This is a genomic window from Streptomyces sp. NPDC102402, from assembly GCF_044765765.1.
GTDB lineage: Bacteria > Actinomycetota > Actinomycetes > Streptomycetales > Streptomycetaceae > Streptomyces.
Window position 1 is genome coordinate 1 of the sequence record NZ_JBIWKR010000024.1, and the last position, 42014, is coordinate 42014.

The window sequence follows — 42014 nt, forward strand, 5'->3', positions numbered from 1 at the left end:
GGCGCTTCCCTTCTGTTCTTGCGTTTCCGACTCTATCAGACTCTTTCGTGTCCGATTCCCGGTCGAAGCGGGTTTCGCTTTCCAGTTCTTCGCTTCCGCGCTTCCCTTTCCGGCGAGTCCGACTCTATCAGATCCTTTCGGGCCTGATTCCCAGTCAGTGGGGCTTGTCTTCCCGGCCCTTGGGCCGTTCCGACGCTCAAACTCTAGCGGATTTTCCCGGCGGCTCATAATCGAGCCTTCGAATTGAATTCCGGCATGCCGAAATTCTCCCCGGCGGGAGATCGTGCTCAGTTTGGTTGCCGCATTCGCGGCGGGATCGGCTGCCGCCGGACCGTGGTGGCTCCGGGACAACTCGAAGAACCTTACGGATGCGCGGGAGGCGTGTCAACCCCTCCCCGCGCGCCCACGTCCGGTCCGTCAGTCCAGGTCCGTGAGCCGGCCGCCGGCGTCCGGCTGCTCGTGCTCCACGCGGCGCAGGAGCCGGATGAGGATCTCGCCCAGCGCTCCCCGCTCGTCCCCCGAGAGGTCCTGGAGAAGGTCCTCCTCGAAGGTGCTGGCCATCCGCATCGCCTCGAGCCACTTCGTGCGACCCTCGTCCGTCAGCTCGACGATGACGCGCACCCGGTTGTTCTCGTCCCGGTCCCTGGTTACCAGGCCCTCGCCCGCCATGCGGTCGATGCGGTGGGTCATCGCCGCGGGAGTGAGCCCGAGGCGCTTCGCGAGCTCGCCCGGGCCCAGCCGGTACGGGGTGCCGGCCAGGACCAGGGTCTTGAGGACCTCCCATTCGGCGTTGCTGATGCCCAGGGCCGCGACCTGTCTGCCGTAGGCGACGTTCATCCGGCGGTTCAGCCGCCCCAGCGCGGAGACGACCTGCTCGACCTGGGGGTCGAGGTCCCGGAACTCGCGCTGGTAAGCCGCGATCTGCTCGTCGAGGCTCGGCTCCTGGAGCTCGGGCTGCTCGGTGGTGTCAGACATGGCGGGCAGTATCGCACGCTCTCCATCACCTTCGAAGTCCTTCAGTATGAAGACTTCAGCTTCTAACTTTAGTGCTAAAGTCTCTGGGTCGGTTGTCTTCGAAGTTCTTCATGTCTTGAGGTAGGTGAGTGTGACCAGGGAGATGGGCGCAGCGCTGCGGCGGATCCAGCTGGGGAGTGCGCTGAGCGCGTTCGGCCTCGGATTCACCGTCCCGTATCTGTACGTCTACGTGGCGCAGGTGCGGGATCTCGGTGCCGGTACGGCAGGTGTCGTGCTGGCTGTCTTCGCCATGGCGGCGCTGGCCGTGCTGCCGTTCACCGGCCGGGCCATCGACCGGCGCGGGCCCCTGCCGGTGCTGATCGTGGCCGCGGCCACGGCGGCCGTGGGCGCCTGCGCCCTGGGTGTGTCCGGCGGCGTCACGTCCACCGTGCTGTCCGCCGCGGTCCTAGGCGCGGGCACCGCCGTCATGCAGCCGGCGCTCGCGACGATGCTGGTGTGGTGCTCCAGTGCGGCGACACGCACCCGCGCCTTCGCCATGCAGTTCTTCCTGCAGAACCTCGGTCTCGGCATCGGTGGTCTGGTCGGCGGGCAGCTGGTGGACGTCGGCCGTCCGTCGAGCTTCACCCTGCTGTTCCTCATCGAGGCGGCGATGTTCCTGGTGCTCGGCGTGGTCGCGGCCACGGTGCGCATGCCCCGGGCCGCTTCCCTCGCGGAGGCGGTGCCCGCCGACGGCTCGGAGTCCAAGGCCGGTCTGCGGGTGCTGCTCTCGCACCGGGCCATGGTGCAGCTGTGCGTGCTGGGGTTCGTGATCTTCTTCGCCTGCTACGGCCAGTTCGAGTCGGGTCTCGCCGCCTACGGCACGGAGGCCGCGGGGATCGACCCCTCGACCCTGGGTATCGCGCTCGCCGCCAACACGGCCGTCATCGTCGTGGCGCAGTTCGTCGTGCTCCGGCTCGTGGAGCGCCGACGGCGCAGCCGGGTCATCGCCTGGGTCGGCCTGATCTGGGCCTTCGCCTGGATCGTGGCGGGCTACGCGGGTCTCGGGCACGGCAGCCAGACCATGGCAACGGCCGCGATGATCTCGACGTACGCCCTGTTCGGACTCGGCGAGGCGATGCTGTCGCCGACGGTGGCACCGCTCGTCGCCGATCTGGCCCCGGAGGCCATGGTCGGTCAGTACAACTCCGCGTTCGCCCTGGTGAAGCAACTGGCCCTGGCCGTCGGTCCTGCCGTCGGGGGGCCCATGGGCGCGGCGCTGCCCGGTCCGTACATCGTGACCTTCGTGCTCTTCTCGCTCGGCATCACCGTGCTGGCGCTCAAGCTGGGCCGCCGGCTCACTCCGGTGCAGGACAAGCCGTCCCTGGCGACGGTTCCGTCCCGGGTGGTCGCCGTGTCGCTGCCGGAGAGCGGCTCGGTCGCCTCCCCCACCGGCGTGCGCTGAGGCGGGCTCAGCCGGGAAGCGCGAATTCGCACCACACCGACTTGCCGCCGCCGGGAGTGCGTCGGCTGCCCCAGGACGAGGCGATGGTCGCGACGATGGAGATGCCGCGTCCCGCCTCGTCGGCGGGCTCGGCGCGGCGGCGGCGCGGCAGGTGGTCGTCCCCGTCCGTGACCTCGATGATCAGCCGGCGGTCGGTCCGGCGCAGGCCGAGGCGCATGGGCGGGGTGCCGTGCTGGAGGGAGTTCGCCACCAACTCGCTCGCGGCGAGGACGCCCAGGTCGCAGAGCTCCATGGGAAAGCGCCAGGACGCCAGGACACCCGTGGCGAAGGCGCGGGCCCTGGGTGCCGCCTCGACGCCGCCGAGCAGGTCGAGCGAGGCGTTGTGGAAGAGCTCCGCGCTCGGTCCCGTACGCGCGGGGTGCTGGACCACGAGGACCGCGACGTCGTCGTCGTGCTCCGCGGTGACTCCCAGGGAGCGGATGAGCCGGTCGCAGACCACCTGGGGCGATCCCTTGGCGCCGGAGAGGGCCCGCCCCAGGGAGGCGATGCCTTCGTCGATGTCCTCGCTGCGCCGCTCGACCAGGCCGTCCGTGTAGAGCACGGCCGTGGAGCCGGGAGGCAGGGCGATCGTCCCGGACGTGTGGACCCAGCCGCCCGTCCCGAGCGGCGGTCCGGTCGGGTCCTCCGCACGGTGCACCGTGCCGTCCTCGTCGCACACCAGGATCGGGAGGTGGCCGGCGGAGGCGTAGACGAGGTGACCCTCGTTGGGGTCGTGCACGGCGTAGACGCAGGTGGCGATCTGGCTGGCGTCGATCTCGGCGGCGAGCACGTCGAGGAGCTGGAGCACCTCGTGCGGCGGGAGGTCGAGGCGGGCGTAGGCGCGGACCGCGGTGCGCAGCTGGCCCATGACGGCGGCGGCGCGCACGCCGCGTCCCATCACGTCGCCGATGACGAGCGCGGTGCGCCCGGCGCCCAGGGTGATCACGTCGTACCAGTCGCCGCCGACCGCCGCGTCCGTGCCGCCCGGCTGATAGGTGGCGGCGATCCGCAGGTCGTCCGGTTGTTCGAGGTCCTGCGGGAGCAGGGACCTCTGGAGGGTGACGGCGGTCTCGCGGTGGCGGCGTTCGCTGGCGCGGAGCCGCTCCGCCGCCTCGGCGTGGTCGGTGACGTCGGTGGCGTAGACGAGGACGCCCGCTTCACCTTCCGCGCCGTCCCGGCCGCCGACCGCCACCGGGGTGCACGTCACCGTGTAGGAGCTGCCGGCCCTGACCTTGCGGGACTTGACCGTACGGGGTGTGCCGCTGCGCAGGACCTGGTCCATGAGGGGCAGCAGGCTGAGCTCGTCGAGCTCGGGCATGGCTTCGGCCGCGGGGGTGCCGTGGGGGCGGTCACCGAACGCCGCGGTGTAGGCGGCGTTGACGTAGGTGATGCGGTGCTCCGGGCCGTGCAGCAGCGCGACGGGGGCGGGAAGCCGGCCGAGGAGCTCGCGGGCCGGGAGGGCCTCCAGGGAGGATCCGGCCGGGGCTGCGGCGTCCGTCGACCCGCCCGGCGGCGTCACCTCGGTCATCGGCCGTGCGGACTCCGCTCGGGCGGCGGGTACGGAACTGTGGTCGTCCCGCGCGGCGGCTCGACGCTGCGTTCCGGGAAGGCGGGCGCTCCAGCGCGTGAAGTTCACGGAATTTCTGGCCTCGTGTGTCGGTCTGGTCCGCTCGGGCGAGCTTCTTCTGCTGGTGCTGCGACCGGTGCCCTGCCGGCTCGTGCCGGGTCGGGCGCCGGGGCCGGGCTTCCGGGAACGCGCAGCCGGGCCGCTTCATGCTGTTGGTCGTCGCTGCCGGTCACTTTAGGTGACTGCCTGCCGGGTAACTCTGTGCAGGTGTGAGCCCACCTATGGTCACACGCCCAGTGTGACCGACCGTACTGACAGTTGCGGTACGGCAGTCGGTCCGACCGCTGAACCGCAGCCGTCCCCGGGGGACGGCCATGCGGGGTGACCTGGTGCTCAGCCGGTCGTGCCCGGCGGCCTCTCGCCCTTCGGCGGTGTGTCTTCGGGAGGTCCGGGATGTGCGTGTCCGCGGGCGGCGAGAGCGAATTCGGCACGTGGGTGTTCGAGCGAGCCGAGGGAGACGATCTCTCGTTTGAAGAGTCCCGCCAGGGTCCACTCGGCAAGGACGCGCGCCTTCCGGTTGAACGTGGGCACGCGGCTCAGGTGGTAGACGCGGTGCATGAGCCAGGCGGGATATCCCTTGAGCTTGCGCCCGTAGACATGTGCGACGCCCTTGTGCAGGCCGAGCGAGGCGACGGATCCGGCGTAGGAGTGCCGGTAGTCCTCGGCCGGCCGGCCGGCGAGCGTGGCCAGGACGTTGTCCGCGAGGACCTTGGCCTGTCGGACCGCGTGCTGGGCGTTGGGCGCGGTCTCCGCGCCCGGCTCGGACGAGGTGAGGTCCGGGACGGCCGCCGCGTCACCGGCCGCCCAGGCATGCGGGGCGCCGTCGACGGAGAGGGTGGTGGTGCACCTGATCCGGCCGCGCTCCGTGAGGGGGAGGTCGGTGGCGGCGAGGATCGGCGCGGGCTTCACGCCCGCGGTCCACACCAGGGTGCGGGTCGGGAAGCGCGAGCCGTCGCTGAGTACAGCGACCCGTCCCTCGCAGCTGTCCAGCCGGGTGTCGAGGCGCACGTCGATGTTGCGGCCCCGCAGTTCCCTCACCGCGTACTTCCCCATCGCCTCGCCGACCTCCGGCAGGATGCGCCCGGTCGCTTCGACCAGGATCCACCGCAGGTCCGCGGGCTTGATGTTGTGGTAGTACCGCGAGGTGTAGCGGGCCATGTCCTCCAGCTCCGCGAGGGCCTCCACGCCCGCGTATCCGCCGCCGACGAAGACGAACGTGAGCGCCGCGTCGCGGATGTCCGGGTCCCTCGTGGCGGAGGCGATGTCCATCTGCTCGATCACGTGGTTGCGGAGGCCGATCGCCTCCTCGACGGTCTTGAAGCCGATGCCGAAGTCGGCCAGTCCGGGGACCGGCAGGGTGCGCGACACGGATCCGGGAGCGAGGACCAGTTCGTCGTACGGGATCTCGACGGCACCGGTGCCGTCCTCGCCGGTCGCGAGCGTCGAGACCGTGGCGGTGCGCTTGGCGTGGTCGACGCGCTCCGCCTCGCCGATGACGATCGTGCAGTGCTTCAGGACCCGGCGCAGCGGCACGACGACGTGCCGGGGCGAGATCGAACCGGCCGCGGCCTCGGGGAGGAACGGCTGATAGGTCATGTAGGGCTCGGGCGTGACCACCACGATCTCGGCCTCGCCGCTCTTCAGTCTCTGGCGCAGCTTCCGCTGGAGACGCAGCGCGGTGTACATCCCCACGTAGCCGCCGCCGACGACGAGAACGCGCACACATGGCCGGCTGTCGGGGGGCGTCCCCCGGGTATCTGGTGCCATCACCTTCCCATGACGCAACGGAGTCCGGTGTTTGTCCACAGGCCCGGCAAATTGTGTGACCGGAGCTCTTCGATCATCCGGCGGGCCGCGGCCACCGCGCGATCGCGGAGCCGCGCAGGTCAGGTGTGGCGGGGGGCGGGGCACGCAGGGGTCGAATCGGGGGCCAACCGGTCCTTGCTCCGATCGGGGGGCGCTCCGTGCGGAACTACCCCCTTCTGAATTGACCCGGGCTCAACTATGTTCGTACCCCGTCGGGGTGTCGGAATCGTACGAAGGTCCACACGCCGGCGGACACGGCGGGGAAGTCTCCGGGGGGAGACGTCATAACCGGGGGAAAGTTATGCACATTCAGGATCTGCATGGGCCGAGCGTTGTCGCCTCCTCTGCCGAGGGCCACGGGCGGCTGAGCCCCGTGGGCTCGGTCGGGACGGTCGCGGCATCCGGAGCCACGGGGGGCACGGCCCGCTCGGCGCCGCTCCGCGTGGACGCACAGCGCAACCTCGAACACGTCCTGCGTGCGGCGCGCGAGGTGTTCGGTGAGCTGGGCTACGGAGCGCCGATGGAGGACGTGGCGCGCCGCGCCCGGGTGGGCGTCGGTACGGTCTACCGGCGTTTCCCGAGCAAGGACGTACTGGTGCGCCGGATAGCCGAGGAGGAGACGGCGCGGCTGACCGATCAGGCCCGTTCCGCCCTCGGGCAGGAGGACGAGCCGTGGTCGGCGCTCTCCCGCTTCCTCCGGACCTCGGTGGCATCGGGCGCGGGACGGCTGCTGCCGCCGCAGGTGCTGCGGGTCGGGGCGGAGACGGACGAGCAGGCCGCGGGGACGGGCTCCGGCCCGGCCGAGGGCGACACCCGCGTGCCGCACCAGCGGCAGGGCGTGGAGGCGTCCGGTCTCCTCGCGGCCGGCCACCGCCCCGCCTCCGAGGAGGGTCTCGGCGACGATCCGGGGGCGGCCGAGCTGCTCGAGGTCGTGGGCAGGCTGGTGCACCGGGCCCGCGAGTCGGGTGAGCTCCGGGGCGATGTGACGGTGGCCGACGTGCTGCTGGTCATCGCCACCGCGGCACCGGCTCTGCCGGATCCCGCGCATCAGGCCGCCGCTTCGGCCCGGCTGCTGGACATCCTTCTGGAGGGTCTGCGCTCCCGTCCTCTGTAGCCGCGCCCCGCGGTCCCGCCGGTCGGCGGGACCGCTCCCGCCGGCCTGACTCCGGTGCCGCTGGAGGGGTGTTGCTCCTTCCCGGCAAGGGCGATGTCACGCCCCCTCGGCAGGGGAAGACACCCCGGACGAGTGGTTGCCGCCGATCGGGGTTCGCCGCGGCGTGGCTCTGTGGCAACCTGGCCCCGTTATTCGGGTCCGAGGGTGCATACGGGGGCTTCCGCGATGAGCGGTGACGCGCAGCAGGAAGGACCGGCCGACGGTACCGCTGCCGCGGCCGAGGGCGGCAGGAGCACGGAGCCGGGCGGCCCCTCAGCCTCTCGGATGCCCGCTCAGGCGCCGCCCCCGGGACGGGCGCCGTCGGGGCGGGAGTCTTCGGGGCGGGGGTCTTCGGGGCGGGGGTCTTCGGGCGGCTCGGGCCCGGACCGTGCCGACGAGTCCGCCGGGGGTGGCACCGTACTGCCCGGTCCGTGGTCGGCGCCCGCCGACGAGGCGGCCCGGTCTGGTCCCGGCCCGGAGGCCGACTCCGCGTACGCCGTCCCCCTGCAGCGCGAGGGACGCGCGGGATCCTCCGATCTCGGGCCGTCCGACGCCCAGTTGATCCAGGGCATGCGCGCGGGCGACGACCAGGCGTACGAGGAGCTGTTCCGGCGCCACTCGGGAGCGGTGCGCCGCTACGCCGGTACCTGCTGCCGGGACGCCCACACCGCCGACGACCTGACGGCCGAGGTGTTCGCACGGACGCTGCAGGCGGTGCGGGGCGGGAAGGGGCCGGAGGAAGCCGTCCGGGCCTACCTGATGACGGCCGTCCGGCATGCCGCCGCCGCCTGGACCAGGAGCGCGAAGCGCGAGCATCTGGTCGAGGACTTCGCGGTGTTCGCGGCCCAGGCCACTCACTCGTCGGAACTGTCGGAGGCCGACACCCTCGGTCTCGGCGCCGATGTGCTGGCCATGCACGAGGCGGACCGCTCGATGGCCATGCAGGCGTTCCGCAGCCTGCCGGAGCGCTGGCAGGCCGTCCTGTGGCACACCACCGTGGAGGAGGAGTCGCCGAGCGAGGTCGCCCCGCTGTTCGGGCTCACCGCCAACGCCACGGCGGTCCTGGCGGTCCGGGCTCGCGAAGGGCTCAAGCAGGCCTATCTGCAGGCCCATGTGAGCCAGTCGCTGACGTCCGGCGGGGACTGCGCGCAGTACGCCGACCGGCTCGGCGCACACGCCCGGGGCGGCCTGCGGACCCGCGCCGAACGAGGACTGCGCAAGCATCTGGACGAGTGCGCGAGGTGCCGGATCGCCGCGGGTGAGCTGGACCGGGTGAACGCCGGCATCCCGGCGCTGCTCCCGGTCGCCGTCATCGGCTGGTTCGCCGCGGGCTACTCACTCAAGGCGGCCGGCATCGTGGCCGGCGGCGCGGCGGGGGCGGCCGGTGCCGGAGCCGCCGCCGCGGCCACGGGAGGCGCGTCCTCCGGGGGCGGAACGGCGGGCGGGGCCGCGGCGGAGGGGCTCGGCGCTCCGCTGAAGGCCGGCATCGCCGCCGCGGTGGCCGTGGCGGCCGCCGCGGGGCTGGTGTGGGCACTGGTCGGTGACGACCGGCCGGCGCCGGAGCCGAAGCCGGTCGCCAAGCCGCCTGCCGCGGCGCCCGCCACCCCCACGCCCGCTCCCCCGCAGGCCCCGGAGCCGGAGCCGGCCCCGCAGCCGCCCGGCCCTCCCGCCTCCCCCGCGCCCGAGGCACCGCCCGCCCCCGATCCGACGCCCGCCGCGACGCCGCCGCCCGCACCGGCACCGCCCGCACCGGACCCGGCACCCGAACCCACCCTGCCGGAGCCCGCACCGACGCCGACGCCCTCACCGGAGCCGCCGCCCCCACCCGCGCCGGAGGTCTACCAGGTGAACGAACTCGGGTACTCCGTGGCCGGTGACCACACCGGGCCCGAGATCCACCTCGGCGGGAGCAGGGGCGTGTTCTGGCAGCGCGGCGGCCTGTCGATCGCCTCCACGACGTACGCCCACGGCGTGACCGCCCCCTCACGCTCGTCGGTCGCCGTCCTGCTCAACCGGCCGTGCACCCGGTACGAGGCGATGGCGGGCGTCGACGACCTGACCCTGGGACTCGGCGCCGTGCGCTTCTCCGTGTACGACGGCGACGGGGCGCGGCTGTGGCGGTCGGACGTGGTGCGGGGCGGCGAGCCGGCGGTCCCGGTGAGCGTCCCGATCGCGGGCAGCCGGTCGATCCGGCTCGTCGTGGAACCCTCGGGGCCGCTCGGCGGGGTCGCGCTCGCCGACTGGGCGGATTCGCGGATCAGCTGCTCCTGAGCTCCCCGGCCACCGCCGTGAACAGGCTTACGGTCTCCTCCGGGGTCAGGTCACGCCCCTGGGCGCGCTCCTCGTCGTACCGCCGGGATTCCTCGTACCGCCGGGAGTCCTCGTACCGCCGGGAGTCCTCGTACCGCCAGGAGCCCTCGTACCGCCAGGAGCCCTCGTACCGCCGGGGAGCCCGGCTCCGCGCACGGGCGTGCCCGCGCCGCGGCACGTCGGTCTCCCCGACCGCCGGGCGGAGTCCGTTCAGCAGCCGTCGCGCGCACGTCCCGAGAACGCGGGGTGACGTCGTGAACAGGCCGAGCTCCACGAGGATGGTGCCGGCGAGCCACGCCGGACGCGCGGGGAGGACCCGGCGAGGTGTCCCGCGCGGGACCGTCGGAGCGCCGCGACCGGCTACGGCTGCAGTGTCCGTCGGGCGGGGGCCACACCACCCGCGACCGCCCGTTGCCTCGGTGCCGCCGTGCCGGTCCAGCAGGTGCCCCGGCGGGTGACCAGGCGCCGGAGCCAGAGTTCGGTGGACGCCAGCTCGGCCAGGCCGTCCAGGGGCAGGGGCTCGCCCTCGGACGCCGCACGCAGCGCCTTGCGTACGACGCGTGCCTCGACCAGGCCCGCGTCGGCGAGCAGCGGGGCGTCGAAGAGGGCCATGAGTTCCGGGAGGGCGGTCCGCAGGCCGATGCGCCCAGCAGCGGTCGAGGTGGCCTGCGACGGGGTGCCCCAGCCGGGCGGCAGGTCGTGGATGCCGGCACCCGAGAGGACCCGGCGCAGGATCGCGGCCCGGGCCCCCGGCTGTACCCGCAGCGACTCCGGGAGGGCGCGGGCGGCCCGTACGACCTGGTTGTCGAGGAAGGGGGCGTGCAGCCGCTGGCTGCGGATCTCCGCCGCCTGTTCCAGGATCCGCTGGTCGGCCGCGTGCCGGGCCAGTGCCGCGCGGGCGCGGGCCTCCCCCGGGCGCTGGACCGACGCGGGCCGGACCGCCGCCTCCTGGAGGCGGACCGATACTTCCGCGAGTGCCTCCCCGGTGAGCCAGCGCGCGGCCGGACCGGGCCGGGACCAGGCGAGGGAGGCGAGCGACGCGTCGGCCGGGGTGTCGAGGCCGGGGACGTCCCGGTTGGCCTCGGGCAGCAGGGACGCCGCCGTCTCCAGACCGGTGCGGTACGACGTACGGGCCAGCCGGCGGGCGGCGCGGTAGACGGCCAGCGGGACGAACAGCGAGTGTGTGGAGGGCCCTTCGGCCCTGGCGAGCGCGGCGACGGGTCTCAGGAGGTGGCGCCGGCGCCGGTCCATGAGGAGGTCGGCGAGGCGGGCGGGGTGCGCGTCCAGGACCTGGCGGGCGCCGTGGCCGACGAAGTGGTCGGCGCTGCCCGCGGCGAGCCGGCGGCGGTGGCGTTCGCCGACGACGAGGGAGGGCGCGGGCTCGTCGGTGAGCGGGCCGCTCTCCAACGACGCGTAGGGCAGGGCCTCCTCGCCCGCCGCGACGACGACGTGGTGCAGGCGGGGGTTGGCCGCGATGGCCCGGGCGCGTTCCAGCTCGTCCTCACGGCCCTGGGCGGACAGGTCGTTGAACGTGACGGCCAGGAGGCGCTCGCCCGCCCCCGTGCCGTGCCCCAGCACGGTGCCCGGCAGGCCGGGCAGCCCCGCGGCCAGCAGGGCGAGGGTCGCGGAGGCGCTGCCGCCGGAGAGGTCGGAGCCGATGCCGGGGACGGGCGCGCCCCGGGCCGCGCGGCGTTCGGCGGGACCCATGCCGGGAACGGGGCCGGGGTCGGGCGGCTGGGTCTCCGGGGCGTGGCGGGGTGCCGTGAGACGTGCGCGTACCGCCTCGACCAGGGCGTCCCGCACCCCTTCGACCGCGCTCACCGGGTCGGTCTGGGGGGCCGCCACGGCGAGCGAGGCCACCGCCTCGTACCCGGTGATCTCGCGCGAGCCCTCCCGGAGGATCAGCGCGTGCCCCGGCGGGACCCGCCTCACCCCCTCGTACGGCGTGCCGTCGCCCAGGGCCTCCGGCGTCTCGGGGCAGGCCAGCAGGGCGGCGAGGTGGCCGATGTCCAGCTGCGCCTCGACGAGGTCGGCGAGCGGCAGGGCGGCGGTGGCGTACGCGGTGCCGTTGGCCCAGGGCGTGGGCGTGTGGAAGACGGGGCGGGCTCCGGCGAGGTCGCCGGCGACGGTGGTGCGGCGGCCGATCTGCACGACGGCCGTGTAGCTGCCAGGCCAGGCGGTGAGGTGGCGCAGCGCCCCGCCACGGGCGGCGAGCAGCCCGACGCGGAGCTGTTCGTCGGTGGCACCGCAGCAGCCGAGGACCGCGAGGCGGGTGGTGGGGGCTCCCTCGGGGGTCGCGACCGTGATGACGCGGATCTCGTCGGGGCGCCAGTCGCCCACGGCCCAGAGCGGATCCGGGTCACCCCACAGGGGCTGGGAGCCGACCGGCTGGACGGTGCGCCCCTCCCCGTGGTGGCCGACCGCGCCCACGGTGCCGAAGCTCGCGGCGAGACTGCTCCACCCCACCAACCAACGCATCGCCGCCTCCACAGGCTGTGGACGAACCGGCGTACCAGGACACGGGAACGCCGTTGCGGGACATGCTGCCACGACAACGGCGCCCCGGAGGGGGTACGGGCGGCGCACACCGGAAGTGCATGCGCCCCTGGCAAGAGCCTGGCCACGGCGCCGCTGGTTCCCCCGCAACGGAATTGGATCTTCCGGGAGTTGCGCCGGGAGGCCAGGAGGCGGCCCCTGCCCCGGGCCCGCCGGGGACGGACGCGATCCGGCCATGACCCGACGGCCTCGCGGCGCCCGGCCCGACCGGCACTATTCGGCCATTCTCCGCTCGCGACGGAACCGCGCGTTTCGCCCCCGATCGCCCACCGGAGGGGCATGCGCGCAGGGGGCGCGGACCTGCGGTCGGCCGGGCCCGCGGGCGCCGACCGGACCACCCCGGAGCACCCCGCGAGGTGCGACGACGTGGGGGCCGGCGCATCCCCCCGGTGCGCCGGCCCTCACGTTCGTCTCCCCCGGACCCCGCCCGTGCGGCGCACAGTCCGGGAGGTGTTCTTCACCTCCCGGACCGGTTCGCCGCCCGCGGGGATTGGGGCGGCGGTCTCCCCCAGCCCGCAGAGTCCAGTTCGGCGGGCCGACCCACGCAGGACCCATCGAAGCGCTTGCGCACCGGCCGGACCAGAGCGCACGGCCGGGCGCACGGCCACACGTCAGGAGCACGGCCGTCCGGGCCCGGCGACGCACGGACAACATTCCCGCCATACGGAGGTCTGCCCCTTAACGGTGGGGATGCGGCGAACTACGCTGGGTTTACCGATGTTCTCAGCAGGGCGGCATATTCCACGGGGCCTGGCCAAATGCGTGTGCGGCCGGAGTGCCCGGGACCGTAGCTGGGGAGAACACGGTACGAATGCCGCGCGCCCGACGGTGACGCGGCAGCCGTCTGTGTGTCGAGGGGTGGCTATGTCCAGAGAGCAACGCGGGCCGAACGAGAAGCTCGGCACGGTTCTCGCCCTCGCGGGAATCAGCAACGCCGGGCTCGCGCGACGGGTCAACGACCTCGGCGCACAGAGGGGTCTGACCCTTCGTTACGACAAGACGTCGGTGGCCAGGTGGGTCGCCAAGGGCATGGTGCCGCAGGGCGCCGCGCCCCATCTCATCGCGGCGGCGATAGGGGCCAAACTCGGCCGTCCCGTCCCGCTGCACGAGATCGGGCTCGCCGACGCCGATCCGGCGCCGGAGGTCGGTCTCGCCTTCCCCCGTGACATCGGGGAGGCCGTGCGGTCGGCGACGGATCTGTACCGGCTGGATCTCGCGGGCCGCCGTGGCGGCGGTGGGATCTGGCAGTCCCTGGCGGGATCCTTCGCGGTGAGCGCCTATGCGACCCCCGCGTCCCGCTGGCTCATAACCCCCGCCGATCCGTCGGTCGCGCGGGACCCGGCCGCCGCCCAGGCCGCGATCCTCGGCCCCGAGGGCGCACCCGGGGCGCGGGGCGGAGTGCCCGTCCAGCCGGGTCCGGACACCGCGGGCGCCGTCACCGGCGGTGGCGCCGCCCCCGCCGACGGGCTGCTCCTGCGCGTCGGCCACAGCGATGTGACCAAGCTCCGCGAGGCCGCGCAGGACGCTCGGCGGTGGGACTCCAAGTACGGCGGCGGCGACTGGCGTTCGTCCATGGTCCCGGAGTGCTTACGGGTGGACGCCGCCCCGCTCCTCCTGGGTTCGTACAGCGACGAGGTCGGACGGGCGCTCTTCGGCGCCTCCGCCGAGCTGACGCGGCTCGCCGGGTGGATGGCCTTCGACACCGGCCAGCAGGAAGCCGCCCAGCGCTACTACATCCAGGCGCTGCGCCTGGCCCGTGCCGCCGCCGACGTACCGCTGGGCGGATACGTCCTGGCGTCGATGTCCCTGCAGGCGACGTACCGGGGCTTCGCCGACGAGGGGGTGGACCTCGCGCAGGCGGCGGTCGAACGCAATCGCGGGCTCGCCACCGCGCGGACCATGAGCTTCTTCCGGCTGGTCGAGGCGCGCGCCCACGCGAAGGCCGGCGACGCACCCGCCGCCGGCGCCGCGCTCCGTGCCGCCGAGAGCTGGCTGGAGCGCTCCCGGACGGGTGACTCGGACCCGGCCTGGCTCGGGTTCTACTCGTACGACCGGTTCGCGGCCGACGCCGCCGAGTGCTACCGGGACCTCAAGGCTCCCCGCCAGGTGCGGCGCTTCACCGAGCAGGCCCTGTCGAAGCCCACCGACGAGTTCGTCCGCTCCCACGGACTGCGGCTCGTCGTGTCCGCGGTGGCGGAGCTGGAATCGGGCAACCTCGACGCGGCCTGCGCGGCCGGGACGCGTGCGGTGGAGGTCGCGGGACGCATCTCCTCGGCACGCACCACCGAGTACGTGCGCGACCTGCTGCACCGCCTGGAGCCTTACGGGGACGAGCCCCGCGTGGCCGAGCTCCGCGAACGGGCCCGCCCGCTGCTCGTCGCCCCCGTCTAGGTCATCGGACGAGGGGCCGCGGAACGCCCCGGTATGGCCCGTTCCGGGGGCAGAACGTCCCGCCACGCACGCGCCACCCCTGGTTTGAGCCCGTTGTCAGTGGGTCAGTGCACTATCGGGGTGGGAGGTGGCGTGATGATGACGCACGCGGCGTACGACTGCGATGTGCTGGTGATCGGTGGCGGAATCGTCGGTCTGTCGACCGCGTACGCGCTCACGCGCACCGCACCCGGCACCCGGGTCACGGTGCTGGAGAAGGAGTGGGGACCGGCCCGCCACCAGACCGGGCGCAACAGCGGAGTGATCCACAGCGGCATCTACTACCCGCCGGGCTCGCTGAAGGCGCGCTACGCGGTGCGGGGCGCCGCCGAGCTGGTCGACTTCTGTACGGAGCACGGGATCGCCCACGCGGTGACGGGCAAGCTGATCGTGGCGACCGGCAGCGGTGAGCTGCCCCGGCTGCACGCCCTGGTACAGCGTGGCCGGGCGCACGGCCTGCCGGTCCGGGAGCTCGGCCCCGCCCAGATCGCGGAGTACGAGCCCCGGGTCCGCGGCCTCGCGGCGATCCGGGTCGGGACGACGGGCGTGTGCGACTTCGCGGCGGTCGCCGCCCGCTTCGCCGCCGAGGTGAGCACGGCGGGCGGCCGGATCCGCTACGGCGCGGAGGTCGTCGCCGTCGACCGGCGCCCCTGGGGTGTCGCGGTCCGCACGGCCGACGGCGAGGTCGTCCGGGCCCGTGTCCTGGTCAACTGCGCGGGGCTGCACAGCGACCGGGTGGCGCGGCTCGCGGGCGACGACCCGGGGGCGCGCATCGTGCCGTTCCGCGGGGAGTACTACGAGCTGGCCCGGCCGGACCTGGTGCGTGGTCTCGTCTATCCGGTGCCGGACCCCGCGTTCCCCTTCCTCGGCGTCCATCTGACCCGGGGAGTCGACGGCACGGTCCACGTCGGGCCGAACGCGGTGCCGGCACTGGCCCGCGAGGGATACGGCCGCACGGACGTCCACCCGCGGGAGCTGGCCGCCACCCTGGCCTGGCCCGGCTCCTGGCGTATCGCCCGGAGGCACTGGCGGTACGGGGCGGGCGAGGTGCACAGGTCCCTGTCGAAGCGCGCGTTCACCCGGGCCGTCCAGCGGCTCCTGCCGGAGGTGACGGAGGCGGATCTGCGGCCGTCACCGGCCGGGGTCAGGGCCCAGGCGGTCCTGCGGGACGGCACGCTGGTGGACGACTTCCTGATCAGGGACGCCCCGCACACCGTCCATGTACTGAACGCCCCGTCGCCCGCGGCGACCGCGTCGCTGCCCATCGGGAGGGAGGTGGCACGCCGGGCCCTGCTGCGGGCTCGCGCGACGGGATGGACACCGCCCGCCGTAGAATCGGGTCATTGTGTCTGAGCCTGTGAACCCCACCCCAGAGACGCCCGGCCCCACCCCGGAGACCGCGTCCGGCCCCACCCCGGAGACCGCGTCCCGCCCCACCCCGGAGACGGACGCCGTCACCCCGGATACCGCGTCCGGCGCCGTACCGGAGACGGACGCCGACGCGGCCGCGCGCCGCGCCGCGTCCTTCGAGCGCCAGCGCCGGCTGCGCCAGGAGCCCCGCTTCCCCGGTGGCCCGGCCGCCGACCCGGCGGGCTCGCACCACGAGCGCCGGATCCGCAGCTTCCAGCCCCGCCGCAGCCGGGTGACCGTCGGCCAGGAGGACGCCCTCCAGCGACTGTGGCCCAAGTGGGGCCTGGACATCGACGGGCTCGGTGTACTCGACCTCCCCACGCTCTTCGACGGCCTCCCGGTGGTCCTGGAGATCGGCTTCGGCATGGGCGAGGCCACGGCGCAGATGGCGGCGGACGACCCGGGCACGGGGATTCTCGCCGTCGACGTACACACCCCCGGCCAGGGCAACCTGCTGGGTCTCGCGGACCGCGCGGGGCTGTCCAACGTCCGCGTCGCCAACGGTGACGCGGTCATCCTGCTCCGCGAGATGCTGGAACCGGCCGCGCTGGACGGCCTCCGGGTGTACTTCCCCGACCCCTGGCCCAAGAAGCGGCACCACAAGCGGCGGCTGATCCAGCCGGACTTCCTGGATCTGGTGGCGCGGCGGCTGAAGCCCGGCGCCGTCGTCCACTGCGCGACGGACTGGGAGCCGTACGCCGAACAGATGCTGGACGTCCTGACGGAGCATCCCCTGTTCGAGAACACCCGGGAGGACGGCGGCTTCGCGCCGCGTCCCCCGTTCCGGCCGCTGACCCGCTTCGAGGGCCAGGGTCTGGACAAGGGCCACGTCGTGCACGACGTGCTGTTCACCCGTCGCTGATCAGCCACCGATACCTCGCCGGGGCACCGCGCCGTGGCGAGGTGTCAGTGACCCTCGTTAGGGTCGTCAGGTGTCCGAGGGGTCCGTGCAGCATCAGCAGCCGGCCGTCCCGGTTCTCGAGGAGCATCAGCTCGACGAGTTCCTGGGCGCCGTCCCGGAGCGAGGCCAGTGGCGTTACCGGCCCCGCCGCGTCGGCATGGTCTGGCGCAGCAAGGCGTTCCGCGTCGGCGCGGTGATCACCGTGCTCGCCCTCTGCGGCCTGGTGATCCTTGCCCTGGTCCGCCAGGAGACGGGCACCGAGGGATTCCTGGTGGGACTGGGGCTCGCCGTTCTGCCGGTGCCGCTGCTGATGGCCGCGTTCCGCTGGCTCGACCGGGTCGAGCCGGGCCCCTGGCGGAATCTGCTGTTCGCCTTCGCCTGGGGCGCGTGCGCCGCCGCGCTCGTGGCGATCATCGCCAACTCCTTCGCGACGCGGTGGATAGCGACGGCCACCGCGGATCCGGCGAGTGCCGACACCCTCGGGGCGACGGTGGTCGCCCCGGTGGTCGAGGAGAGCGCCAAGGCCGTCGCGGTCCTGCTGATCTTCCTCTTCCGCAGACGGCAGTTCGGCGGAATCGTCGACGGCATCGTGCTCGCCGGCTTCACCGCGACCGGGTTCGCCTTCACCGAGAACATCCTCTACCTGGGCAACGCCTTCGGCGAGGACCAGCAGCTCGGGACCACCGGCTTCGCCTCCGTGACGGTGGGCACGTTCTTCGTCCGCGTGGTGATGTCGCCCTTCGCGCACCCCCTGTTCACGGTGTTCTCCGGAATCGGCTTCGGCATCGCGGCGCTCGGCGGCGCGCGTCACCGGGTGCGCCGGGTCCTCCTGCCGCTGCTCGGGCTCACGATCGCCATCGGCATGCACGCCCTGTGGAACGGCTCGTCGTCCTTCGGACCGTACGGCTTCTACGCGGTGTACGGCGCCTTCATGGTGCCGTCCTTCGGTCTGGTGACGTGGCTGGCGGTCTGGGCGCGGCAGCGGGAGCTGCGCACGCTCTCCGTCGAGCTGCCGGTCTACGCCGCGGCGGGCTGGCTGACCCCCGCCGAGCCCCTCGCGCTGGCCTCGATGCGCGCGCGGGGCATGGCCCGCGACATGGCCAGGCACTGGAACAGCCACCCGGACCCCGCACGGGGACGGGCCGCTGCCCGGGCCGTCGCGGAGTACGAGTCCTTCGCGACCTCGCTCGCCATGCTGCGCCGCAAGGCCCGCCACGACGGCGCCGGAGCGGACTTCGCCCTGCGCGAGCAGGAGTTGCTGCACCACCTCTGGCACCGCCGGGAGATCGCGGGACCGGCCCTGACGTACGCGGCCCATGCGACGGGCCGGCTCCGGCGGGCCCACCGGCCTCCCGGTCCGCCCCCGTTCCCCCGCCAGGCCCCCTACGGTGGCGGGCCCCCGCAACACCTCCCCGCGCCGCACCGGCACTACGGCGGCCACAACCCGTACCTGGAGGACCGTTAGGGGCTTCCGCCCGGATCAGGACGGATCGTCCGCGGGGCCGCCGCCTCCGGTCCGGCGGACACGGGGCCGCCACCGGCCCGGCGGGCACGGGGCCGCCGCCACCGGCCCGGCGGGCAGCCCCGCCGGCGCGGCGGGGCTCCTACGCCGGCTCAGCGTGACGCCTCCGTCAGCTCGGCGAGCTGCGCCTCGGTCAGCCGGAGGCCGGCCACCGCCATCAGCGCGGGCAGCTGCTCGACCGTCCGGGCGGAGGCGATCGGTGCGGCCACGGTCGGGCGGGAGGCCAGCCAGGCCAGGGCGACCGTGGCGATCTCCGCGTCGTGCTCCTGGGCGATCCTGTCGAGCGCCGCGAGCACCCTGCGCCCGCGCTCGGTCTCCAGGTGCTTGCCCGCACCCTCGGCCCGCGCGCTGTCGACGGAGGCTCCGGGCCGGTACTTGCCGGTCAGGAAGCCCGAGGCGAGCGCGAAGTACGGGACGGCCGCGAGCCCGGCACCGGCCGCCGTGTCCTGGAGCGCGCCCTCATAGGTGTCGCGGGAGACGAGGTTGTAGTGCGGCTGCAGGGCCACGTAACGGGCGAGACCCTCGCGCTCGGAGAAGTCGAGGGACGCCCTGAGCCGCTCGGGGCTGATGTTAGAAGCCGCGATCTCCCGTACCGTACCGGCCTTCACCAGCTGGTCGAGGGCGGTGACGATCTCCTCGACGGGGACCGTCTCGTCGTCGAAGTGCGTGTAGTAGAGGTCGATGTGATCGGTGCCGAGCCTGCGCAGCGAGGCCTCGGCCGCCGCCTTGATCGTGGTGGGCGAGAGCCCCTTGTACGCCGGGTGGGCGCCGACCTTGGTGGCGATGACGACATCGTCGCGGCGGGAACGGGCCGCCAGCCACCTGCCGATGAGGGTCTCCGACTCACCGCCCTCGTTGCCCGGGATCCAGGCGGAGTAGGAGTCGGCGGTGTCGATGAAGTTGCCGCCGGCCGCCACGTACGCGTCGAGGACGGCGAAGGTCCGGTCCTCGTCGGCCGTCCAGCCGAAGACGTTGCCCCCGAGAGCGAGGGGGAAGACCTGGAGGCTCGAGGAACCGAGCGGGCGCAGAGAAGTCATATCGTGATCAACCAGTCGCCTGAGGCGGCTATTCCGTTTCGCGGGCCGCGCCCGCACGCCCGCGCCCCGGACACCCGCCCCCAGCCCGGATGCCCACCCCCTGCCCCGGCCCCCGGACGCCGACGGCTCCGGACAGACCGACGGCCCTGACGTCGGGGGGTCGTGCGTCAGGGCCGCCGGGGTCGAGGTGCGCCGTCCAGGGCGCCTGGCCTCAGATCGAGAGGCCCTTGCCGCGCAGCCAGCTCATCGGGTCGATACCCGTGCCGTCCGCGGTGTGGATCTCCAGGTGGAGGTGGGGGCCGGTCACGTTGCCGGTGGCACCGACGCGGCCGATGGTCTCGCCGGTGGTGACCTTCTGCCCGGCGGTGACGTCCATCGAGGACTGGTGGCAGTACCAGACCTCCGTGCCGTCGTCGAGCTCCAGGACCGTGCGGTAGCCGTACGAGCCGGACCAGCCCGCCGACTTCACCGTGCCGCCGTGCACGGCCTTGACCGGCGTGCCGGTCGGAGCCGCGAAGTCCAGCCCGGTGTGGTGGCCGGAGGACCACATCGAACCGGCCTGCCCGAAGGTCGAGGTGATCGTGTACGAGGAGGTCGGGACGGCGTAGCTGGCGGCGAGCTTGGCGAGGCGCTCGGCCTCCGCCTTCTTCTTCGCCGCTTCCTCCGCCGCCTTCTTCTTCGCGGCGGCTTCGGCCTCGGCGTCGCTCTGCTGCTTGGCCGCCTGGGCCGCGGCCTCTTCCGCCGCCGCCTTCTCCTCGGCCGCCTTGGCCTCGGCAGCGGCTCCGGCCTGCTGCTGCTCGGCCTGCTGGAGGATGCGGGCGCGCAGCGCCTCGCCCGCGTCGGTGGCGCCCTGCTCGGCCTCGGCGGCGGTGATGCCCGCCGTGGTGAGCGGGGACGACGCGGCGACCGTCTCGTGGTCGGCGTCGGAGTCGCCGGACATGAAGGCACCCACGCCGGGTAGGGACTTGGCGTCGGGGAGGTTGTCCGCGATGGAATCGGGAAGAGAGATGGAGACCGGCGGCTTGCTCTGCGCCGTGGCCATGCCACCCGCGCCGACGGCCGCGATGACGCCGACGCCGAGGACGGTGGAGCTACGGGCGAGACCGCGCTGCTTGGCTACGCGATGCCGGCCGCGTACGGGACGGATGGACTCCTCGGTGGGGTTCCATTCCTCCCATGTCCTGTCCTCATCACCGAAGCCTCCGGTCCTGAAGGATGACGGGGCCTCGGGGGCAGGCTGATTGGACGCCACGTGGGCGCACTCCTTTCCTTCCTTCTCGCCTACCGGGTTAGCTGACGGGTTCGGAGCAGGAAGGTCTCCTACGGGCCCCTTCGTCCCTTGCGGGACACAGGTGCCCGATTCACCCCATGTAGGTGGTTCCCCGGTTCCCTTGCGGAATTCGGCGCTGCGCACGGTGCCGTCTCTTGCGACGGCGGGTACAACCGCGCTGCGTTATCGAACGTTAATAGACACCCGGGTCCGATTCCAAGCTGTTCCAACAGATCGTTCACGACTCTGGCCTGGACTTTCAGGGGTCAAACGGTCCCAAACGGGCGAGTTGAGCGCCCCTCATCCAGCCGCCATTTTCTGACGTTGCGTCAAATGTTATGCGGAGCGAGGTCTTTCGACTACCGACTGTCGCCACGGTCAGTCACTGTCCCTCCCCACGATCTTCACCGTCGTCCGCCGCTCCTGCTGCCCCCGCGAAGGGCGGCCGACCGCGAGGAGCGCCAAGTCGTCCGTCGACCGGCCACCGGTGTGCAGGCGTACGTCGTCGGTGAGCGCGGACAGCAGTTCCTCGGGCCCCGGGAAGAGCCGGCCGCGCAGCCGGGCCGCCGGGTCGTAGAAGACCCCCTTCTCGTCCCGTGCCTCGGAGAGGCCGTCGGTGAACGCCAGGAAGGTCGAACCGGCGGGCAGCGCCCACTCGTCCGAGCGGTCCGGCCACGCGCCCAGCCCCATCCCGAGCGGCAGGGCGGGCTCCGTCGGCGCCAGCACGTCGAGCGCCCCGTCGGCGTGCAGGACGATCGGCTCCGGATGGCCGCGGTTGATGACCCGCAGGGTGTCCGAACCGGCAGGGATCTCCGCGAGGACGGCGGTGACGAACCCCTCCATGGAGTCGAGCCCGCCCCGCCGCGTGGTCTCCCGGGCCAGCGCCCGCTCCAGCCGCTGGACCACGCCCTCCAGCGACAGCTCCTGTTCGGCGGCCTCCCGGAACGCCCCGATCACGACGGCCACGGCCGACACCGCGTCCAGCCCCTTGCCCCGTACGTCCCCCACCACCAGCCTCACCCCGTAGGGCGTGTCCGCGACCGCGAAGAGGTCCCCGCCGACGAACTCGTCCGCCTGGGCGGCCTCGTACCGTGCCGCGACCTGCAGCCCGCCGATCCGCGGGTCCGGCACCGGGAGCACCGCGCGCATCGCGGTCTCCGCGATGACCCTGGCCGAGGCCAACTGCTCGTTACCGCGTCGCACGACCCGGTTGATGACGAGGGACAGGGCGACGACGGTGAGCAGCGTGAGCAGGTCGGTGACCGGCACGACCCTGAAGAGCACGCCGTCCGAGACCCGGATGGCGAACACGACGAGGAGCGTGGCGACCCCGATGCGGACGGTGCCGGCGAGCGAGAAGAACGGGGCGGCCATCAGCGAGGCGGCGGCGAAGAGCGGCACGGCGCTGACCTCGGCCGGGGTCCAGACGTCGACGGCCACCCCGACACAGACCATCAGCGCGGGCAGCGCACGCACGAGCCGCCGGGAACGGGAGTTCCCGGCAACGCCCCGTCGCCGCCCGTCCCGCTTCCCCACGTGTGCACTCCCGCCCGGTCCACCCACGGCTGCGGACGGTACCGCGCCGCACCCGGTCCGCCCGGAGCCGCGCCGAGCGGCGGCTCGTCATCGGCCGAAGGGAGGAACGCCGGAGCCCCGCCTTCCGGGGGTCAGCCGGAGAGCCGGTGCTGCGCGTGGATCGTCAGTGCATCCCGTACGAAGACGGCAGTTCCGTCCCCGTAGCGATCGTAGTTCCTCCCGAAGCGGGGATCGGCGACATACATCTCCCCGAGTCCGGTCACGTACGCGCGCGTGATCTCCGTGGTCACCGACAGCCAGGCGCAGTGCCGCCGGGCGATGTCCTGCACCTGCTCGCTGCCGGGCTCGAGGCCCGCGGCCCTCGCCTCGCCGTAGTCCCGGGCGATGGCCTCGTGCGCGCCCTGGAAGCGGACGCGTTCCTCCTCGCCCAGCCCGCTCCACCACCGGCTGCCCCGCTCGTAGGCCTCCCGGCCCCAGCGCTCGGTGACCTCCTGCTCGTACTCCGTGTGATCGAAGCCGTCCAGCACTTCCCCGGCCATGAGTTCCTCCCCTTGCGCGGTCCTGTGGAGAGTGGTCCGCACCGAGGCGATCTGCCGCCCGATGCGCTCCCGCTCCTGCTCCAGCAGGCGCAGATGCGTCCGGAGCGCCGCTGAGGTGTCCCGCTGCCCCTCCAGCACGTCCTTGATCGCGGGCAGCGGGAGACCGAGCTCCCGCAGCAGCAGGATGCGCTGGAGCCGGACCAGCGCGCCCTGGTCGTAGTAGCGGTAGCCGTTGGCTCCTGTGCGGCTCGGCGCCAGGAGACCGATGTCTCCGTAGTGCCGGAGCGTCCGGCTCGTGGTGCCGGCTCGCCTGGCGATTTCCTGGATGGACCACTCCATGCCGGAAACGCTAGGTCTTTCCGTAGCGTCAAGGTCAAGCCCGGTGTCGGCGGCCACGGGACGGCATACGACAGAGGCCCGGATCCTTGGAAGGATCCGGGCCTCTGTCTTTCAGTAGCGGGGACAGGATTTGAACCTGCGACCTCTGGGTTATGAGCCCAGCGAGCTACCGAGCTGCTCCACCCCGCGTCGTTGTGATTGCAACTCTACGCCATCCGGGAGGGCGCCTCGACCACTTTTCGCCGCCGCCTCACCGCCGGCCCCTCGTCACCCACGGCGCGAACTATCCAACACCCGCCGTGGAGAGGGAGGTTGCCAGGTATGACGACATGCGCAAGGGTGCTGCCGCACCCCCCGATCTTGTGTTCCGCCTGTCTGGAGGGCCTCCCGTCATGTCCACACCGCACAGACCTGCCCCGATGTCCCCGGCCGCGCCGTCGCCTCTGCGCGTGTCCCTCGTCAGCGGACTGGCCGGGGCCGTGTTCGGCTCGGTGATCAGCGCCGCCGTCAACTACCTGGTCATCGGTGTGCCCGACAGCGCCTCGACCAACGCGCTGAACCACGGGATATCGGGCCTGTTCAGCGGATTCGCCGCCGGCTTCATCGGACTCATGGTGCATCTGCGCGGGAACCCGGCGGAACCGGTTCCGGCGGCTCCGGCGGGATTCGTTCCGGCGGCTCCGGAGGGCGACGTTCCCGCGGCTCCGGAGGGCGACGTCCCGGCCGTGCGTCAGGGATGAACCACCGCCGTGCCGAAGGCTCCGGCGACCGGGGCCGGGGGCACGGCCCCGCGATTGCGCGGTCACCGGAGCGGCGGGACGCTGGATGGGCAAGCTTTTCGGTGTTCGGTCCCGTCTGCGCGGCATCCCCGGTGCCGGCGTCGGCCCAGCAGCCTCACCCGATGTGATGGAGCCCAGGGGAGGCCGGGCGCAACGCGCTAGGAGACGACCATGGACGGCACCCTCCTCGAAACGATGCGAACCGCGCTGCGTGGCCCCGTCATCGGCCCGGACGACCCCGCGTACGGGCAGGCCCGGACGGTCTACAACGCCATGATCGACAAGAAACCGGCCGCCGTGGTCAGGTGCCACGACACCGCGGACGTCATGGCCGCCGTCGACTTCGTCCGTGAGAACGGCCTGGACGTGGCCGTCCGCGGCGGCGGGCACAGCGGCCCCGGCCTCTGTCTCGCCGACGACGCCGTCACGATCGACCTCTCGCCCATGCGCGGCGTCCGGGTCGACCCGGCGGTCCAGACCGCCCAGGCCGACGGCGGGGCGACTCTCGGCGACTTCGACCACGCCACCCACGCGTTCGGACTCGCCACCCCGGCGGGGATCATGTCCACCACGGGCATCGGCGGGCTCACGCTCGGCGGCGGCCACGGCTACCTCACCCGCAGGTACGGCCTCACGGTGGACAATCTGGTCTCCGCCGACGTGGTCCTCGCGGACGGCAGCTTCGTCGCCACGAACCCGAGCGAGAACCCCGACCTGTTCTGGGCGCTGCGCGGCGGTGGCGGAAACTTCGGCATCGTCACGTCCTTCGACTTCGAGCTGCACCCCGTGGACACGGTGGGGGCCGGTGTCACCGTGTGGCCGCTGGAGCTCTTCCCCGACGTGCTGCGCTGGTACCGGGACTTCCTGCCGCAGGCACCCGACGACCTGTACGGCTTCTTCGCCTCGCTGTCCGTCCCGCCCGCCCCGCCCTTCCCCGAGGAGATCCACGGGCAGAAGATGTGCGGGGTCGTCTGGTCCTCGACCGCGGCACCGGCCGCTCTCGGGGAGACCCTCACCGTGGTGAACGAACCGGGCCCGCCCGCATTCCACTTCACGGCGGAGATGCCCTACCCCGCCCTCCAGGCCATGTTCGACGAGCTGATCCCGGCCGGTCTCCAGTGGTACTGGCGCGGGGACTTCTTCGACCGGATCACCGACGACGCCGTCGACGTGCACGCGGCCTTCGCGGAGAACCGGCCCACCGACCTGTCGACCATGCACCTCTACCCGGTCGACGGGGTCGCGGGCCGGGTCGGCCCCGACGACACCGCCTGGGCGTACCGCGACGCCGTCTGGTCCGGTGTGATCGGCGGCATCGACCCCGACCCCGCCAACGCGGCGGCGATACGGGAGTGGGCCGTCGGCTACTGGGAGGCGCTGCACCCGTACTCCATGGGCGGCGCCTACGTTAACTTCCTCGGCGCGGGCGAGTCCCAGGACCGGGTCCGGGGCACCTACCGCGGCCATTACGACCGGCTCGCCGAGGTCAAGCGGGCCTACGACCCGCACAACCTCTTCCACGCAAACCAGAACATCGAGCCCGCGTCGCCGCACTGACCGTCACGCCGGACTCGCAATACCGGGGGAAAGCCGTGCCGGGAGGGTTACAGTCTGCACATGCACCGCACGATGATCCGGACGCCCCCGGAGCGGCGCGGCACCGGTGGCGGCACCTCGTAGCCCTGCCGGTCGGGACCGGTCCGGCATTCTTCACCGCAGCGGCTGGGTCACGGGGCTCTCGACACACCTACGTACAGGGGACACCTGACATGACCGACATGCCTGCCCGCACGATCCAGCGGCGCTCCGACAGCACTGCCATCGACACGGGCACCACGGACCCGCTGCCCACGCCCCAGTACGCGGGCCTGTTCATCGAGCCCGACCTGCCGCCGCTCGCCGACGAACCCGAATGACGGCGCGGGCGGTGACCGATCCGAGTGACCGCCCGGGCACATGGTCGTTGGGAGACCATGCGCATCCCTTTCGGCGTGATCGTCCTCTCAGTGGTCCTGCTGATCGCCGCGTTCGTCTCGAACATCCCGTCCGAGGCCGAGACCGAGGCGGCCTGCCGGCGAGCACTCGACAACACGTCGACGTGGACCACCCGGCCGGACATCTGCGTGGACGTGCCCCCGGAGACCTACCGGACGTTCCTCCTGATGTACGAGCTGCGGGAGGAGGGCCTGGACTGAGGGGGTGTCCCGTGAGGACTGCCACCCCCACGTCCGCCCCTGGCAGGCGGCCCGGGGCGGACGTACGGAGTGGCTCACGCGGAGCTGCGCCCTGAGCGGGCGGGCTCTCCAGGAGGTCCGGACCGTCGTCAGCCCTGCTGCTCCTTCCACTCCGCCTGGGCCTCGTCGAGGTCCTCGGCGAACGTGTCCAGGAAGTCCTCGGCGCTCATCTTGCCGAGCATGACCTTCTGGAAGCCCGATTCGCTGTCGGCCTTGGACAGGGTGTTCCAGTCCGGCAGGTAGTAGGGCAGCTGGACGATCTCGGTGTCGCCGGAGAACAGTGCCTCGGCTCCGAGCCTGGTCGTCTCGGCCTTGTCGAGCCACGGGTCCTGGGCGGCCTCCTTGTTGGCCGGGATCAGGCCCGCGGACTCGCTGAACTTCGAGTTCGAGGCGTGGGAGGCGGCGAACTCGATGAACTTCCAGGCCGCCGCCTTGTGCTCGGACGACTTGAGCAGGCCGAGGCCCGACACCGGGTTGGAGACCATCACCCGGGTGCCGTCGGCCAGTTCGGGCTGCGGTATCCCGCGGAACTTGCCGGCCCCGAGCGAGCTCACGTGGTCCTGGTAGGAGCCCAGGTTGTGGTTGAGCATGGCGATGGAGCCGGAGTCGAACTGGGCGACCATCTTGGTGAAGTCGTTGTTGAGGTCGGCCTCCGGAGTGGCCTTCCCGTACAGGCCGACGTACTTCTCCAGGGCCGCGACGTTCTTCGGGTCGTTGACCGTCGTCGTCGTCCCGGCCTCGTTCCAGAAGGAGTCGATGCCGGACTGTCCGTACATCGCGTCCAGCGCCTGGGCGATGGACCCCGGGCCGCCGCGGATGGTGTAGCCGAACTGGTTCTTCTTCTTGTCCGTCAGCTTCGCCGCGGCCTCGTAGAACTCGTCCCAGGTGTCCGGCTCGCCCAGTCCGGCCTTCTCGAACAGGTCCGTGCGGTAGTAGAGGACGCCGTTGGTGGCGGAGATCGGCACCGTGTACGTCTCGTCGCGGCCGGCCGCGCTCTTCACGTTCTCGAGCATCGCCTCGTTGAGCTTGCCCTTGAGCGTGCTGTCCGCGATCCGGTCGTCCAGCGGCTCCAGCGCGTCCTGCGCGGTGATCCCGGCGACCATCGCGGCGCCCACACCGCCGACGTCCGGCAGGCCGCCGCCCTGGATGGCGGTGTCGTACTTGGACTGCGCCTCGGTGGAGGCGATGCCCACGTACTGCACGTCGATGTCCGGGTTCGCCTTCTCGAAGTCGGCGATGATCTCCTTCCAGATCGCCGTGCGGACGCCCCCGTTCTCGTCCCAGAACACGATCTTCCCGGTGCCCGATCCTTCGGCACCCTTCGCACCGGTCATGCCGCTGCCGTCGTCGCCGCAGGCGGTGGCGGTGAGCGCCAGGGCCGAGACCAGGGATATCGCGGCGGCGAGGCGGCTGTTGCGGGGCTTGATCATGGTCGGCTCTCTTCTCTGAGTGCGTACGGCGGGGCGCCGGACGCCAAGGGCGTCGCAGCGTGCAACCGTGCGGAACGGGGGCTCCGGAGGAGGGAAAGCGCTTGCAGTCGAGCAGGATGCCCCACAGGGGAAGCGTGGGATCCGGGAGTCCTGCCGAGCGGGAAGGGGCCGGCGGGCCGGGGCGTCTCCGGGCTCCGCCCGCACGCCCCGCCGATGCTCCGAGGAGCCCTTCAGCGTCTCCCGCGGCGCCGGGGGCGGCGGGTAAGGGGGTTCGGGGCTGACTGCATACGGCGCTCGGCTCTCATATCGCGTCTCATATATGACATACGAAGGGCAACGCGAAGAACGTAAGTCGGCCCACTCCCAGGGTCAATGCCCGTGCAGGGACAAGTTCTCGGCCCCCGGAAACGCCGAAGCGCCCCGCCGGGGACGAACCGGACGGGGCGCTTCCTCGGGCCGGGGTCAGGCTTCGACCGCGACCTTGTCCGCCGTGGCGGTACCGGACCTGCCGTCGCCGCCGCCCGGACGGACGAGGCCCGGGATGAACGCGGCGACCGCGGCGGCGAGCAGGGCGACTCCGCAGCCGATCGTCAGGCCGACCCGGAAGCCGTCCTCGGAGGCCAGCGAGAAGCCGCCGAGGTTGATGGTCATCTGCGCCAGCACCACACCGATGACGGCCGACCCGATGGTCGTACCGAGCGAGCGCATCAGGGTGTTGAAGCCGTTGGCCGCAGCGGTCTCCGAGAGCGGGACCGAGCTCATGATCAGGGCGGGCATCGCACCGTAGGCGAGGCCGACACCGCTGTTGATGACGATGCCGACGATCATCAGACCCCAGGCGGAACCCATGAGGAACAGGGAGATGCCGTACCCCGCGGAGATCACGAGGGCCCCGAGGACGAGGGCGATCTTGGGACCGCGGGCGTTGATCAGCTTCCCGCCGAGCGGGGAGACGATCATCATCATCACGCCACCGGGCGCCATCCACAGGCCCGCGGCCAGCATCGACTGCCCGAGGCCGTAACCCGTCGCCTCGGGGAACTGCAGCAGCTGCGGCGCGATCAGCATGAAGGAGTACATGCCGACGCCGACCAGGATCGACGAGACGTTGGTCAGCAGCACGCGCGGACGGGCGGTGGTGCGCAGGTCGACGAGCGGGTCACGGGTGCGCAGCTCGTAGAACCCCCACGAGCCGAGGGCCACGACCGCCACGGCGAACAGGCCCAGCGTGGTGCCCGATCCCCAGCCCCAGTCGGCGCCCTTGGAGATCGCCAGGAGCAGGGAGACCAGACCGATGGCGAGCCCGACCGCACCGGGCGCGTCGAAGCGCTGTCCCTTGGCGCCGGCCGGGACGTCGGGGATGAAGGTGAAGATGAGTACGGCGATCATCAGGGCGAGGGCCGCGGAACCCCAGAACAGCACGCGCCAGCTGGTGTATTCGGCGACGGCGGCGGAGATCGGCAGACCGAGCGCACCGCCGATGCCCATGGAGGCGCTGACGAGGGCGATCGAGCCGCTGAGCTTCTCGGTGGGGACCACGTCACGCAGGAGGGCGATTCCCAGCGGCACCATGCCCATGCCCATGCCCTGGAGGCCACGGCCCACGATCATCGGCACCACCGTGGAGGACAGCGCACAGACCACGGACCCGATGATCAGCGGGACCGAGCAGGCCAGCAGCATCCGGCGCTTGCCGAGGAGGTCGCCGAGCCGCCCGGTGACGGGCACGCACACGCCCGCGACCAGGAGGGTGACGGTGACCACCCAGGCCGCGTTGGACGACGAGGTGTCCAGGATCCGCGGCAGCTCGGCGATGAGCGGGGTCACCAGCGTCTGCATGATCGCTGCGACGGTGCCGGCCAGTGCCAGCGTCGTGATCACACCGCCGGCGCGGGCTGTGGGCTGGGGGGCGTCCATATCGCGGGTCCTCGGCTATCTGTCGGTGGCAGACTTGGCATCGTACATGCCTATTGCATCATGCACACAATGTGGCTCATGCACTTCCGTGTAAACATACGATGAAGTCAGCACGCACGACGACACACCGGCCTCGCCCGGCAGGAAGCAGGAGGTGCCCGAGCATGGACAGGGCAACGCAAGAGGTCGAGTACGAGCAGATGCTCCTCAGCCGTCACGGGCTGCTGACCCATCGGAAGGGGCGGCGCAAGGACGGTCTCCTGGAACGCAGCGCGTACGTCCTGCTCAGCCGCATCCGCGTCCAGGGCCCGATGTCCGTCGGCGAGCTCAGCGAGGCCTTCGACCTCGACGTCTCCACCCTCAACCGGCAGACCGCCGCGGTCATGCGGGCCGGCTTCGTGGAGCGCATCCCCGATCCGGACGGGGGCATGGCCCGCAAGTTCCGCATCACCGAGGAGGGCACCAGGACCCTCGACGCCGAGCGCGAGGGCATGGTCAGCTCCCTGCAGCGGGTCATGGCCGACTGGCCCGACGAGGACGTCTCCGCCTTCGCCGCCTACCTGCGGCGCTTCAACACCGACATCGAACGTATCGGCGGCCGCCCCTGGCCGCGTCCCTGAGGCCCGGGGGCCAGGCCCCCCCCCTGGGACCGGGCACGAGCCCGGCCCGGTCCCGTGCCCGGTCCCGCGCAGGCGGCCGAATCGCCACGCCTGCCGGGTGACGGGCCCCGAGGACACGCGTTCCGTCGTCACCGGGTGGAGGCATCCGTGCTCAGGTTGGCTCCCACCCAGCCGCCACAGCGCGAGGCGATCGATGAACGAGGAACACGGCCGGGGCCGAGGTCCCGTCGGCCCCGGAGACGGACCCACCGCCCCGGCACCCCGGAGGGCGGGCTCGGCCGCCCGCCCGTCCACGGACCCCCGGCCCGGCATCGCCGGCCTGCTGCGCGACGGCCCCCCGGCCGGCCCGACCCGCCCGGGATTCTGGCGCAGCCCGCTGCGGGGCCCCTGGCTGACCTCGGTGTTCGGCGCCCTCCTGCTGGTCGGCATCCCGCTGATGTTCGTCACCGGGCTGCTCTCCTACGCCGCGTACAACCCGGACCTCGGGGGCAACGACAAGACGCCGGACCGGGGATGGCTGGGCTTCTACCTCTTCTCCTGGCCGACCGATCCGCACTGGCTGTACCGGCTGACCCAGGGCGTGCACGTCACGCTCGGCATCGTGCTGATCCCGGTGCTGCTCGCCAAGCTGTGGTCGGTCGTCCCCCGCCTCTTCACCTGGCCTCCGGTGAAGTCGGTCAGCCACGCCCTGGAGCGCCTCTCCGTGCTCCTCCTGGTGGGCGGCGTGCTGTTCGAGTTCGCGACCGGCCTGCTCAACGTCCAGCTCGACTACCTCTTCCCCGGCTCCTTCTACACCCTGCACTTCTACGGGGCGTGGGTCTTCATCGGGGCCTTCGTCGTCCATGTGGTCCTCCGCATCCCCTTCATGCTCCGCACGCTGCGCGGCGGCGGCCTCCGCGCGGAGCCGCGCGGGCCGGCCACGGGCCCCGCCGGCGGCTCCACGGCCCGGCAGCCCGACCCGACCCGCCTCACCGCCCCGGAGCCCGCCGCGCCCACGATCTCCCGGCGGGGCGCCCTCGGCATGGTGGGCGCGGGCTCGCTGGTCCTGCTCGCCATGACGGCGGGCCAGAGCATCGGCGGCTCCTGGCGCGCCACCGCGCTGCTCGCCCCGCGCGGCCAGGACCCGGGCCCCGGCCCGAACGGCTTCCAGGTCAACAAGACCGCGGCAGGCGTCGGCATCCGCGCCCAGGACGTCGGCCCCGCCTGGCGTCTGGTCGTACGCGGACGGGGCGGCCGGGAGCGGGTCCTCACCCGTGCCCAGGTGCTGGCGCTGCCCCAGCACGGCGCGGCGCTCCCCATCGCCTGCGTCGAGGGCTGGTCCACCGAGGACCAGCGGTGGAGCGGCGTACGCCTGCGCGACCTGGCCGCCCTGGTCGGCTTCCCGGACGACGCCCCGGACGTGTTCGTCGCGTCCGCCCAGCGCAGCGGTTCCTTCCGCTCCACCACTCTGCGCGCCAACCAGGTCCGCGACGCGCGCTCGCTGCTCGCCCTCAAGGTGAACGGAGCCGACCTCTCCCCCGACCACGGCTATCCGGCGCGGGTCATCGTCCCCGCCAACCCGGGTGTGCACAACACCAAGTGGGTCACCACACTCGTCTTCGGAGACCCCGCATGAAGCTCGCTGCCCGCTACGGGGCCTCGCCCCTGCACCTGCTGCTCGTCCTGGCCTCGTTCGCCCTGGCCGGATACGCCGGCATCCGGCTCCTGGACGGCCAGGAGCCCTGGATGGTCGTCGTCTGGTTCGTCGGAGCGGCCCTCCTCCACGACCTGGTCCTCCTGCCGCTGTACACGGTCACCGACCGCGCCGCGCAGACCCTGCTCGGCAGCCGCCGCGGACCCGACGCCGAAGGGGGCGGACGGGGCGGGCGGGGCGGGCCTCCGGGCTGGATCAACTACGTCCGGGTGCCGTTCTTCCTCTCCGGACTGCTGTTCCTGACGTACTTCCCGCTCATCCTGGAGCGAGGAGGCCGGTTCACCGCCTACACCACGCTCCCCGACGACGTCTTCCTCGGCCGCTGGCTGCTGGTCTCGGCCGTGCTGTTCGGACTCTCCGCCTGCGCACTCCTGTTCGCCATGTTCCGCTCCCGGCCGGCCCGCCGGCGGGCCGGAGCCGGGGGGGGGGGGGGGCCCCCCCCCCGGGGGGGGCCCCCCCCCCCCCCCCCCCCCCCCCCCCCCCCCCCCCGGGGGGGGGGGGGGGCCGCGGCGGTGTTGTCCGCCCTCCCCGCCGGCCCACTCGTGTCCCCATTTTGCCCCCCCCGCCCGCCCCGCGGGGGGGCGGGCGCGGGGGGGGCCCCGCCCCCCCGCCCGGCCCGCCCCCCGCCCGCACGGCCGAATGCCCGCCTCCCGGTACGTGGAGGCGGGCATTCGGCTGTCAGGGCCTGACGGTTCGGGCGCTCCCGGCCGTCAGCCCTTGTCGATGGTCAGCGTGATCGCCGCGCGGATCGCCGTGTAGGGCATCGACACCTCGGTGCCGATCAGGTCGGCCGTGAGGTCGGCGCTGTAGTCGTCGAAGGGGAGCAGGACGACCTCGTCCTTCCCGTCACCGTCGAGGTCGGCCACGAAGTGCTCGCGCGCGCCGTTCGCGGAGAATCCGCTGTCGGCCCCCGGGTAGTCCACGCCGTTGGTCAGCACCGCCGGGTCGTAGAGGCTCACGAACTGGGTACCGCTGCGGACCAGGACGCGGGCACCGTCGGGGCCCGTGGCGAAGGAGGTGCTGCGGACCTCGCCGAGCGCGCGGGGCTTGCGGTCCAGGCCGTCGGCGGCGTAGCTGCGGAGCGAGGCGAGGCCGCCCTCGACCAGGCCTTCGGGTCCGGTGGTCCAGTTGGCGAGGGTGGCGAAGCCGCCCGCCTTGGCCTCGTGCAGCAGCTTGCCGGTGCGGCCGTCACGGATCTGGACCATGTTGGTCAGCTGGTTCGGCGGCGCCTGTTCGGCGTTGCCTCGGACCACGTAGGTGAAGACCACCGCGTGGCCGTCGGCGTAGGGGATGCCGGACGAGGCGTACGTGCCGGCCCGCATCGGGATGCCGAGCACGGAACCCTGGCTGGTGTCGGGTGCCTTCGGCGTGAACGACCAGGCGGCCTTACCGTTCTTGCCCTTCAGCGCGACCCCGCCCACGATGGCGGACGATTTCACGTCGGCACCGCGGGTCTGGTACTGGGCGTAGACCTTGCCGTCGGCCGCGGACAGGTCGGCGAACGCCGGGGTCCCGGTCTCGGCCGGAACCGCGTACTCCCACTTCAGGGAGCCGTCGCCCTCGTAAGCGCGCACCTTGTCGGTCGCCACGGCCACCTCGGCGGCGCCGTCGCCGTCGAGGTCGGACGCGACGACGTTGCGCACGTACTCACCCTCGCCGGCGTCGATGACGGTGAGGACCTTGCCGGTGCGGGCGTCCACGATCGCGGCCGCCGTGCTGGCGGCGACGATCAGCTCGTCGCGGCCGTCGCCGGTGGTGTCGGCCTTGATGACCTGGACGACCCGGCCGGGCAGCTTCGCCGTCCACAGGCGCTCGGGCCTGCCCGCGACGGTCGACGGGCCGTCGTAGGCGAACAGCGCGCTGGAGGATCCGCCCAGGACGACGTCGTCCTTCTTGTCGCGGTTGATGTCCGTGGTGACGCCGGTGAAGGGGACGCCCTCCAGGGGCTGGCTGTCCACCTGCTTGCCGTTGCCGAGCTTGTAGACGTGGACGTTCTGGTCGGTGTCGACGGTGCGCACCCGCCAGGCGCCGTCCTTCTCGAAGGGCTCGGCCTTCATCATCGACGCGACGATGCCGCGCTTCTCCCACTTCACCGCACCCTTGGCGCCGGAGAGCACCGTGATCCGGGCGTAGTGGGACGCGTTGCTGTTCTCGGCGGTGGTGCTGTCCTGGTCGTCCGTGGAGGAGACGACGATCCGGCCGTCGACCGCCCGCAGGCCCCAGGCGGCGCCGACGTCGTTGCTCTCCGTGGACCGCTTCACGGTGCGGGCCCACAGCAGGTCGGCACCGTCGCCGTCCAGCGCCCGGACGCTGTTGCTGTTCATCTCGAGGTTGCCGTCGAGGGTGGACTCGCTGACCGTGTACTCCGGCTTCGCGTCGCCCTGGATGTCACCGATCTCCAGCGCGAGCGGGAGCGCGTTGGTCCGCTCGGAGAGGCCGGTGCGGTCACCGTCGCCGGGGGCGTACGAGGAGATCTCGTACTTCACGCCCTCGTTGGCGTCCGACTGCTCCAGTGCCACGATCCGGTCGCGCGCGGCGTCCAGTCGCAACTGACGCACGTAGAGGCGGCCGGTCTTGGTCCACTTGACGCTGCCGTCCTTGGTGTCGATCACCAGGGTGTGGCCGCTGGGCGTGGAGTCGGCGGTGTAGTTGCGGCCCTGGTTCCAGGAGGCGGCGAGCATTCCGCCGCCGATCGGCTCCAGCGACCCCCACTGGACGCCGGTGTAGGTGCCGACGTCGTACGTCCAGGTCTTCGCCGCGGTGAGCTTGCCGTCGGCGTAGCGGAAGCGGATGCCGTTCAGCGTGGTGCTGGAGCCGGCCGGGGAGTTGAGGTTGAAGTACGCCGAGTCCGCGACCACCAGGGTCTTGCCGACCAGCTTGATGTTGTAGGCGGCGGCGTACAGCTTCGACCACAGGGTCTTGCCGGTGGAGCCGTCGAGGACCGTGACGAAGGTCCCGTTGGGAAGTGAGGAGCCCGGCGAGGTGAACGGGCGGTACGGGAGCACACCCACCTTGGCGGTGAAGACGATGTCGTCGACGCCGTCGCCGGTCAGGTCCCCGGTGGTCACACCGTCGTCCGAGGTCATGGAGAACGGGCTGATCGCGTTGAAGCCCATCACGACCGCGGCCGGGTACGGCTCCGACGCGCCCCGAGTGGGCGTGATCTGCCAGTCCGTGTCCAGGGAAGTCGAGTCGCGCGACCACAGCTGCTTGCCGTCGGCACCGACGCGCTGGATCGGGCTGAGCGAGTTGACGGAGAAGTAGTCGCCCTTCGAGCCGCCGACCGGGAAGGTGGCGGCCATGCCCTGGGCGCCCTCGATCCCGGACTTCTTGGTCAGCTTCCACTTGCCGGCGGCCTTGGTGGAGGCACCGCTGCCGGCCGTGGAGCCGTCCCCGTCCGACGAGGAGGCGGCGTCCTCGGCGGCCTCCCGGGTGTCGGGGGCACGCCCGTCGCCGTAGACGTCGGGCATGACCTGGCGGGCCAGCGCGTCAGCCTGGCCCTCGGTGAGCTTCAGGAGGCCGTTGTCGTCGGCGTGGACCGCCGGGGAGACGGTCATCGCGAGCCCGGAGGCGATCAGTACGGAGGCGAGGCGCAGGCCCCGCCGTCGGATGCTTCTCATCAGGCGCCCTTCGGGGTGAAGCGGATGGCGGTGTCGTCGCTCAGGACGGTCTCGTCGAAGGAGTGGCCGAGGCCGTCGGTGCCGGCCTGGTTCTCGATGCCGGTGGTCGCCGAGCCGCCCCGCTGGAGCACGCTGCTGCCGGCGCCCTTGTACTGCAGGGTGACCGCGCCCGTGGCCTCCTCGAAGACAGCTTCGAAGGAGATCCGCAGCGAGGTGTCGGAGGCGAAGGCCGCCTTGTTCCAGACGATCGCGAACGTCCGGGAGCCGGCCTTGCCGCGGACGGCCGTCTTGACGCTGGAGCTCCTGTCCAGGACCAGGTCGTCCCAGAAGGCGGCGACGACGCCGTTGGGCTGGGCGGCCGCGGGCAGTGCGGTGTTGGTGAAGTCGCCGAGGCGCGGCTGGAGGAAGTTGACCAGGCCGTTGGTGGTGACGGAGGCACTGGTGTACTTCACGCCGTAGTACGTCACCGGGAACGGCAGGATGACCGTCTCGGCGTCCTCGTCCCCGGTCAGGGCGGTGGTCGTGGAGCCCTTGACCCAGGAGGAGGTGACGGGGGCGCAGGAGTAGGTGCCGCCGGCGTCGGTGCGGTTCGGCAGCTTCACCTCGGCCGTCTCGGCTCCGTCGACCGCGAGCGCGCCGTTGTAGGTGCCGTTGCACATCAGCGGCGCGGCGGGCGTGACGCGCAGTGTGTACGCGCCCTCGGCGACCTTCGGCAGGGTGAACGTGCCGTTCGCCGCCGTGGTGACCGCGGTGACCGGGGTACCGGGCAGGGAGACGGTGGCCTTCCCGAGCGGCTTGCCCGTGACGTCGAGGACCGTGCCGGTCACCGCGTGCGAGGTGACCGGTGCGAGCGTGAGGTCCTGCGTCAGCGGTTCACCCGTGGTCAGCTCGACGCCGGAGACCGTCCCGGTCACGTAGCCGTAGGCGCTGAGCGAGAAGGTGTACGTGCCCGGGGGGAGGGACAGCTGGTAGGAGCCGTCGGAACCGGTGGCCACCGAGCGGGTCGCGGGGCCGTTCGCGGCCTTCACGGTGACGCCCGCCAGCGCGGCGCCGGTCGCCTCGTCGGTGACCTTGCCGGCCACGGTCACGGCGGTGTGCGGGGCCTTGTCGACGGAGGCGAGGATGTCGAGCTTGCCCTGGCCCCACACGTTGTTCATGCCCGCGGTACCACCGCAGTGGGTGTCGTCGACGTCCGTCGCGCCCTGGTCGAGCAGGGCGCGGGTGGCATCGATGTCACCGATGAGCGAGGGGGCGGCCGACCACAGCAGGGCCACCGCGCCCGCGACGTGCGGGGTCGCCATCGACGTACCGGAGATGGTGTTGTACGACGAGCCCGGCCATGTGGAGCGCACGTCGACGCCCGGTGCCGAGATGTTCGGCTTCGCCGAACCGTCGACCGGTGAGGGGCCGAAGCCGGAGAACGACGCGATCTCACCGTCGGCGTCGTACGCGCCCACCCCGTACGCGGGCGCCTGTGCGCCGGGGGCCTCGGTGGTGCCGCAGGTCGTGCCGTTGCCCTTGTTGCCGGCCGCGAACGCCTCGAAGATGCCCGCGGAGTTCCAGGCCTCGACGATGTCCTGGTAGAACGTCGTCGCGCCGCCGCCCCAGGAGTTGTTCACGATGTTCGGCGCGAGGTCGGGGCGGGGGTTCGCCCCGGTCCCGTCGGTCGGCGCGAGGATCCACTGACCGGACTTGAGGAGGTACTCGTCCGAGCACTCGTCCGACTCGCAGCCCTTCGCGGCGATCCAGGTCGCGTTCGGCGCGACACCGACGCCGCCCTTGCCGGCCATGGTTCCCATGGTGTGGGTGCCGTGGCCGTTGTTGTCGCACGGGGTGCCGTCCGCGGCGCACTCGCCGGTCGGGTCGTAGAAGTTGTAGTCGTGCGTGAAGGTGCCGTCACCGTTGTTGCCACGGTAGTTCGCGACCAGGTCCGGGTGGTCGTACTGCACACCCGAGTCGACGCTGGCGATGACGATGCCCTCGCCGCGTGCGTCGTACCGGTCCCACACCTGGTCGGCCTTGATGTCCTTGACGCCCCACTCGGGAGTGCCGTCCTCATCGGCCGAGGCGGCGGGCGTCGCGGCCTTCGTCGCGGCCTCGATCCTGCTGTCGGCGGCCTGGACGTCCTCGAGTGCGTAGTGCTGCTGCTTGACGATCCTGGCGACGTCCGAGCGCTTCGCCAGCTCGTTCACCAGCTGCTCGTCACCGGTGACCTGGACCGTGTTGGCGATCCAGTAGTCCTGGTGGCCCACCTTCCCCTTGTCGAGGAAGGCGGTGAGCGAACGCTGGCCCTTGTCCGCGGTGGCGCGCAGTTCCTTGTACGCCGCCTTCGCGGCCTCCGCGTGCGAGGACTTGCGCTTGGCCGCCGTCAGGTCGGCCTGGTCCTTCAGCACGACGAAGAACGACGTGTCCTTGCCGCTGTCCACGGCCTTCCGGAGGGACGGGTCCACCTTCGCGGACACCGTCGGGGAGTCGGCGGCAACGGCCGCGGGCAGTGGACCGGTCAACAGGGCGGTCGCCGCGGTCAGCGAGGCCGCCGCCCATATGGCGCGTCTGCGCCGGGACGGTCGGGGCAGGGGCATCGGGGCACTCCTCCAGGGAAGGGACGGGCGCCCGAACGCTATGAAACCGCCGTTACTGAGCCATTACAGCCCCCGTGACCTGCGCTTCGGCCTCCAGTCACTGCTTGGGCCCGCCGCAGGACGTTCCACCGTCGCGCACAGCCCCCGGACCAGGCGAAAGGTGCGCCGCCTGGAGCCATGGGGTTCTTCTACTCGGAGAAGTGGAACGGAGCCCGGATCGCGCACCCATGATCGGGGCGCCGTGACGACCACCATCGGCCTTTCGGGCCGCCAGTAGTCCGGCAGCGCTCACTCATCAGGCCCGGAACGGCGGTGAACCCCAGCTCTCATGCGCCCTGAGCTGGGGTTCAGTGGTAGGCCGTGTGGGACTCGAACCCACAACCAACGGATTAAAAGTCCGCTGCTCTGACCAATTGAGCTAACGGCCCCTGATCGATCTCCCCACGAGCATAGCCCCACCGGGCCCGGCAGCCGATCGGGTATCGGGTGCCGGGCCCTGTCGTACCCGGAGCGGGGCGGGTCAGTCCGTGGTCTCGTGCGCGCTCGTGGCCGTGTCCGCCCGGGCGCCCGGTTTCAGGAACCAGTGACGGGCGGAGACCAGCCACCAGACGGCGGCGAAGCCGAGCACCACCAGGACGGCCAGGGGCGCGTAGTTGAAGCTCTCCCAGGTGACCGGCGAGACCTGCGGCAGCATGAAGAGCACCGTGATCACCCCGACCCAGGCCACGGCGACGACGCCGACGGGCCGGGACCAGCGGCCCAGGTGCCACGGCCCCCGGACGAAGTCGTCGCCCCGCACCAGCCTGAGCAGCGTGGGGATGACGTAGGCGATGTAGAGGCCGATGACGGCGATGGACGTCACGGCGGCGTACGCGGTGACGTTGATCAGGTAGGGGAGGCCGAGCGCGAGGGCGCCGAGCGCCGCCAGCCAGACCGCCGCGACGGGTGTGCGGGTGCGGGGGCTGACCGTGTGCCAGACGCGGGAGAAGGGCAGCGCCCCGTCGCGCGAGAAGGCGTAGATCATGCGGCTGTTCGCGGTCACGGACGCCATCCCGCAGAAGAGCTGGGCACCGATCACGACGAGCAGCAGGAGCTTGCCGGTGGTGGCGCCGAGCGCGTCCAGGAGGATCTGCGCGGGAGGGGCCCCGGTCGCGGAGTTCAGGGCGCCGTCGTAGGACTGGATGGCGAAGGTGAAGCCCAGCAGGAGCACGAAACCGGCGATCCAGGACGTCCAGATGGACTGCACGATGCCGCGCGGGCCCGCCACAGCCGCGTCGTGGGTCTCCTCCGTCATGTGGGCGGAGGCGTCGTAGCCGGTGAAGGTGTACTGCGCCATCAGCAGGCCGATCATGACGACGTAGAAGCCGCTGCCCCAGCCGGTGTTGTTGACGAACTCGGTGAAGACGTACGACGCCGACTGGTGCGAGTCCGGCACGAAGGTCAGCGCGCCCACGATGACGGCGACCCCGACGACGTGCCACCACACGCTGACGTTGTTGAGGACGGCGACGATGCCGACGCCGAAGGTGTTCAGCAGGCCGTGCAGGACGAGGATCGCCGCGAAGAGCAGGATCGTGCGGCCCGGTGTGACCTCGAAGCCGAACTGGAGGTTCAGGTAGGCCCCGAGGAAGGACGCCGCGCCGAAGTCGATGCCGGCGGTGACGGCGACCTGGCCGAGCACGTTGAACCAGCCGGCGAACCAGGCCCACGCCGCGGCCGAGCGGGGCGGGGCGAGGCGGTGGGCCCAGAAGTACAGCCCCGCGGACGTGGGGTACGCCGAGCAGATCTCCGCCATCGCCAGGCCGACGAACAGGGTCATCAGCCCGACGCCGACCCAGCCCCAGGTGATGACCGCGGGCCCGCCGGTGTTCATCCCGAACAGGTACAGCGTCAGACAGCCGGAGAGCACCGAGATGATCGTGAACGAGACCGCGTAGTTGGAGAAGGCGGACATCCGGCGCGCGAGGACCTGGGTGTAGCCGAGCTCGGCCAGCCGTTCCTCGTCGGAGGTGGGTGAACCCATGCGTGGCGCGGGCGATTCTTTTGTCATGCCCCCAGCGATTCCCTCGCCGGGGGCATGACATGCGCCCTCGCGTCGGCCGGTACGGCGGCCGTGGGCGGGGCCGTCGGTGACCGGTGACTCCCGCACACCGTACGGCCCTTCGCGATTCCCTGGTCAGCTGATCCGGGTGTAGTTCTTCCAGCTCGTCGACGCGAGCTTCCTCGGCGTCTTGAATCCGCCGCTGTGGTCGGCGTTGTAGAGGTACACGGCCCCGGCGGGCGTGCGGGCCAGGATGTCCTGGCGTCCGTCGTGGTCCATGTCACCGCTCGCCACGATGGCGTTGAACTGGTTCCAGCCGCCGCTGATCCTCGTACGGAGCGGGAACGCCCGCCTCGGGTCGCCGCGGTACATCCACAGCACACCCTCCTTGTCGCGGGCGACCAGGTCCGAGTAGCCGTCGCCGGTGAGGTCGCCGCGGCCCGTCAGCGCCGTGTACTGGTTCCAGCCGCTGCTGATCCGGGTGCGCGCGGCGAGCTTGCCGTCGCTCGTGCCCCTGAAGAGCCACAGCACGCCCTCCTTGTCCCGGCCGACGACGTCGTTGCGCCCGTCGCCGGAGAAGTCACGCACGGCGGCCAGCAGGTTGTAACTGTTCCAGCCGGTGCCCAGGCTCACCCGGCGCCCGAAGTCGGCGGGCTCCATCTCGGTGCTGGGGATCCGGTAGAGGGTGCCGCCCGTCGTACGCGCCAGCAGATCGCCGAAGCCGTCGCCGTTCATGTCCCCGGCCTGGAGGAACGACTCGTACCCGTAGCCGTCGAACGATCCGACGCTGTCAGGGGTGCAGTGCGCGAGCTTGCGGTCGATCAGCGTCGTACAGAAGTCGATCAGGCCGTTCGTCTGGCCGGCCAGCACGCTGCCACCGGAGCGGTAGTCGCTGTCGGTGTCCCTGGTCCACTCGTCGATGAGCTGCCGGTAGGAGTCGACACGGGTGTAGAGCCGCACCCCGCCCCGGACGCAGCCGGTCGCCCCGGTCGCCGACACGGCGATGAGCTTGCCGCCCGCCACCAGCGCGCCGCCCGCGTCGCCGAAGCACTGGTCCGCCTCCGCCACCGCGGGGGCGCCGGGGGCGGGCACGGTGCACAGCGTCCCGGTCGGCAGGAAGCGGCCGAGCAGCGAGGCGCACTCGGCCTTGGACCTCAGCGTGACCTGCTCGCTGTGGCGTACCCGCGGCGCGTCGTCGGCGTCGAGCCCCGCCCAGGAGTGGAAGACGGCCGTCGCCCCGGGCGCCCGGAGCTTCGCGTCCGACGCCGAGGCCAGAGCGGGCTTCCCGCTGCCGGACGGGGTCCGGCGGGTGGTGACCGTGAGGGCCGCGCGGCGGCTCGACGCGTCGTACTGCGGATGGCTGCGGTACAGAGTGCCGTTGCCGCCCCCGCTGAGCCCGCCCGTCTTCAGGTCGTACTCCCAGGAGAAGTCCGGCTCGTCCATGCCCGTGACGCAGTCCGGGGTGGCGAGCGTCTTCGTCAGGGACAGCACGATGCCGGTGCAGGCGCGGTGGGCTCCGCTCGCGGCGTCGTCGAAGTACAGCGGGATGACCCAGGACGGTACGGACGCCGTCGCCGCCCGGGCGGTCGGCGCCCCACTCGTCGGCGCGGGTACGGAGGCGGCGGTCACCGCCGCCGTCGGCACCGCCTGCGCGCCGGGGATCACACCCACGGTGGCGGCGAGAACGGCCAAAGACGTCAGAGCGGTACGGCCGCGCGTGAAGCGAGCCATGAGAGTCCCTCCCCAGGGTTCGAATGGCCAGGGGAGACCGCGGCGCCACGCGCCGCCGACTCGAGAAAGAGTGAACCAGCCCCCCTGGCCGTACCCCCTGTGCCTGCGGCGGATCCTACCGTCGGCCCCATCCGCCCCGGTAGGCACTTTCGAACCCGTTCGAACCAGGTCCGGGAAGGCGGAAGGGCCCGCACGCCACCTGTTCGGTGTCGTACGGGCCCTTCCGGTCGTTCGGTGGGACCTGGTTCAGCTCAGATCAGCCGTTGCGCTTCCAGCGCGGCTTGTCGTCGCGGCGGCCGAAGGTGCCGGTGCCGGTACCCGTGCCGGTGCCACCGCGGTGGTCGTCACGGCGGCCGGTCGGACGGTCACCGCCGCCGGAGCGGAAGCCACCGGACGGACGGTCGTCACGACGGTCGCGGTTGAACGGACGGTCGCTGCCGCCGGAGCGGAAGCCGCCCGAGGGACGGTCGTCACGA

At 72.3% G+C, this 42014-nt stretch carries 29 protein-coding genes, 2 tRNA genes and 1 riboswitch; of the genes, 13 read left to right on the top strand and 18 right to left on the bottom strand.

The genetic code is table 11. The features are described from left to right. Positions 1-417: 417 nt before the first annotated feature. Positions 418-975, bottom strand: coding sequence for a MarR family winged helix-turn-helix transcriptional regulator (locus ACIRJR_RS35185; protein WP_103516345.1), 558 nt, complete (start codon positions 973-975; stop codon positions 418-420). Positions 976-1117: 142 nt separating this feature from the next. Here ACIRJR_RS35185 and ACIRJR_RS35190 point away from each other — a divergent pair, with 142 nt between their 5' ends. After that, positions 1118-2416 (top strand): MFS transporter, encoded by a 1299-nt coding sequence (locus tag ACIRJR_RS35190; protein WP_403788629.1) that lies wholly within the window; start codon positions 1118-1120, stop codon positions 2414-2416. 7 nt (positions 2417-2423) lie between these two features. Here the strand turns inward: ACIRJR_RS35190 and ACIRJR_RS35195 are convergent, their stop codons facing one another. Together ACIRJR_RS35195 and ACIRJR_RS35200 are read right to left on the bottom strand one after the other, a co-directional pair. Continuing rightward, on the bottom strand, positions 2424-4091 hold the full coding sequence (locus ACIRJR_RS35195) for a SpoIIE family protein phosphatase (RefSeq protein WP_403788524.1): 1668 nt from the start codon (positions 4089-4091) through the stop codon (positions 2424-2426). Positions 4092-4415: 324 nt separating this feature from the next. Beyond that, the gene (locus ACIRJR_RS35200) at positions 4416-5849 is read right to left on the bottom strand and encodes an NAD(P)/FAD-dependent oxidoreductase (RefSeq protein WP_403788526.1); all 1434 of its coding nucleotides are present in this window, start codon (positions 5847-5849) and stop codon (positions 4416-4418) included. A 340-nt stretch (positions 5850-6189) separates the two neighbouring features. On the opposite strand from ACIRJR_RS35200, the gene ACIRJR_RS35205 reads away from it, so the two are divergent. Next, complete coding sequence (locus tag ACIRJR_RS35205; RefSeq protein ID WP_403788528.1) at positions 6190-7002, top strand: TetR/AcrR family transcriptional regulator; 813 nt, start codon at positions 6190-6192, stop codon at positions 7000-7002. Between the two features lie 225 nt (positions 7003-7227). Further along, entirely contained in the window at positions 7228-9312 is a 2085-nt protein-coding gene (locus ACIRJR_RS35210) for a sigma-70 family RNA polymerase sigma factor (protein ID WP_403788530.1), read from the top strand. Here ACIRJR_RS35210 and ACIRJR_RS35215 read toward each other — a convergent pair. Further along, positions 9299-9625: a hypothetical protein gene (locus ACIRJR_RS35215; RefSeq protein ID WP_403788532.1), complete on the bottom strand. Its 327-nt coding sequence runs from the start codon at positions 9623-9625 to the stop codon at positions 9299-9301. The two genes, ACIRJR_RS35210 and ACIRJR_RS35215, sit on opposite strands and share 14 nt — an antisense overlap. 86 nt (positions 9626-9711) lie before the next feature. Further along, the gene (locus ACIRJR_RS35220) at positions 9712-11829 is read right to left on the bottom strand and encodes an asparagine synthase-related protein (protein WP_403788534.1); all 2118 of its coding nucleotides are present in this window, start codon (positions 11827-11829) and stop codon (positions 9712-9714) included. Positions 11830-12771: 942 nt separating this feature from the next. Here ACIRJR_RS35220 and ACIRJR_RS35225 point away from each other — a divergent pair. The 4 genes from ACIRJR_RS35225 (at position 12772) to ACIRJR_RS35240 (ending at position 18113) form a co-directional block, all read left to right on the top strand. Then, complete coding sequence (locus ACIRJR_RS35225; protein WP_403788536.1) at positions 12772-14298, top strand: sporulation protein; 1527 nt, start codon at positions 12772-12774, stop codon at positions 14296-14298. A gap of 135 nt (positions 14299-14433) precedes the next feature. After that, on the top strand, positions 14434-15690 hold the full coding sequence (lhgO, locus tag ACIRJR_RS35230) for an L-2-hydroxyglutarate oxidase (RefSeq protein WP_403788538.1): 1257 nt from the start codon (positions 14434-14436) through the stop codon (positions 15688-15690). Beyond that, positions 15680-16609: a tRNA (guanosine(46)-N7)-methyltransferase TrmB gene (gene trmB, locus ACIRJR_RS35235; protein WP_403788631.1), complete on the top strand. Its 930-nt coding sequence runs from the start codon at positions 15680-15682 to the stop codon at positions 16607-16609. The genes lhgO and trmB overlap by 11 nt, the downstream gene beginning before the upstream one ends. A gap of 70 nt (positions 16610-16679) precedes the next feature. Continuing rightward, positions 16680-18113, top strand: coding sequence for a PrsW family intramembrane metalloprotease (locus tag ACIRJR_RS35240; RefSeq protein ID WP_403788540.1), 1434 nt, complete (start codon positions 16680-16682; stop codon positions 18111-18113). Between the two features lie 149 nt (positions 18114-18262). On the opposite strand, the gene ACIRJR_RS35245 is transcribed toward ACIRJR_RS35240, so the two are convergent. From ACIRJR_RS35245 to ACIRJR_RS35265, 5 genes are all read right to left on the bottom strand, one after another. After that, positions 18263-19207 (bottom strand): aldo/keto reductase, encoded by a 945-nt coding sequence (locus ACIRJR_RS35245; protein ID WP_403788542.1) that lies wholly within the window; start codon positions 19205-19207, stop codon positions 18263-18265. A 211-nt stretch (positions 19208-19418) separates the two neighbouring features. Continuing rightward, a complete protein-coding gene (locus ACIRJR_RS35250) occupies positions 19419-20459 on the bottom strand; it encodes a M23 family metallopeptidase (RefSeq protein ID WP_403788544.1) in 1041 nt (346 codons plus the stop codon). An 11-nt stretch (positions 20460-20470) separates the two neighbouring features. After that, positions 20471-20623, bottom strand: a riboswitch (cyclic di-AMP (ydaO/yuaA leader). 232 nt (positions 20624-20855) lie between these two features. After that, the gene (locus ACIRJR_RS35255; RefSeq protein ID WP_403788546.1) at positions 20856-22013 is read right to left on the bottom strand and encodes a PP2C family protein-serine/threonine phosphatase; all 1158 of its coding nucleotides are present in this window, start codon (positions 22011-22013) and stop codon (positions 20856-20858) included. A 131-nt stretch (positions 22014-22144) separates the two neighbouring features. Continuing rightward, positions 22145-22891: a MerR family transcriptional regulator gene (locus ACIRJR_RS35260; RefSeq protein ID WP_403788548.1), complete on the bottom strand. Its 747-nt coding sequence runs from the start codon at positions 22889-22891 to the stop codon at positions 22145-22147. A gap of 115 nt (positions 22892-23006) precedes the next feature. After that, a tRNA-Met gene (locus tag ACIRJR_RS35265) sits at positions 23007-23080 on the bottom strand. 260 nt (positions 23081-23340) lie between these two features. On the opposite strand from ACIRJR_RS35265, the gene ACIRJR_RS35270 reads away from it, so the two are divergent. The 4 genes from ACIRJR_RS35270 (at position 23341) to ACIRJR_RS35285 (ending at position 25865) form a co-directional block, all read left to right on the top strand. Then, positions 23341-23631: a hypothetical protein gene (locus ACIRJR_RS35270; RefSeq protein ID WP_403788550.1), complete on the top strand. Its 291-nt coding sequence runs from the start codon at positions 23341-23343 to the stop codon at positions 23629-23631. A 210-nt stretch (positions 23632-23841) separates the two neighbouring features. Further along, on the top strand, positions 23842-25227 hold the full coding sequence (locus tag ACIRJR_RS35275; protein ID WP_403788552.1) for an FAD-binding oxidoreductase: 1386 nt from the start codon (positions 23842-23844) through the stop codon (positions 25225-25227). Positions 25228-25439: 212 nt separating this feature from the next. Beyond that, the gene (locus ACIRJR_RS35280) at positions 25440-25586 is read left to right on the top strand and encodes a hypothetical protein (RefSeq protein WP_403788554.1); all 147 of its coding nucleotides are present in this window, start codon (positions 25440-25442) and stop codon (positions 25584-25586) included. 57 nt (positions 25587-25643) lie between these two features. After that, the gene (locus tag ACIRJR_RS35285; protein WP_403788556.1) at positions 25644-25865 is read left to right on the top strand and encodes a hypothetical protein; all 222 of its coding nucleotides are present in this window, start codon (positions 25644-25646) and stop codon (positions 25863-25865) included. Between the two features lie 128 nt (positions 25866-25993). Here the strand turns inward: ACIRJR_RS35285 and ACIRJR_RS35290 are convergent, their stop codons facing one another. Beyond that, complete coding sequence (locus ACIRJR_RS35290; RefSeq protein WP_403788558.1) at positions 25994-27334, bottom strand: ABC transporter substrate-binding protein; 1341 nt, start codon at positions 27332-27334, stop codon at positions 25994-25996. Positions 27335-27796: 462 nt separating this feature from the next. Continuing rightward, positions 27797-29251, bottom strand: coding sequence for an MFS transporter (locus tag ACIRJR_RS35295; RefSeq protein ID WP_403788560.1), 1455 nt, complete (start codon positions 29249-29251; stop codon positions 27797-27799). Positions 29252-29415: 164 nt separating this feature from the next. On the opposite strand from ACIRJR_RS35295, the gene ACIRJR_RS35300 reads away from it, so the two are divergent. Further along, positions 29416-29871, top strand: a complete 456-nt coding sequence (locus ACIRJR_RS35300; protein ID WP_403788562.1) for a MarR family winged helix-turn-helix transcriptional regulator — start codon at positions 29416-29418, stop codon at positions 29869-29871. Between the two features lie 193 nt (positions 29872-30064). Continuing rightward, positions 30065-31486 carry a molybdopterin-dependent oxidoreductase gene (locus ACIRJR_RS35305; RefSeq protein ID WP_403788564.1) on the top strand — a complete coding sequence of 474 codons (1422 nt, stop codon included), beginning with the start codon at positions 30065-30067 and terminating at the stop codon, positions 31484-31486. A gap of 788 nt (positions 31487-32274) precedes the next feature. Here the strand turns inward: ACIRJR_RS35305 and ACIRJR_RS35310 are convergent. From ACIRJR_RS35310 to ACIRJR_RS35335, 6 genes are all read right to left on the bottom strand, one after another. Then, positions 32275-35184, bottom strand: coding sequence for an FG-GAP repeat domain-containing protein (locus ACIRJR_RS35310; RefSeq protein WP_403788566.1), 2910 nt, complete (start codon positions 35182-35184; stop codon positions 32275-32277). Beyond that, positions 35184-37766 (bottom strand): S8 family serine peptidase, encoded by a 2583-nt coding sequence (locus ACIRJR_RS35315; protein WP_403788568.1) that lies wholly within the window; start codon positions 37764-37766, stop codon positions 35184-35186. Before ACIRJR_RS35315 ends, ACIRJR_RS35310 begins: the two co-directional genes overlap by 1 nt. A 351-nt stretch (positions 37767-38117) precedes the next feature. Next, positions 38118-38194: transfer RNA gene (locus ACIRJR_RS35320), tRNA-Lys, on the bottom strand. Positions 38195-38286: 92 nt separating this feature from the next. Next, positions 38287-39789 (bottom strand): amino acid permease, encoded by a 1503-nt coding sequence (locus ACIRJR_RS35325; protein ID WP_403788570.1) that lies wholly within the window; start codon positions 39787-39789, stop codon positions 38287-38289. A gap of 153 nt (positions 39790-39942) precedes the next feature. Next, the gene (locus ACIRJR_RS35330) at positions 39943-41538 is read right to left on the bottom strand and encodes an FG-GAP-like repeat-containing protein (protein WP_403788572.1); all 1596 of its coding nucleotides are present in this window, start codon (positions 41536-41538) and stop codon (positions 39943-39945) included. A gap of 256 nt (positions 41539-41794) precedes the next feature. After that, positions 41795-42014 (bottom strand): hypothetical protein (locus ACIRJR_RS35335; protein WP_403788574.1); only part of this gene is annotated, 220 nt, incomplete at its 5' end.

Bases quoted from the DNA above. Each gene is read 5' to 3' on its own strand.
- ACIRJR_RS35280 (WP_403788554.1), top strand. From the start codon at position 25,440: ATGACCGACATGCCTGCCCGCACGATCCAGCGGCGCTCCGACAGCACT.
- ACIRJR_RS35190 (WP_403788629.1), top strand. From the start codon at position 1,118: ATGGGCGCAGCGCTGCGGCGGATCCAGCTGGGGAGTGCGCTGAGCGCG.
- ACIRJR_RS35300 (WP_403788562.1), top strand. From the start codon at position 29,416: ATGGACAGGGCAACGCAAGAGGTCGAGTACGAGCAGATGCTCCTCAGC.
- ACIRJR_RS35285 (WP_403788556.1), top strand. From the start codon at position 25,644: ATGCGCATCCCTTTCGGCGTGATCGTCCTCTCAGTGGTCCTGCTGATC.
- ACIRJR_RS35315 (WP_403788568.1), bottom strand. From the start codon at position 37,766: ATGCCCCTGCCCCGACCGTCCCGGCGCAGACGCGCCATATGGGCGGCG.
- ACIRJR_RS35205 (WP_403788528.1), top strand. From the start codon at position 6,190: ATGCACATTCAGGATCTGCATGGGCCGAGCGTTGTCGCCTCCTCTGCC.
- ACIRJR_RS35290 (WP_403788558.1), bottom strand. From the start codon at position 27,334: ATGATCAAGCCCCGCAACAGCCGCCTCGCCGCCGCGATATCCCTGGTC.
- ACIRJR_RS35305 (WP_403788564.1), top strand. From the start codon at position 30,065: ATGAACGAGGAACACGGCCGGGGCCGAGGTCCCGTCGGCCCCGGAGAC.
- ACIRJR_RS35185 (WP_103516345.1), bottom strand. From the start codon at position 975: ATGTCTGACACCACCGAGCAGCCCGAGCTCCAGGAGCCGAGCCTCGAC.
- ACIRJR_RS35295 (WP_403788560.1), bottom strand. From the start codon at position 29,251: ATGGACGCCCCCCAGCCCACAGCCCGCGCCGGCGGTGTGATCACGACG.
- ACIRJR_RS35325 (WP_403788570.1), bottom strand. From the start codon at position 39,789: ATGGGTTCACCCACCTCCGACGAGGAACGGCTGGCCGAGCTCGGCTAC.
- ACIRJR_RS35310 (WP_403788566.1), bottom strand. From the start codon at position 35,184: ATGAGAAGCATCCGACGGCGGGGCCTGCGCCTCGCCTCCGTACTGATC.
- ACIRJR_RS35225 (WP_403788536.1), top strand. From the start codon at position 12,772: ATGTCCAGAGAGCAACGCGGGCCGAACGAGAAGCTCGGCACGGTTCTC.
- ACIRJR_RS35220 (WP_403788534.1), bottom strand. From the start codon at position 11,829: ATGCGTTGGTTGGTGGGGTGGAGCAGTCTCGCCGCGAGCTTCGGCACC.
- ACIRJR_RS35330 (WP_403788572.1), bottom strand. From the start codon at position 41,538: ATGGCTCGCTTCACGCGCGGCCGTACCGCTCTGACGTCTTTGGCCGTT.
- ACIRJR_RS35200 (WP_403788526.1), bottom strand. From the start codon at position 5,849: ATGGCACCAGATACCCGGGGGACGCCCCCCGACAGCCGGCCATGTGTG.
- ACIRJR_RS35275 (WP_403788552.1), top strand. From the start codon at position 23,842: ATGGACGGCACCCTCCTCGAAACGATGCGAACCGCGCTGCGTGGCCCC.
- ACIRJR_RS35260 (WP_403788548.1), bottom strand. From the start codon at position 22,891: ATGGAGTGGTCCATCCAGGAAATCGCCAGGCGAGCCGGCACCACGAGC.
- lhgO (WP_403788538.1), top strand. From the start codon at position 14,434: ATGATGACGCACGCGGCGTACGACTGCGATGTGCTGGTGATCGGTGGC.
- ACIRJR_RS35245 (WP_403788542.1), bottom strand. From the start codon at position 19,207: ATGACTTCTCTGCGCCCGCTCGGTTCCTCGAGCCTCCAGGTCTTCCCC.
- ACIRJR_RS35210 (WP_403788530.1), top strand. From the start codon at position 7,228: ATGAGCGGTGACGCGCAGCAGGAAGGACCGGCCGACGGTACCGCTGCC.